General features: G+C 56.0%; 48 protein-coding genes and 1 pseudogene (1 of these 49 running past the window's edge). 20 read left to right on the forward strand and 29 right to left on the reverse strand.

All coding sequences use genetic code 11. From position 1 onward, the window contains the following. Positions 1–454: 454 nt before the first annotated feature. From artJ to SIK97_RS16715, 6 genes are all read right to left on the reverse strand, one after another. Positions 455–1,186 carry an arginine ABC transporter substrate-binding protein ArtJ gene (gene artJ, locus SIK97_RS16690; RefSeq protein ID WP_014228605.1) on the reverse strand — a complete coding sequence of 244 codons (732 nt, stop codon included), beginning with the start codon at positions 1,184–1,186 and terminating at the stop codon, positions 455–457. A 173-nt stretch (positions 1,187–1,359) separates the two neighbouring features. Further along, positions 1,360–2,028, reverse strand: coding sequence for an arginine ABC transporter permease ArtM (artM, locus tag SIK97_RS16695; protein ID WP_014228606.1), 669 nt, complete (start codon positions 2,026–2,028; stop codon positions 1,360–1,362). Continuing rightward, positions 2,028–2,744 carry an arginine ABC transporter permease ArtQ gene (gene artQ, locus SIK97_RS16700; RefSeq protein WP_004100599.1) on the reverse strand — a complete coding sequence of 239 codons (717 nt, stop codon included), beginning with the start codon at positions 2,742–2,744 and terminating at the stop codon, positions 2,028–2,030. Before artQ ends, artM begins: the two co-directional genes overlap by 1 nt. Positions 2,745–2,750: 6 nt before the next feature. Beyond that, complete coding sequence (artI, locus tag SIK97_RS16705; protein WP_004130868.1) at positions 2,751–3,482, reverse strand: arginine ABC transporter substrate-binding protein ArtI; 732 nt, start codon at positions 3,480–3,482, stop codon at positions 2,751–2,753. A 19-nt stretch (positions 3,483–3,501) separates the two neighbouring features. Next, on the reverse strand, positions 3,502–4,230 hold the full coding sequence (gene artP, locus SIK97_RS16710) for an arginine ABC transporter ATP-binding protein ArtP (protein ID WP_004111834.1): 729 nt from the start codon (positions 4,228–4,230) through the stop codon (positions 3,502–3,504). Between the two features lie 227 nt (positions 4,231–4,457). After that, positions 4,458–4,973: a lipoprotein gene (locus SIK97_RS16715; protein WP_004849391.1), complete on the reverse strand. Its 516-nt coding sequence runs from the start codon at positions 4,971–4,973 to the stop codon at positions 4,458–4,460. Positions 4,974–5,090: 117 nt separating this feature from the next. On the opposite strand from SIK97_RS16715, the gene SIK97_RS16720 reads away from it, so the two are divergent. Together SIK97_RS16720 and SIK97_RS16725 are read left to right on the forward strand one after the other, a co-directional pair. After that, entirely contained in the window at positions 5,091–5,414 is a 324-nt protein-coding gene (locus SIK97_RS16720) for a heavy metal-binding domain-containing protein (RefSeq protein ID WP_004100606.1), read from the forward strand. After that, positions 5,411–6,241 carry an N-acetylmuramoyl-L-alanine amidase gene (locus tag SIK97_RS16725; RefSeq protein WP_014837943.1) on the forward strand — a complete coding sequence of 277 codons (831 nt, stop codon included), beginning with the start codon at positions 5,411–5,413 and terminating at the stop codon, positions 6,239–6,241. The genes SIK97_RS16720 and SIK97_RS16725 overlap by 4 nt, the downstream gene beginning before the upstream one ends. On the opposite strand, the gene SIK97_RS16730 is transcribed toward SIK97_RS16725, so the two are convergent. From SIK97_RS16730 to poxB, 4 genes are all read right to left on the reverse strand, one after another. Then, positions 6,238–7,251 (reverse strand): NAD-dependent epimerase/dehydratase family protein, encoded by a 1,014-nt coding sequence (locus SIK97_RS16730; protein ID WP_009653274.1) that lies wholly within the window; start codon positions 7,249–7,251, stop codon positions 6,238–6,240. The genes SIK97_RS16725 and SIK97_RS16730 overlap by 4 nt on opposite strands. Before the next feature lie 96 nt (positions 7,252–7,347). Next, positions 7,348–8,781: a DUF2867 domain-containing protein gene (locus SIK97_RS16735; RefSeq protein WP_032748886.1), complete on the reverse strand. Its 1,434-nt coding sequence runs from the start codon at positions 8,779–8,781 to the stop codon at positions 7,348–7,350. Between the two features lie 10 nt (positions 8,782–8,791). After that, positions 8,792–9,793: a low-specificity L-threonine aldolase gene (gene ltaE / locus SIK97_RS16740; RefSeq protein WP_032694256.1), complete on the reverse strand. Its 1,002-nt coding sequence runs from the start codon at positions 9,791–9,793 to the stop codon at positions 8,792–8,794. Between the two features lie 154 nt (positions 9,794–9,947). Further along, positions 9,948–11,666: a ubiquinone-dependent pyruvate dehydrogenase gene (poxB, locus tag SIK97_RS16745; RefSeq protein ID WP_025108290.1), complete on the reverse strand. Its 1,719-nt coding sequence runs from the start codon at positions 11,664–11,666 to the stop codon at positions 9,948–9,950. Between the two features lie 152 nt (positions 11,667–11,818). Between poxB and SIK97_RS16750 the strand changes: the two genes are divergently transcribed. Next, positions 11,819–12,253: a DoxX family protein gene (locus SIK97_RS16750; RefSeq protein ID WP_014228613.1), complete on the forward strand. Its 435-nt coding sequence runs from the start codon at positions 11,819–11,821 to the stop codon at positions 12,251–12,253. A 39-nt stretch (positions 12,254–12,292) separates the two neighbouring features. Here the strand turns inward: SIK97_RS16750 and hcr are convergent, their stop codons facing one another. The 4 genes from hcr to aqpZ form a co-directional block, all read right to left on the reverse strand. Next, on the reverse strand, positions 12,293–13,261 hold the full coding sequence (gene hcr, locus SIK97_RS16755) for an NADH oxidoreductase (protein ID WP_049079561.1): 969 nt from the start codon (positions 13,259–13,261) through the stop codon (positions 12,293–12,295). Between the two features lie 10 nt (positions 13,262–13,271). Beyond that, positions 13,272–14,924 (reverse strand): hydroxylamine reductase, encoded by a 1,653-nt coding sequence (gene hcp / locus SIK97_RS16760; RefSeq protein WP_057173028.1) that lies wholly within the window; start codon positions 14,922–14,924, stop codon positions 13,272–13,274. Positions 14,925–15,069: 145 nt separating this feature from the next. Beyond that, complete coding sequence (locus tag SIK97_RS16765) at positions 15,070–15,969, reverse strand: lysine exporter LysO family protein (RefSeq protein WP_014837946.1); 900 nt, start codon at positions 15,967–15,969, stop codon at positions 15,070–15,072. 125 nt (positions 15,970–16,094) lie between these two features. Continuing rightward, positions 16,095–16,790 (reverse strand): aquaporin Z, encoded by a 696-nt coding sequence (gene aqpZ, locus SIK97_RS16770; RefSeq protein ID WP_004849414.1) that lies wholly within the window; start codon positions 16,788–16,790, stop codon positions 16,095–16,097. Between the two features lie 381 nt (positions 16,791–17,171). Between aqpZ and SIK97_RS16775 the strand changes: the two genes are divergently transcribed. The 3 genes from SIK97_RS16775 (at position 17,172) to macB (ending at position 22,064) form a co-directional block, all read left to right on the forward strand. Continuing rightward, entirely contained in the window at positions 17,172–18,830 is a 1,659-nt protein-coding gene (locus SIK97_RS16775; protein WP_032748892.1) for an ATP-dependent endonuclease, read from the forward strand. Between the two features lie 175 nt (positions 18,831–19,005). Next, positions 19,006–20,121, forward strand: a complete 1,116-nt coding sequence (gene macA, locus SIK97_RS16780) for a macrolide transporter subunit MacA (RefSeq protein WP_049103387.1) — start codon at positions 19,006–19,008, stop codon at positions 20,119–20,121. Next, complete coding sequence (gene macB / locus SIK97_RS16785) at positions 20,118–22,064, forward strand: macrolide ABC transporter ATP-binding protein/permease MacB (RefSeq protein WP_025108294.1); 1,947 nt, start codon at positions 20,118–20,120, stop codon at positions 22,062–22,064. Before macA ends, macB begins: the two co-directional genes overlap by 4 nt. Positions 22,065–22,132: 68 nt before the next feature. On the opposite strand, the gene cspD is transcribed toward macB, so the two are convergent. Beyond that, positions 22,133–22,363, reverse strand: a complete 231-nt coding sequence (cspD, locus tag SIK97_RS16790; RefSeq protein WP_004100627.1) for a cold shock-like protein CspD — start codon at positions 22,361–22,363, stop codon at positions 22,133–22,135. A gap of 324 nt (positions 22,364–22,687) precedes the next feature. On the opposite strand from cspD, the gene clpS reads away from it, so the two are divergent. Further along, positions 22,688–23,005 carry an ATP-dependent Clp protease adapter ClpS gene (gene clpS / locus SIK97_RS16795; RefSeq protein ID WP_004100628.1) on the forward strand — a complete coding sequence of 106 codons (318 nt, stop codon included), beginning with the start codon at positions 22,688–22,690 and terminating at the stop codon, positions 23,003–23,005. 30 nt (positions 23,006–23,035) lie between these two features. Further along, a complete protein-coding gene (gene clpA, locus SIK97_RS16800) occupies positions 23,036–25,318 on the forward strand; it encodes an ATP-dependent Clp protease ATP-binding subunit ClpA (RefSeq protein WP_004849425.1) in 2,283 nt (760 codons plus the stop codon). Between the two features lie 137 nt (positions 25,319–25,455). On the opposite strand, the gene infA is transcribed toward clpA, so the two are convergent. From infA to trxB, 5 genes are all read right to left on the reverse strand, one after another. Further along, on the reverse strand, positions 25,456–25,674 hold the full coding sequence (infA, locus tag SIK97_RS16805) for a translation initiation factor IF-1 (RefSeq protein WP_002211347.1): 219 nt from the start codon (positions 25,672–25,674) through the stop codon (positions 25,456–25,458). 279 nt (positions 25,675–25,953) lie between these two features. After that, entirely contained in the window at positions 25,954–26,658 is a 705-nt protein-coding gene (gene aat, locus SIK97_RS16810; protein WP_025108296.1) for a leucyl/phenylalanyl-tRNA--protein transferase, read from the reverse strand. A gap of 38 nt (positions 26,659–26,696) precedes the next feature. Further along, entirely contained in the window at positions 26,697–28,418 is a 1,722-nt protein-coding gene (gene cydC, locus SIK97_RS16815) for a heme ABC transporter ATP-binding protein/permease CydC (RefSeq protein ID WP_032720837.1), read from the reverse strand. Continuing rightward, positions 28,419–30,185, reverse strand: coding sequence for a heme ABC transporter permease/ATP-binding protein CydD (gene cydD, locus SIK97_RS16820; protein WP_057173018.1), 1,767 nt, complete (start codon positions 30,183–30,185; stop codon positions 28,419–28,421). Between the two features lie 114 nt (positions 30,186–30,299). Further along, on the reverse strand, positions 30,300–31,268 hold the full coding sequence (gene trxB / locus SIK97_RS16825; RefSeq protein WP_004849433.1) for a thioredoxin-disulfide reductase: 969 nt from the start codon (positions 31,266–31,268) through the stop codon (positions 30,300–30,302). 531 nt (positions 31,269–31,799) lie between these two features. Here trxB and lrp point away from each other — a divergent pair. The 9 genes and pseudogenes from lrp to SIK97_RS16870 all read left to right on the forward strand — a co-directional run bounded on the left by lrp (position 31,800) and on the right by SIK97_RS16870 (position 45,356). Further along, on the forward strand, positions 31,800–32,294 hold the full coding sequence (lrp, locus tag SIK97_RS16830) for a leucine-responsive transcriptional regulator Lrp (RefSeq protein WP_002439523.1): 495 nt from the start codon (positions 31,800–31,802) through the stop codon (positions 32,292–32,294). Positions 32,295–32,429: 135 nt separating this feature from the next. Beyond that, positions 32,430–36,332 (forward strand): DNA translocase FtsK, encoded by a 3,903-nt coding sequence (ftsK, locus tag SIK97_RS16835; RefSeq protein ID WP_319610947.1) that lies wholly within the window; start codon positions 32,430–32,432, stop codon positions 36,330–36,332. A gap of 121 nt (positions 36,333–36,453) precedes the next feature. Continuing rightward, a complete protein-coding gene (gene lolA / locus SIK97_RS16840; protein ID WP_004130911.1) occupies positions 36,454–37,065 on the forward strand; it encodes an outer membrane lipoprotein chaperone LolA in 612 nt (203 codons plus the stop codon). A gap of 8 nt (positions 37,066–37,073) precedes the next feature. Next, a complete protein-coding gene (rarA, locus tag SIK97_RS16845; protein ID WP_057173016.1) occupies positions 37,074–38,417 on the forward strand; it encodes a replication-associated recombination protein RarA in 1,344 nt (447 codons plus the stop codon). Positions 38,418–38,508: 91 nt separating this feature from the next. Then, positions 38,509–39,801, forward strand: coding sequence for a serine--tRNA ligase (gene serS / locus SIK97_RS16850; protein ID WP_009653254.1), 1,293 nt, complete (start codon positions 38,509–38,511; stop codon positions 39,799–39,801). Positions 39,802–40,001: 200 nt separating this feature from the next. Next, a pseudogene (gene dmsA / locus SIK97_RS16855) lies at positions 40,002–42,440 on the forward strand (dimethylsulfoxide reductase subunit A). A gap of 10 nt (positions 42,441–42,450) precedes the next feature. Beyond that, positions 42,451–43,068 carry a DMSO/selenate family reductase complex B subunit gene (locus SIK97_RS16860; protein WP_009653301.1) on the forward strand — a complete coding sequence of 206 codons (618 nt, stop codon included), beginning with the start codon at positions 42,451–42,453 and terminating at the stop codon, positions 43,066–43,068. Between the two features lies 1 nt (position 43,069). Beyond that, positions 43,070–43,933 (forward strand): dimethyl sulfoxide reductase anchor subunit family protein, encoded by an 864-nt coding sequence (locus SIK97_RS16865; RefSeq protein ID WP_032748905.1) that lies wholly within the window; start codon positions 43,070–43,072, stop codon positions 43,931–43,933. 274 nt (positions 43,934–44,207) lie between these two features. Beyond that, positions 44,208–45,356 (forward strand): MFS transporter, encoded by a 1,149-nt coding sequence (locus SIK97_RS16870; RefSeq protein WP_009653261.1) that lies wholly within the window; start codon positions 44,208–44,210, stop codon positions 45,354–45,356. Positions 45,357–45,395: 39 nt separating this feature from the next. Here SIK97_RS16870 and SIK97_RS16875 read toward each other — a convergent pair whose 3' ends face one another. The 5 genes from SIK97_RS16875 to SIK97_RS16895 are packed head-to-tail and all read right to left on the reverse strand — an operon-like array spanning position 45,396 to position 49,166. Further along, positions 45,396–45,833, reverse strand: coding sequence for a PTS sugar transporter subunit IIA (locus SIK97_RS16875; protein WP_032748907.1), 438 nt, complete (start codon positions 45,831–45,833; stop codon positions 45,396–45,398). A gap of 53 nt (positions 45,834–45,886) precedes the next feature. Then, positions 45,887–46,798, reverse strand: coding sequence for a transketolase family protein (locus tag SIK97_RS16880; RefSeq protein ID WP_025107510.1), 912 nt, complete (start codon positions 46,796–46,798; stop codon positions 45,887–45,889). Then, the gene (locus SIK97_RS16885; RefSeq protein ID WP_014837955.1) at positions 46,798–47,595 is read right to left on the reverse strand and encodes a transketolase; all 798 of its coding nucleotides are present in this window, start codon (positions 47,593–47,595) and stop codon (positions 46,798–46,800) included. The genes SIK97_RS16880 and SIK97_RS16885 overlap by 1 nt, the downstream gene beginning before the upstream one ends. 12 nt (positions 47,596–47,607) lie before the next feature. Next, a complete protein-coding gene (locus SIK97_RS16890) occupies positions 47,608–48,873 on the reverse strand; it encodes a PTS ascorbate transporter subunit IIC (protein ID WP_014228634.1) in 1,266 nt (421 codons plus the stop codon). A 17-nt stretch (positions 48,874–48,890) separates the two neighbouring features. Continuing rightward, positions 48,891–49,166 carry a PTS sugar transporter subunit IIB gene (locus tag SIK97_RS16895; RefSeq protein ID WP_014228635.1) on the reverse strand — a complete coding sequence of 92 codons (276 nt, stop codon included), beginning with the start codon at positions 49,164–49,166 and terminating at the stop codon, positions 48,891–48,893. Positions 49,167–49,288: 122 nt separating this feature from the next. Between SIK97_RS16895 and SIK97_RS16900 the strand changes: the two genes are divergently transcribed. Then, positions 49,289–50,146 carry a MurR/RpiR family transcriptional regulator gene (locus SIK97_RS16900; RefSeq protein WP_014837957.1) on the forward strand — a complete coding sequence of 286 codons (858 nt, stop codon included), beginning with the start codon at positions 49,289–49,291 and terminating at the stop codon, positions 50,144–50,146. A gap of 54 nt (positions 50,147–50,200) precedes the next feature. Here the strand turns inward: SIK97_RS16900 and pflA are convergent, their stop codons facing one another. From pflA to ycaO, 4 genes are all read right to left on the reverse strand, one after another. Next, positions 50,201–50,941 carry a pyruvate formate lyase 1-activating protein gene (gene pflA, locus SIK97_RS16905; RefSeq protein WP_004871674.1) on the reverse strand — a complete coding sequence of 247 codons (741 nt, stop codon included), beginning with the start codon at positions 50,939–50,941 and terminating at the stop codon, positions 50,201–50,203. 203 nt (positions 50,942–51,144) lie between these two features. Next, on the reverse strand, positions 51,145–53,427 hold the full coding sequence (gene pflB, locus SIK97_RS16910) for a formate C-acetyltransferase (RefSeq protein WP_014228637.1): 2,283 nt from the start codon (positions 53,425–53,427) through the stop codon (positions 51,145–51,147). 51 nt (positions 53,428–53,478) lie between these two features. Then, the gene (focA, locus tag SIK97_RS16915; RefSeq protein WP_004849465.1) at positions 53,479–54,336 is read right to left on the reverse strand and encodes a formate transporter FocA; all 858 of its coding nucleotides are present in this window, start codon (positions 54,334–54,336) and stop codon (positions 53,479–53,481) included. A 386-nt stretch (positions 54,337–54,722) separates the two neighbouring features. Then, positions 54,723–56,483, reverse strand: coding sequence for a 30S ribosomal protein S12 methylthiotransferase accessory factor YcaO (gene ycaO / locus SIK97_RS16920; RefSeq protein ID WP_014228638.1), 1,761 nt, complete (start codon positions 56,481–56,483; stop codon positions 54,723–54,725). Positions 56,484–56,597: 114 nt separating this feature from the next. Here ycaO and SIK97_RS16925 point away from each other — a divergent pair, with 114 nt between their 5' ends. Both SIK97_RS16925 and serC read left to right on the forward strand, forming a co-directional pair. Continuing rightward, entirely contained in the window at positions 56,598–57,290 is a 693-nt protein-coding gene (locus SIK97_RS16925; RefSeq protein ID WP_014228639.1) for a DUF421 domain-containing protein, read from the forward strand. Positions 57,291–57,476: 186 nt separating this feature from the next. Continuing rightward, positions 57,477–57,671: the beginning of a 3-phosphoserine/phosphohydroxythreonine transaminase gene (gene serC / locus SIK97_RS16930; RefSeq protein ID WP_004849472.1), read on the forward strand. It continues 894 nt past the right edge of the window; the window shows 195 of its 1,089 coding nt (coding positions 1–195); it begins with the start codon at positions 57,477–57,479; the stop codon falls past the right edge of the window.

Here is a 57,671-nt window from a genome sequence, read left to right on the forward strand (position 1 = left end):
TACGGGGCCACGGCTGTCTGCGGACCGGTAGCCCGGGTAAGGCGTTTACGCCGCAACCCGGGAAATGCGTCGGGATTGAGACTTTGGTGCGGCTTCGTCCCGGGCCGCGCTGCGCTGCGCTTGCCCGGGCTACGGGGCCACGGCTGTCTGCGGACCGGTAGCCCGGGTAAGGCGTTTACGCCGCAACCCGGGAAATGCGTCGGGATTGAGACTTTGGTGCGGCTTCGTCCCGGGCCGCGCTGCGCTGCGCTTGCCCGGGCTACGGGGCCACGGCTGTCTGCGGACCGGTAGCCCGGGTAAGGCGTTTACGCCGCAGCCCGGGGAATGCGCCGGGATTGAGACTTTGGTGCGGCTTCTTTCCGGGCCGCGCTGCGCTTGCCCGGGCTACGGGGCCACGGTTGTCTGCGGGCCGGTAGCCCGGACAGGCGCGTCAAGCGCCGCCTCCGGGAAATGCTTACTCCGGGAACCACTGCTTGCTGATTTTCTCGTAGGTGCCGTCGGCTTTAATCGCCTTCAGCGCGGCGTTCAGTTTTTCCAGCAGCGCTTTGTTATCCGGGCGTACCGCAATGCCGAGGCCTGTACCGAAGTACTGCGCGTCGGTGACTTTCGGCGTTGCCGCGCCCAGCTGCGGGTTGGTTTTCAGCCACTCGTTGACCACGGCGGTATCGCCAAACACCCCATCAATACGGCCATTTTTCAGGTCGATAAACGCATTCTGGTAGCTATCGTAAGCCACGGTTTTCACTTCCGGATGTTTATCCTGCAGGTATTTCTGGTGCGTGGTGCCGTTTTCCATCCCGATACGCTTGCCTTTCAGATCGGCGAAAGAGTGGAAGGCATCTTTCTTCGAGATAACCAGCGCGGAGTTAGCGTAGTACGGGTCGGTAAACGCCACCTGCTTGCTGCGCTCCGGGGTAATGTCCATGCCGGAGATGACCGCATCATATTTCTTGAATTTGAGCGCCGGGATCAGGCTGTCGAAGGCATGGTTGGTAAACGTACACTCAGCCTGCATCTGCTTACACAGCGCGTTTGCCAGATCGATGTCGAAACCGGCGATCTGGTTATTGGCGTCCATCGATTCAAACGGTGGGTAAGTTGCAGAAACGCCAAAGCTGATTTTTTCTGCGGCAGCGGCGCCAAAGGCGAAAGTGCTAAGCAGTGCGGCCAGAACTAACTTTTTCATTGTGGAACTCCCGTCGGTCAATCTTATGATGTTGTGCCGTGTCTGCGGCTGGGAGTAATAATGCCACTAAATGAATTTATATTCAATAATCATGGATATTTATTTTAATTAGAATAAAAAAAGACGGATAATTCAGTGAACTTATCCGTCTTTATTTGGCTTTTTATGCGTTTTTAATTGCGTCGCTCAAAGGCCAGCGCTTTATGTTCCACCAGGCGCATCAGCAGCGTCAGCAGGCCATTGACTACCAGATAGACAATGCCAGCGGCGCCGAACACCATCACATCATAGGTACGCCCATAGAGCAGCTGGCTGTGACCCATCACTTCCATCAGGGTAATGGTGTAGGCCAGAGACGTACTCTTGAACACCAGCACCACTTCGTTGGAGTAGGAGGAGAGGGCGCGTTTAAAGGCGTACGGCAGCAGGATCGCCAGCGTATCTTTCTTACTCATTCCCAGCGCGCCGCAGGATTGCCACTGGCCATCCGGGATGGCGCGAATGGCGCCATAAAACAGCTGCGTGGTATAAGCGGCGCTGTTGAGAGAAAGGGCGATCAGCGCGCAGAGCCAGGGCTCGGAAATCAGATGCCAGAGTACCGGATACTCCTGCAGCGACGGGAACTGTCCCGGGCCGTAGTAAATCAGGAAGATCTGCACCAGCAGCGGCGTGCCGGTAAACAGCGTGATATAGCCGCGCACGATCCACACCAGCCCCGGCGTTTTTAGCGTCAGAATGATGGTGAAGATCAGCGACAGAATCAGCGCTACGACGATAGAGGCTGCGGTCAGCGTCAGGCTGGTATGCAGCCCTTTTAGCAGTTCGGGTAAGTAATCAAGCATCAGCCTGGTCTCCGTTCGAAGCGCGTCGCACGCTGGTCAATACGTTTCAGAATGTACTGACTCAACAGGGTGATGACCAGATAGATTGCCGCCGCGATGATATACCAGTTAAACGGCTCCTGGGTTCGGGTGGCGATGCTTTTAGTTTGCAGCATCAGATCGTTGACGCTGATCAGGCTCACCAGCGCGGTATCCTTCAGCAGCACCAGCCACTGGTTGCCGAGTCCCGGCAGCGCGTGGCGCCACATTTGCGGCATCACTAAGCGAAAGAAAATAGCGGCTTTCGATAATCCCAGCGCCTGACCGGATTCCCATTGCCCCTGCGGAACGGCTTTAAGCGCCCCGCGCAGCGTTTGCGATGCGTAAGCGGCATACAGCAGAGAAAGCGCGATAGCCCCGCAGAGGAACGGGCTGACGTCAAAATTTTCAATCTGCATCTGTACCGGGATCTGCACAATGCCGAGATTGATCGTAAAACCATCAGAAAGGGTCAGCAGCAGCTGTGAGGAACCAAAATAGATAAACAGAACCACCAGAATTTCCGGTAGTCCGCGCAAAAGGGTGACAATGCCGGTTGCGAGCCAGGCGACCGGACGCAGCTTTACCGACTCGAGGACGGCAAAGAGCATCGCCAGCACCAGGCCGATGATCAGGGCGCAAACGGCAAGGCCGACGGTCATCCCGGCGGCGCTTGCTAATGGAAAAAATTCGTTCATTCAGCGTTACTTCTGGAACCATTTGTTATAGATAGACTGGTAAGTCCCATCGCTTTTCACTTTTTCCAGCGCAGCGTTAAATTTCTGCTGCAGTTCGGTATTGCCCTGGCGCAGCGCAATGCCGAGACCGGTGCCGAAGTAGTCTTTATCGGTCACCTTGTCGCCCACCGCGGCCAGCTTCGGATTGCTCTTCAGCCATTCGGTCACCACGGCGGTATCGCCGAATACGGCATCAATACGGCCGTTCTGCAGGTCCAGCTTCGCATTCTGGTAGCTGTCGTAAGGAACGGTCGTGATTTCCGGGTGTTTGTCGGTGATGAATTTCTGGTGAGTGGTGCCGTTCTGCACGCCGACTTTTTTGCCTTTCAGGGCGTCAATGCTGGTGAATTTACCCTGCTGGCCGACGAACAGCGCGGAGTTTTCATAGTACGGGGTGGTGAACAGCACCTGTTTTTCACGCTCAGGGGTGATGTCCATCCCGGCCATGACCGCGTCGAAACGGCGGAACTTCAGGCTGGGGATCAGGCTATCGAAAGCCTGGTTGGTAAAGGTGCAGGTGGCATCAATCTCTTTACACAGCGCGTTCGCCAGATCGACATCAAAGCCGACAATTTTGTTATTGGCATCGATCGATTCAAACGGAGGGTAGGAGGCCTCGGTGGCGAAACGAATGGTCTGGGCTGCGGTAGCGGAGAGGCTCATGCCCGCAAGAAGAGCGGCAATCAGTACTTTTTTCATCGTCATTTCCCCGAAAACATCAATGTGAAAGATAGTTTTTAAACGCGTCGGTCTGCGGATGCGCGAAGCAGCCGGCATCACCTTGTTCAACGATATGGCCATTTTCCATATAGACCACGCGGCTGGCTGTTTTGCGCGCCACTTCCACTTCGTGGGTGACGATAACCTGCGTAATACCGGTTTCAGCCAGTTCGCGGATAATACTGACGATCTGGGCGGTGATTTCTGGATCGAGCGCCGCCGTGGGTTCATCGAACAGCAGAACCTGCGGTTCCATCATCAGGGCGCGGGCAATAGCGACGCGCTGCTGCTGGCCGCCGGAAAGATGCAGCGGGTAGCGATCGCTATAGGGTTTCAGGCGCAGACGTTCGAGCAGCTTTTCAGCGCGGGCGAGAGCCTGATCTTTGCTCAAACCGAGCACGCGGCAGGGAGCTTCAATCAGATTTTGCTGCACGGTCAGATGCGGCCACAGATTGTACTGTTGGAACACCATACCCACGTTCTGGCGCAGCTCGCGAATGGCTTTGTCAGAAGGAGCTTTGGTAAAGTCGAAATGATTTCCGGCGATATGCAGCGTACCGGAACGCGGCATCTCCAGCAGATTAAGGACGCGCAGCAGCGAGCTTTTACCGGCACCGCTTGGGCCGAGCAGCACCAGCGTTTCCCCCTGCGGGCAATCCAGCGTGATGTCGAACAGCGCCTGGTGTGCGCCGTAGAAGCAATTAATGCCGTTTAATTTTATGCTCATCTGGGCAGTCTGATACATATAGCAATTGAGGCCGCAAATAGTACCTTTGGCAGAATAGTTATGCAATATTTATGCGTTAAAAGTTAAATGTAAACCATGTTTACATTTAAAGTTAGCACAAAATATGGCTTCGTGAAGGTGGGATAAGTCAATGTCGGCATTACCAGCGGAAATGCCGACATTTTACCGGGGTTATTTCATTCGGCCCGAGCGGCCCAACGCCTGGATTAGCGTTTTTCCAGACTCTGACGCAGGGTGCCCGCCGGCGCATGGGCGTTGTTGCCGAGGTAGCGCACGTCATCCACGGCCCAGCACTGGCCTTCCTGAATCATCAGCACTTCGTCTTTCCAGCTTTGGGTGCCCTGTTTCAGCTCCACGCGCAGGGGAATATTGCGCGCGTCGCGATTAGGGATGGTGGAGGCGCTGGCGACATCGGCGCTGTCGGCTGGCGTTGTGCTACTGGAGAAAAGATTTGACTGCAGCAGGGCGTTGTTAGACGGGTCCTGACGCGCGTCGTTCAGCAGTTTTGCCAGACCGTCGCTCAGGTATGGGCGCAGCGCGGTTAAATCGCTGTTGCGGTGCTGTACCTGGTAGTCATAAAACTTCTGCGCTACGTCATCCGGGCCGCCTTCGATGCAGGGGCCGCTGCGGGTGCCGTTATCTTTGTACGCAGGCGTGACGGTAGTACAGGCGCTGAGCGCCAGCGCGCAGGGGAGGACTAATGCAAGAACTTTGTAGCGCATGATGATTTCCTTATGAGCTCACTACGTTAGAATATCTTTTCAAGCATAGTGTATCAGATAGGGATTGTGCTTGACCCTTAGAGCTAACGCATTGAACGCTAAAGAAGGAGTTTCATCATGCAATTTTCCACCACTCCGACCCTCGAAGGTCAGCCCATCATTGAATACTGCGGCGTCGTCACGGGGGAAGCGATTCTGGGCGCCAACGTATTCCGCGATTTTTTCGCCAGCATCCGCGATATCGTCGGCGGTCGTTCCGGCGCCTATGAAAAGGAGCTGCGTAAGGCCCGTGAAATTGCGTTTGAAGAGCTGAGCGAGCAGGCGAAGGCGCTGGGCGCCAATGCGGTGGTCGGGATTGATATTGACTACGAAACTGTCGGTAAAGATAGCAGCATGCTGATGGTCAGCGTTAGCGGCACCGCGGTGAAGACCCGCCGATGAGAGCTTGCCGGGCAGGCGTACTGCTGGCGCTGCTGCTGGCGGGCTGCGCCAGCGAAAAAGGTATTATCGATCGCGATGGCTATCAGCTGGATACGCGCCATCCGGCGCAGGCGGCTTATCCGCGCATCAAAGTGCTGGTGATTCACTACACCGCCGACGATTTCGACGTTTCGCTGGCGACGCTGACGGATAACCAGGTGAGCTCTCACTACCTGATCCCGGAGAAACCGCCGCTGCACGGAGGCAAACCGCGGATCTGGCAGCTGGTGCCGGAAGAGGAACTTGCCTGGCATGCGGGCGTCAGCTTCTGGCGCGGCAGCACGCGCATTAACGACACTTCGATTGGCATCGAGCTGGAGAACCGCGGCTGGCAAAAAACGGCGGGGGTGAAAAGCTTTACGCCGTTTAATCCGGCGCAGATTGACGCCCTGATCCCGCTGGCGAAAGATATTATCGCCCGCTACCACATCGCGCCGCAGAACGTGGTCGCCCATGCGGATATCGCGCCGCAGCGCAAAGACGATCCGGGGCCGCTGTTCCCGTGGCGCAGGCTGGCCGAGCAGGGGATTGGCGCATGGCCTGATGCCCGGCGCGTGGCGTTTTATCTGCAGGGCCGTCCGTCATACGAGCCGGTAGACGCCGCAGCGCTGCTGGACGTCCTGGCGCGCTACGGCTATCAGGTGACGCCGGAAATGACGCCAGCGCAGCAGAAGCGGGTCATTATGGCTTTCCAGATGCACTTCCGTCCCGCGCGCTGGGACGGGGTTGCCGATGCGCAAACCCTGGCGATAGCCGAAGCGCTGCTGGAAAAGTACGGGCGGGGTTAATAGTGCAGCTTGCCGTGGTCCTTCAACCACGCGGCGGTGCGGAGAATCCCTTCATCCATCGTGATGACCGGCTGATAGCCTAGCTCCTGCTGGGCGCGGGAGATATCAAGAGTAAAATCAAAGTTCAGCTTAGAGACGCCGTAGTGGGTAAATGCGGGCTCTTTCGCTGACTTATTGCCAAAGCGCTCCATGCTGCGGGCGATGATATCCAGCATGGGATAGGGAACCGAACGGATGCGGCACTTAATCCCCAGCTCGTCTATGAGTTTCTGCACAATGCTGTGCAGGGTTTGCGGTTCGCCGTTAGTAATGTTGTACGCGCGGGCCGAGGGCAGAAGGTCACTCTGCGGCTGGCTGGCGAGCCACATCGCGTGTACCGCGTTTTCATAGTAGGTCATATCCACCAGCGCGCTGCCGCCGCGCGGCAACAGGACGCTGCCGTAGTGCTGCATCATCTGCGCCAGGCGCGGGATAAACACTTTATCATGCGGGCCAAACAGGCTTTGCGGGCGCAGGATTGTAAAACGGGTATTTGGGTTGGCCTGCGCCAGCAGATTGATCACATCTTCGCTTGCCGCCTTGCTGCGGGCGAATTCGTTGGCGAAACGCTGCGGGCGGAAATCCTCCGCAACATCGCGATGATGGTGATAATCAAAATAGAGCGACGGCGAAGAGATATGCACGAAGTTGCGCACGCCCCAGGCAACCGCCCACTCGCCGAGACGCCGGGTCGCGCGCACGTTAGCTAAATCGAAGGCCTGCTGGGTGCCCCACGGCGAGGTAAAGCTGGAACAGTGCCACAGGGTATCGATACCGGCGAGCATCACTTTGGCCTGCGAAGAGACCAGCTCGGTTAAGTCCGCAGGGACGAACTCTGCGCCCATTTTGCTCAGAAGCTTGCCCATCGCTTCGTTGCGCCCGGTCGCTCTGACGCTAATGCCCCTGTTACGCAGATATTCCACCGCGTTGCGGCCCAATCCGCTGGTCGCACCGGTAACCAGTACCTTCATATCGATCCACTGTTTAACAAAAGAATTTCGTGCGCATTTTTCCGTGATTCTGACTACGATGCAATGAGAATCATGAAAGAATTCTGCACCTATACTCTATTTGATGGTGATTTGCTCCGCCAGGTGGGCGATGCGTCGCGCCATACCGCGAAAAATAAACAGATGCGCCGGGATCATCAGCAGCCAGTAGAAAAGCCCCGGCATACCGTGCGGGTGCCACCAGGCGCGCACGTCCAGTTCGCGATGATCGCCTTTATCGCGCAGGGTAAAGCTCAGGCGGCCAAGGCCGGGCGCTTTCATGCCGAATAACAGCGTCAACTGCTTTTCCGGCTCGACGATAATCACCTTCCAGCTGTCCACCGCATCGCCGGTCTGCAGATATTCATTTTCCGGGCGACCTTTTGCCAGCCGGTGACCGACCAGCAGATCCATCACCCCGCGCGTTTTCCACAGAGCGTTGCCGAAGAAATAGCCCTCTTTGCCGCCAATTTGGTTGACTACCTTCCACAGCGCAGCAAGGCTGGCGGAAGTGTTAACGGTACAGCCTGCCTGTTTCGGATAGTAGCCGTACTCGGGCCGCCAGCGGGCGAAGGCCTGCGCATCGTAGCCCCAGTCGCTGGAGTTCACCAGCTGCTCCTCTTCTTTAAGCGTAAGGCGCACCGCTTCATCAAACGCGATAAGCGGTTGAGGAATTAAGGCCCGCAGGGCCCGATCGTCGGCAATCAGATCGTGCTTTAGCCCCTGGATCAGCGCTTTGGCCGTGGTTGGCGGCACTGAGGTAATGACGTTGAGAAACCATACCGAAATCCAGCGGGTCGGGAAAGGGATGGGGAGCAGCGGGCGGCGTTTGCCGCTGACCGCCATAAAGCGGATGAACTGCTGCTGATAGCTCAAAATTTCCGGTCCGGCGGCTTCAAACACCCGATGCTCGCGGGCCGGATGGTTTAGCAGCTGCAGCAGATAGTAGAGTAAATTTTCCAGCGCAATCGGCGTGGTGCGCGAGCGCACCCAGCGCGGCGGCGTCAGCACCGGCAGGTTGTAGACCATATCGCGCATCACTTCGAAGGCGGCGGAACCGGCGCCGACGATAATGCCGGCGCGAACTTCCGCTACCGGAACGCCTGATTCGCGCAGCAGATCGCCGGTGATCTGGCGGGCGCGCAGATGATCGGATTGCTCCTGCTTCTCCACCTGTAAGGAACTGAGAAAGATGACTTCGTTCACCGGCGACTTGCGCAGCGCGTCGCGAACGTTGAGGGCGACCCGCCGTTCGTGGCGGATAAAGTCCCCGCCTTCGCCCATCCCGTGCACCAGATAGTAAACGGTATCAGCCTGCGCCAGCAGGGCGGGTAGCGCGTCCGGCTGGTTTAAATCGAGCGAATAGCACTCGACGCCGGGGAGCTGCTGTTTTTTAAGCCTGTCGATGTGGCGTGCCGCCGCCAGCACGGTGAAGCCCTGCTCGCTGAGCCTTTTCACCAGATGCTGGCCGATATAACCGCTGGCGCCAAGCACCAGAATTCGCTGCGACACGCCGGACTCCTTAACGGTTTAAAAATGCCTGCCAGTGGCTAACCACCTCGGTGAGCTGCTGGCGGTTAACGTCAATATGCGTCACCAGGCGCACGATGGGCGAGGCGTTGATTAGCACCCCGCGTTCGCGCAGATACTCGCCCAGCGCGGCGGCGCGCGCTTCACCGACGCGAACAAACAGCATATTGGTATCATGACGCGTCACCTCGGCGCCGGCGGCGCGCAGCTGCTCCGCCATCCACGCGGCGTTGTCGTGATCCTCTTTTAAGCGCGCGACGTTGTTTTGCAAGGCATACAGGCCCGCGGCCGCCAGAATACCGGCCTGACGCATCCCGCCGCCGACCATTTTCCGCCAGCGGATAGCGCGGTGAATGTACTCTTCGCTCCCCACCAGCAGCGAGCCTACCGGCGCGCCGAGTCCTTTAGACAGGCAGATGGTGAAGGAGTCGCAGTAGCGGGCGATCTCGCGCAGCGCGCAGCCGTATTCCACGACGGCGTTAAAAATACGCGCCCCGTCAACGTGCAGCCCCAGGCCGCGCTGGCGCGTAAACTCCCAGGCATCTTTGAGATATTCACGCGGCAGCACTTTGCCGTTATGGGTGTTTTCCAGCGACAGCAGCCGGGTAGGGGCGAAATGGATATCGTCCGGTTTGATTTTGGCCGCGACTTTATCCAGCGGCAGGGAACCGTCCGCTGCGGCATCGATTGGCTGCGGCTGGATGCTGCCAAGCACCGCCGCGCCGCCGGCTTCGTAGAGATAGTTATGCGCGCCCTGGCCGACGATATACTCTTCGCCGCGCTGGCAGTGGCTGAGCAGGGCGACCAGGTTGGCCTGGGTGCCGCTAGGCAGGAAGATAGCGGCCTCTTTGCCCGCCAGGTCGGCGGCAAAGCGCTGGAGTTCGTTAACGGTCGGGTCATCGCCATATACGTCATCCCCGACCGGGGCGGCCATCATGGCTTCCAGCATGGCGCGGCCCGGACGGGTAACGGTATCGCTGCGTAAATCTATCATGTCATATCCTTATACACTTCATCCTTCGCGCTGCCCCGGCGTTGGCTGCTCCCTCAAACCCCGATCACAGAGTTATCTCTGCGCCCGGGGGTTTTCGGCCTTGCCGCCTTGAGGCAACACGAATAATTTTGCGTATGAATTGAAAAGGATATTTTTACCTTAGCCAGTTAGTTTTCGCCAGTTCGATAACTTCGTCGCCGCGGCCGCTGATAATCGCGCGCAGCATATAAAGGCTGAAACCTTTGGCCTGCTCCAGTTTAATTTGCGGCGGCATCGCCAGCTCTTCACTGGCGACGACCACATCTACCAGGACCGGGCCATCGGTAGCGAAAGCGGTTTGCAGCGCTTCATCAACCTCTGACGCGCTTTCAACACGTATGCCCTTGATGCCGCACGCTTCGGCGATGCGGGCAAAGTTGGTGGCGTGAAGTTCAGTGCCGTCTGTCAGATAGCCCCCGGCCTTCATCTCCATCGCCACGAAGCCCAGTACGCTGTTATTGAAGATAACGATCTTCACCGGCAGCTTCATCTGCGCCAGCGAGAGAAAATCCCCCATCAGCATGCTGAAGCCGCCGTCGCCACACATTGCCACAACCTGACGGTCAGGGGCGGTGGCCTTCGCACCGATGGCCTGCGGCATGGCGTTAGCCATTGACCCATGATTGAACGATCCGAGCAGGCGACGCTTACCGTTCATCTGCAAATAACGCGCGGCCCAGACGGTCGGCGTACCCACGTCGCAGGTAAAGATGGCATCGTCGTCGGCATAGTGGCTGATGCGCTGCGCCAGATACTGCGGATGAATTGTTTTGTCGCTGGGCTTCGCCAGGTCATCAAGCCCCTTGCGCGCGTCGCGATAGTGTTCCAGCGCTTTATCGAGGAACTTACGGTCGGTTTTCTCCTCAAGATGCGGCATCAGCGCGCTGAGGGTCGATTTAATATCGCCGACCAGCGCCATATCCACTTTACTGTGGGCGCCAATACTGCCGGGATTGATATCAATCTGAATGATTTTCGCGTCCGTCGGGTAGAAGGCGCGATAGGGGAACTGGGTGCCGAGCAGCACCAGGGTGTCGGCGTTCATCATGGTGTGGAAGCCGGAGGAGAAGCCAATCAGTCCGGTCATCCCCACATCATAAGGGTTGTCGTATTCTACGTGCTCTTTGCCGCGCAGCGCGTGAACGATAGGCGCTTTGAGCTTCGCGGCGAAGTCTACCAGCTCTTTATGCGCCCCGGCGCAGCCGCTGCCGCACATCAGGGCGATGTTGCTTGAATAGCGCAGCAGCTGGGCCAGCTTTTTCAGCTCTTCTTCCGCCGGCGTCACCTGCGGCAGCGGCGCGTGGTACCAGTGGCTGCTGGCGCTTTCCGGCGCGGCTTTCAGCGCAACGTCGCCGGGAAGCACCACTACCGAGACGCCGCGGTTAATCACTGCTTTGCGCATGGCGATGGCCAGCACCTGCGGGATCTGTTCCGGGGTTGAGACCAGTTCACAGTAGTGACTGCATTCCCGGAACAGCTCCTGCGGATGCGTTTCCTGAAAATAGCCGCTGCCGATTTCGCTGGAAGGAATATGGGCGGCGATGGCCAGAACCGGAACGTGATTGCGGTGGCAGTCGAAAAGGCCGTTAATCAGATGCAGGTTGCCCGGCCCGCAGGAGCCTGCGCAGACCGCCAGTTCGCCGGTAAGCTGCGCTTCCGCCCCGGCGGCGAAGGCGGCCACTTCTTCATGGCGCGTGGGCATCCAGTCGATGGTCCCCATACGGTTCAGGCTGTCGCTTAAGCCGTTGAGCGAATCCCCGGTTACGCCCCAAATACGTTTAACGCCAGCCTGTTCAAGAGTTTTGGCAATGTATGCCGCCACGGTCTGTTTCATGGTTCTCCATCTCCTTTTTGTGATAACGCTTACAAGCTTAGATGAAACTGCCAGTTACGCTCGCTTTCACCTCTCATTTTCCGCTGGTTTTTTTCAGCGAAAACTCCGCATAATCTGAGCTCACATAAAGTGGTAAACAGGAATCATTTCAAATGGTTAAATCGCTGTTAAATGCTGTTAATAAACTGCTATCCCATGACGATTTCGGCAAACTCTTGTTACGACTTGCCGTTGGCGGGCTGATGCTGTTTCACGGGTTGCATAAGCTATTTGATGGCGTAGGGGGAATCAGCAATATGCTGGTAGCAAAAGGATTGCCGGGGTTTATCGCTTATGGGGTTTTAGTGGGCGAGGTGGTAGCGCCTTGCCTGCTGATTCTGGGAGTGCTTACGCGTCCGGCGGCGCTGGTGCTGGCGTTTACGATGGTCGTGGCCTGGCTGATGGTCGGGACGGGCAAAACCTTTGCGCTGGATGCGGTAGGCGCGTGGGCGATTGAGAGCCTGGTCTATTTCTTTGTGGGCGCGCTGGCGATTGCCTTCCTCGGGGCAGGGCGCTATGCCATCGGCGGCAATTCGGCCTGGCGGTAAACGTTGCCGGACGGCGTTGCGCCATCCGGCAGCTGAGGGTTAAGCCAGTACCAAATCACCCTGCGGGTGGCAGGAGCAGGCCAGCACGTAGCCTTCAGCGATTTCCGCATCGGTTAACGTCATGGTACTGCTGACGGTATATTCTCCGGAAACCACTTTGGTTTTGCAGCAGCCGCAGACGCCTGCGCGACAGGCGACGGTAATTGGCACCTTATTGCTTTCCAGCGCTTCGAGCAGCGTGGTGCCGACCGGCGCGTAGAACGCTTTCGCCGGCTGCAGTTTGGTGAACTTCAGGCCGCTGGTAGCGGCTTCGGCTACCGGCGTAAAGAACTGCTCTTTAAAGAAACGCGTCGCGCCCAGCGCTTTCACCTCCTGCTCAACCCAATCCATATACGGCGCCGGGCCGCAGGTCATCACGGTACGAGAGGTCAGATCCGGTACACTTTTCAGCAGATCGGTCGTCAGTCGGCCAGAAACAAAACCGTGGGTGGCATTGTTTTCAGCGACTAAGGTCACCGGATATTCGCGCCATTCGTCGGCAAAAATAACATCTTGCGGTGAACGAACGTTAAAGATCACCTGCACATCGGCCTGCGGGCGGTACTTTGCCAACCAGCGACGCATTGACATGATTGGCGTAACGCCGCAGCCAGCAGCCAGCATCAGGAACTTATCTTCAGTCTTATCTTCACAGGTAAATTCACCCATGGCATCGGACAGCCAGATATAGTCGCCGCGCTTCACGTCGCGGGTCAGCCACTGTGAGCCTGCGCCATCGTCAATCCGACGGATGGTCAGCGTGATGTACTCGCTTACTCCCGGCGTCGATGAAATGGTGTAAGCACGCAGCGTCTCCGCTGAATTACGTACGCTGACCAGTGCATACTGCCCGGCGCGGTACGGATAATAGTCGTGGCACAGCAACGAAATTGTCCATACATCCGGCGTTTCCTGATGGATGTGATGAACCTGCATCCGCCATGGGCACTGATGAGTTGGCATTGTCATTCTTTACTCCTTACGCGCTCAGCAGCTGCTTCATGTCTTCTTCAACGGTGGTCACGGAACGCAGACCGAATTTCTCGTTGAGAACGGCCAGCAGGTCCGGCGTGAAGAAGCCCGGCGCCGTCGGGCCGGTGACGATATTTTTCACGCCCAGCGACAGCAGGGTCAGCAGAATAACAATCGCTTTCTGTTCAAACCAGGAGAGCACCAGAGACAGCGGCAGGTCGTTCACGCCACAACCCAGTTTCTCAGCCAGGGTGACCGCCAGGATGATGGCAGAGTAAGCGTCGTTACACTGACCGGCATCGACCAGACGCGGCAGACCTTCGATATCGCCGAATTCGAGTTTGTTGAAACGGTATTTACCGCAGGCCAGGGTCAGGATCAGGCAGTCGTCCGGTACGCTGGTGGCGAAATCGGTGAAGTAGTTACGTTCGCCGCGCGCCCCGTCGCAGCCGCCCACCAGGAAGATATGGCGCAGTTTTTCACGGCTCACCAGGTCGATCAGCGTATCAGCCGCGCCCAGCAGGGTCTGACGACCGAAGCCAACGGTGATCAGGTGCGGGATCTCGCTGTACGGGAAGCCCGCCATCTGCTGCGCCTGGGCGATAACCGGGGCGAAATCTTCGCCTTCCAGATGATTGACGCCTGGCCAGCCGACGATGCTGCGGGTCCAGATACGGTCGTCATAGGCACCGACGGTTGGGTCGATGATGCAGTTAGAGGTCATCACAATCGGGCCAGGGAAGCGGGCAAACTCGACCTGCTGGTTTTGCCAGCCGCTGCCGTAGTTACCAATCAGATGCTTGAATTTACGCAGTTCCGGGTAACCGTGCGCTGGCAGCATTTCACCGTGGGTGTAGACGTTAACCCCGGTACCTTCGGTTTGCTCCAGCAGGTTGTACAGATCTTTCAGGTCATGGCCGGAAATCAGAATGCATTTGCCTTCGGTCGCTTTGACGTTGACCTGAGTCGGGGTGGGGTGACCATATTTAGTGGTCTCACCAGCGTCCAGAATGCTCATCACTTTGAAGTTCATCTGGCCGATTTCCATCGAGCACTCCAGCAGCGCGTTCATATCGGCAGGCCAGGTACCGAGCCACGCCATGATTTTATGGTACTGGGCGTAGATGTCGTTGTCGTACTGACCCAGAACGTGCGCGTGCTCCATATAAGCCGCAGCGCCTTTCAGGCCGTACAGGCACAGCAGGCGCAGGCCGAGAATGTTCTCGCCGATGGCCGCTTTGTCTTTGTTCGGGGTGAATTCCGCCGCCTGGCGCTGCAGGTCGCCCAGATCGTCGCTCGCCAGCTGCAGATCGGCCATCGGGTTGTTAACCGTCGCGTGGGCATCAATGTTCAGGCACTGGGCTTTCAGCGCTTCACGCAGGGTGATGGCCTCGCGCGCATAGCCAACGATGCGCGGGGAATCGAAGTTAACGTTGGTCAGCGTGGAGAAAAAAGCGCGCGGCGCAAAGCTGTCGATGCCGTGGTCGATGATGCCGTATTCACGGGCTTTAAGCGCCCAGGCGGAGAGCCCCTGCAGAGAGGCAATCAGCAGATCCTGCAGATCGGACGTTTCGGCCGTTTTCCCGCACATACCCTGCGCGTAAGAGCAGCCGTTCCCTGCCGGGGTACGGATGGTTTGTTCACATTGCACACAAAACATGGTCACACCTTTTTTAAAGTTATATTTAATATACATGTTTAAGGTTATGCCCGAGCGCGAGAAGAGAAAAGGTATTTCTGATACAACTTACGGGGAGATTGATTTAGCGCAAAATTGGCGGCAGAAGACTACCGCCAGAGAGGTATTAAGCGGAGAAGAAAGCCATCAATATGGGCACCAGCAGACTGAGAATGAAGCCATGAACGATGGCCGCCGGCACAATCTCCACCCCGCCAGAGCGTTGCAGTACCGGCAGCGTAAAGTCCATTGATGTCGCGCCGCAAAGGCCCAGCGCGGTGGAACGGCTGCGGCGCACCAGTCCGGGGATAAGCATTATCGCCAGCAGCTCGCGGGCAAGATCGTTAAAGAAGGCCGCGCTGCCAATTACCGGGCCATAGGATTCGGTCAGCAGGATCCCGGAGAGCGAATACCAGCCAAACCCGGAAGCCATGGCTAGGCCGGTTTTTAGCGGCAGGTCGAGAATAAAGGCGTTGATGATACCGCCCAGCAGTGAACTGACCATGACCACTACCGCGACAATCATTCCGCGGCGATTCAGTACGATCTGCCGCAGCGTCATGCCATTATTGCGCAGTTGAATACCGATGAGGAACAAAAGGAAGATCAGGGTATATTCGCTGGCCTCGGTGGCGTGTTGTAAAAAGGATATGCCGCTCAGACCAATCATAAAACCAATAAATACCACGCCGCATAGCTGAAGGGATTCCAGAGCCATTGCCAGACGGGAGGGTAATTTTTCCTGACGATGATGATTTTGCCAGGGCATTTTTTGCTCGAGCCACATCAGGGCGGCAATATTGCACAGCAGAATAATAACGACGCTGACCGCCGCATAATGAAGGATCGCCAGGAGGTTGCTGGCCAGATTATCCAGGAAGGCCAGGCTAATACCCATAAAAAAGAGAATAACGTAGACAATCCAGCTCAGAAGTCGCGCGATGAGTTTAAGGGCTGATGGCCGATGAAGAGGAATAAGATAGCCTATAACCAACGGCAGCAGAATGATTAAAAGTCCCGAAAACATGAACGACCTGGTCCTTGCAGAATGAAAATAGCGCCCCTGACACTACCCAAATCGCCGGACTGAGTAAAGTGGTGGAAAAAAAGAAAGGCCCGGCAGCACCGGGCCTCAAGAAAAGTGGGGGACGTTTAGCTGCGTTTTTCCAGCAGGGTGCGGTAGAGCACGCCGCCGAGAATGCCGCCGATAATCGGCATCACCCAGAATAGCCACAGCTGCTGCAGCGCCCAGCCGCCCTGGAATATCGCTACCGCGGTGCTGCGTGCCGGGTTTACCGACGTGTTGGTGACCGGAATGCTGATCAGGTGGATAAGCGTTAGCGCCAGGCCAATAGCGATAGGAGCGAAGCCGGCAGGTGCGTTTTTATCCGTGGCGCCGTGAATGACCAGCAGGAAGCCGCAGGTCAGGACGATCTCAATCACAATAGCGGAGAGCATGGAGAAACCGCCGGGAGAATGTTCGCCATAGCCGTTCGATGCGAATCCGCTAGCGGCGGCGTCAAAGCCCGCTTTACCGCTGGCGACAACGTACAGAATAGCGGCGGCGATAATACCGCCGACAACCTGGGCGATAATATAACCAATCACGTCCCTGGCCGGGAAACGACCGCCGGCCCATAAACCTAAAGTTACCGCCGGGTTAAAGTGTCCGCCGGAAATATGACCGACGGCATACGCCATGGTTAATACGGTTAAACCGAAAGCCAGCGCGACGCCGGCAAAACCAATTCCCAGCTCAGGGAATGCCGCAGCCAGAACGGCGCTGCCGCAACCACCAAATACCAGCCAGAATGTACCAAAGCATTCTGCTGCTAATTTTCTAAACATAACCACCTCAATAAAAACGTAAACGCGCACGAGTTTTCGTGCCGGCCTTTATTTTCGCCACAAAGAATGACGACCAGAATAAAGCGACGCTATTCTAGGGACGATCGCCACCTTGGGACCAGTTAAATAAATTGATGTAATTTGATTTAGAACAATGCGCTGGAATTCCTTTTCATGTCGGATTTTTAAAAGTGTAGAACAAAAACGGTTAAAAAAACGACTTTCAATGATGAATGCGTTTCTCAATTAAGTGAAGTACGGCGCATCACATACCCCCCTGCAGCCATGAGCGATTCGCTGACGCCCGGAGTGTCATGTTGATGCTCACCTCGCTATACTGCTGATAACTGAAGGAGATAGTCGCCACTGAGCGGAGGGCATATGCATCTTGAGCGCGTAGAAATAGTCGGTTTTCGCGGCATTAACCGATTATCGTTGATGCTGGAACAAAATAACGTGCTGATTGGCGAAAATGCCTGGGGTAAATCCAGCCTGCTGGATGCCCTGACGCTGCTCCTGTCGCCGGAGTTCGACCTCTATCATTTTGTTCGGGAAGATTTTTGGTTTCCGCCCGGCGATATTCAGGGGCGCGAGCATCATCTGCATATCATCCTGACCTTCCGTGAAAATGAACCCGGTCGCCATCGGGTTCGACGCTATCGTCCTCTCAGCAGCTGCTGGGTTCCCTGCGACGATGGCTATCAGCGCGTTTTCTATCGCCTGGAGGGGGAGCTTGCCGATGACGACAGCGTGATGACTCTGCGCAGCTTTATTGATGGTGAAGGGAAAGCGCTGGAGCTTGACGATATTGATGAACTCGCCCGTCACCTGGTACGGCTGATGCCGGTTCTGCGGCTACGCGACGCCCGCTTTATGCGACGGATCCACAACGGCACCGTTCCGCACTCGCCGCAGATCGAAATTACCGCTCGCCAGCTTGATTTCCTCTCTCGCGAACTGGTACATCATCCGCAAAATTTAACCGATGGGCAGATCCGCCAGGGGCTGTCGGCTATGGTGCAATTGCTGGAGCACTATTTTGCCGAGCAGAGCAGCGCGCAGTCGCGCCATCGTCTGATGCGCCGTCATTCACATGATGAACAGCGCAGCTGGCGCTACCTGGATATTATCAACAGGATGATCGACAAGCCCGGCGGGCGCAGCCATCGGGTGATTTTATTGGGGCTGTTTTCGACTCTGCTGCAGGCGAAAGGCACGGTAAGACTCGATCGCGATGCGCGGCCGCTCTTGTTGATTGAGGATCCGGAAACCCGGTTGCATCCTATTATGCTGTCGGTGGCCTGGCATTTGCTCAATTTACTGCCGCTGCAGCGGGTGACGACAACGAACTCCGGCGAGCTGCTGTCATTAACGCCCGTCGAGCACGTCTGTCGGCTGGTGCGTGAATCTTCACGAGTGTCGGCCTGGCGGCTGGGGCCCGGCGGGATGAATGCGGAAGACAGCCGGCGCATCGCGTTTCATATTCGCTTTAACCGCGCTTCATCGCTGTTTGCCCGCTGCTGGCTGCTGGTGGAGGGGGAGACGGAAACCTGGGTTATCAACGAGCTGGCCCGCCAGTGCGGCCATCACTTTGATGCGGAAGGGGTGAAGGTCATTGAGTTTGCCCAGTCGGGTTTGAAACCGCTGATTAAATTCGCCCGGCGAATGGGTATTGAGTGGCATGTGCTGGTGGATGGCGATGAAGCCGGGAAGAAATACGCCGCCACCGTTCGCAGTTTGTTGAATGACGATAAAATGCTGGAGCGAGACCATCTCACCGCGCTACCGGCGATGGATATGGAGCATTTTATGTACCGTCAGGGCTTCGACGATGTTTATCACCGGGTCGCGCAGCTGCCGATGAATATACCCATGAATATGCGGCGGGTGATCACCAAAGCGATTCATCGCTCGTCTAAGCCCGACCTGGCGATTGAAGTGGCGATGGAGGCCGGACGGCGCGGGGTTGACGCCATTCCGACGCTGTTGAAAAAAATGTTCTCTCGCGTGCTATGGCTGGCGCGCGGACGCGCGGATTAGCGCTGGCCGCTGTTTCTCTCTTTCTGCCGGGCTATCCATCCCGGCAGGTCTTCATCTGCATACCCTCAACTTCAGTTAAACAAAAATGAAGCGCATCTAAAAATGCGCGTTATTCTATTGCCGCATTTAGATAGAATTGTCGCGGGTTCTGCGGGTTAAAACATCAGGAATTGTTATGAAATTAAATGGAAAGCGCAGGAAAGTTTGGTGGCTGCTGGCGATTGTCGTGCTGGCCCTCGCCGTCTGGGGATGGCGAATTCTGAATGCGCCGCTGCCGCAGTATCAGACGCTGGTGGTGCGTAAAGGCGACCTTCAGCAGAGCGTGCTGGCGACCGGTAAGCTCGATGCGTTGAAAAAAGTGGACGTCGGGGCGCAGGTGAGCGGGCAGCTAAAAACGCTGCGCGTCGAGATTGGCGACAAAGTCAAAAAAGACCAGCTGCTGGGGGTTATCGACCCGGAGCAGGCGGAAAACCAGATAAAGGAAGTCGAAGCGACGTTGATGGAGCTACGGGCGCAGCTGAACCAGGCGCGCGCGGAACGTAAGCTATCTGCGGCGACGCTGGCTCGTCAGCAGAAGCTGGCGCAGCGGCAGCTGGTCTCTCGCCAGGACCTCGATACCGCCGCGACTGACTTAGCGGTCAAAGAGGCGCAAATCGGCACGATTGAAGCGCAGGTCAAACGCAATCAGGCGACCCTGGATACGGCCAAAACCAACCTCGACTACACCAAAATTCTGGCGCCGATGTCCGGAGAAGTGACGCAAATCACCACCCTGCAGGGGCAGACGGTGATTGCCGCCCAGCAGGCGCCGAATATTTTGACCCTGGCCGATCTCAGCACCATGCTGGTGAAGGCGCAGGTCTCGGAAGCGGACGTCATTCATCTTAAGCCGGGGCAAAAGGCCTGGTTTACCGTACTGGGCGATCCGCTGACGCGCTATGAAGGAACGCTGAAGGATATTCTCCCGACGCCCGAAAAGGTCAACGACGCTATTTTCTACTACGCCCGTTTTGAAGTGCCGAACCCGCAGGGCATCCTGCGCCTGGAGATGACCGCCCAGGTGCATATTCAGCTCTCAGAAGTGAAAAATGTTATCACCATCCCGCTGAGCGCGCTGGGTGAGGCCATCGGCGATAACCGCTATCACGTGCGTCTGCTGCGTACCGGTGAAGTTAAAGAGCGTGAAATCGTTATCGGCGCGCGTAACGACACCGATGTGGCGGTGGTGAAAGGGCTGGACGAGGGGGATGAAGTCATTATCGGCGAAGGTGTGGCCGGAGCGGCGAAATGACGGCGTTACTGGAACTGCGTGATATTCGCCGCAGCTACCCCTCCGGCGATGGCAACGTTGAGGTGCTGAAAGGCATTACGTTGAACATTGCCGCCGGTGAGATGGTGGCAATCGTCGGCGCGTCCGGCTCCGGGAAATCCACGCTGATGAATATTCTCGGCTGTCTGGACAAACCGACCGGCGGTACCTACCGGGTCGCGGGAACGGACGTGGCTCGTCTCAACGGCGACGAGCTGGCGCGCCTGCGGCGGGAACATTTCGGTTTTATTTTTCAGCGCTATCACCTGTTATCGCATCTCACCGCGGCGCAGAACGTGGAAGTTCCTGCGGTTTATGCCGGCGCCGAGCGCAAAGCGCGCCTGGCTCGGGCCCATGAGCTGCTGGTTCGGCTGGGGCTGGGCGACAGAGCTGAATATCAGCCTTCGCAGCTCTCCGGCGGCCAGCAGCAACGGGTGAGTATCGCCCGCGCCCTGATGAACGGCGGGGAAGTGATTCTGGCGGATGAGCCAACCGGTGCGCTGGACAGCCGCTCCGGCGAAGAGGTCATGGGGATCCTTCACCAGCTAAAAGCGCAGGGGCATACGGTGATTATCGTCACCCATGACCCGCAGGTGGCGGCCCAGGCGGAGCGGGTGATTGAGATCCACGACGGTGAAATCGTGCGTAATCCGCCCGCGCTGAGTCCGGCGCAAGGCGGCGTACTGCGCCAGCGCACGGCGGCCGAACCGTCGGCGTGGCGTCAGTTCAGCAGCGGCTTTCGCGAAGCGCTGATCATGGCCTGGCGCGCGATGGCGGCGAATAAAATGCGTACGCTGCTGACGATGCTCGGCATTATTATCGGCATCGCTTCGGTGGTGTCGATTGTGGTGGTGGGCGATGCCGCGAAGCAGATGGTGCTGGCCGATATTCGCGCTATCGGAACGAATACCATTGATGTATATCCCGGCAAGGATTTCGGCGATGACGATCCTCGCTATCAGCAATCGCTCAAGTACGACGATCTTTTAGCTATTCAGAAACAGCCGTGGGTGAGCTCGGCGACCCCGGCGGTATCAAAAAGCCTGCGCCTGCGGGCGGATAACATCGACGTTGCCGCCAGCGCCGAGGGCGTGGGGGCGCAGTACTTTAACGTCTACGGCATGACCTTTAGCGAAGGCAATACCTTTAACGAGCTTCAGCTAAATAGCCGCGCGCAGGTGGTGGTGCTCGACAGCAACGCGCGCCGACAGCTATTTCCGCATAAAGCGCGGGTCGTCGGCGAAGTGATTCTGGTCGGCAATATGCCCGCGACGGTGATCGGCGTGGCGGATGAAAAACAGTCAATGTTCGGCAGCAGCAAAATTCTGCGCGTCTGGTTGCCCTATACCACGATGGCTGGCCGGGTGATGGGGCAGTCGTGGCTGAATTCCATCACCGTGCGCGTCAATGAAGGCTACGACAGCGCGGTTGCCGAGCAGCAGCTGTTGCGTCTACTGGAACTGCGTCACGGTAAGAAAGATGTTTTCACCTGGAATATGGACAGCATCTTGAAAACGGCGGAACGGACCACACATACATTACAGCTGTTTCTGACGCTGGTGGCGGTGATTGCGCTGGTGGTCGGCGGGATTGGCGTGATGAATATTATGCTGGTCTCAGTCACCGAACGCACGCGGGAGATCGGTATCCGTATGGCGGTCGGGGCGCGGGCCAGCGATGTCTTACAGCAGTTTTTGATCGAGGCGGTGCTGGTTTGCCTGGTTGGCGGGGCGCTGGGCGTCACGCTTTCGCTGCTGATTGCCTTTGTATTACAGCTGTTTTTACCCGGCTGGGAGATCGGTTTTTCACCGTTGGCGCTATTGACCGCGTTTTTATGCTCCACGTTGACCGGGGTGCTGTTTGGCTGGCTACCGGCGCGCAATGCGGCTCGTCTGGACCCCGTCGACGCACTGGCGCGCGAGTAGCGATAAAAAAATGCCAGTCAGAAGGACTGGCATTTTGCTGGCGGGATGTACACAATGAAGCAAAAGAGTTATGCGGCTGTTTCTGTTTCTTCAGCTTCAACAGGGACAATCACGCTGGCGTGGTTACCTTTTGGCCCCTGGTGAACATCAAACCGAACCGCTTGTCCGGCTTTTAGCGTTCTGTAACCATCCATCTGGATGGTCGAGTAATGGGCGAAAATGTCTTCGCCGCCGCCCTCAGGGCAGATAAAACCGAACCCTTTGGCATTGTTGAACCACTTAACAGTACCCATTTCCATACTTCGACATCCTTCGTAAATCTTATAAGTAAGATGGAATGAACCGGTAGTGGAGTGACGAGTTGTTCATTTGCTCGCCAACTCTCGCCACTACAATTTAGAGAAATCAGGAAATGCGTCAAGCGATTGACGCCAGGGGACGGTGAAAAATGCGTCAAAATTTGAAGCAGTTAACGCTATTGCCGGGGAATGTGACAGACGTCGCGGATGGAAGTAATAGATGATAATTATCTATGATCTATTGTAGATTTGTGATGTGCATAGCCTCTGGTCATCGACAGGCCACCGCCTGTTGGCAACAGCAACCGATGATGAACACTGACGATGAGTAAGAGAGACTGGTTGGACTTCGATCAGCTAATTGAGGACGAAGTTAAAGATGCGCTTAAACCGCCATCTATGTATAAAGTGATATTAGTCAATGATGACTACACTCCAATGGAGTTTGTTATTGACGTGTTACAAAAATTCTTTTCTTATGATGTTGAACGTGCAACGCAACTGATGCTGACGGTTCACTATCAAGGTAAAGCGATTTGCGGGGTGTTTACCGCAGAAGTCGCAGAAACCAAAGTATCGATGGTGAACCAGTATGCGAGGGAGAACGAACATCCGTTGTTGTGTACGCTAGAAAAAGCCTGAATGCAGGCAATAAACTTGGGGGAGGTGCCTATGCTCAATCAAGAACTGGAACTCAGTTTAAACATGGCTTTCGCCAGAGCGCGCGAGCACCGTCATGAGTTCATGACCGTCGAGCACTTGTTGCTGGCGCTGCTTAGCAACCCTTCGGCCCGCGAAGCGCTTGAAGCGTGTTCAGTGGACCTGGTCGCGCTGCGTCAGGAGCTTGAAGCCTTCATCGAACAGACCACACCCGTACTGCCTGCAACGGAAGAAGAGCGCGACACTCAGCCGACGCTGAGCTTCCAGCGCGTGCTGCAACGTGCTGTTTTCCACGTCCAGTCTTCCGGCCGCAGCGAAGTGACCGGCGCCAACGTTCTGGTCGCGATTTTTAGCGAACAGGAATCTCAGGCGGCATACCTGCTGCGTAAACATGAAGTCAGCCGACTTGATGTGGTGAATTTCATCTCTCACGGTACGCGTAAAGACGAGCCGAGCCAGTCTTCCGATAACAGCGGAAGTCAGCCTGGCAGCAGCGAAGAGCAAGCAGGCGGGGAGGATCGTATGGAAAACTTCACCACCAACCTCAACCAGCTTGCCCGCGTAGGCGGTATCGATCCGCTGATCGGCCGCGAGAAAGAGCTGGAACGTGCTATTCAGGTTCTGTGCCGCCGCCGCAAGAACAACCCGCTGCTGGTGGGGGAATCCGGCGTTGGTAAAACCGCTATTGCTGAAGGTCTTGCCTGGCGTATCGTGCAGGGCGACGTGCCGGAAGTGATGGCCGATTGCACTATCTATTCACTGGATATTGGCTCGCTGCTGGCAGGTACCAAATACCGCGGCGACTTTGAAAAACGCTTTAAAGCGCTGCTTAAGCAGCTGGAGCAGGACACCAACAGTATTCTGTTCATCGATGAGATCCACACCATTATCGGTGCGGGGGCGGCTTCCGGCGGGCAGGTCGATGCCGCTAACCTGATTAAACCGCTGCTTTCCAGCGGTAAGATTCGGGTCATTGGCTCGACGACCTATCAGGAGTTCAGCAACATCTTTGAAAAAGATCGTGCCCTGGCGCGGCGTTTCCAGAAAATTGATATCACCGAACCTTCCGTGGAAGAGACGGTGCAGATTATTAACGGCCTGAAGCCGAAGTATGAAGCGCACCACGACGTCCGTTACACCGCGAAAGCGGTACGTGCGGCGGTAGAGCTGGCGGTGAAGTACATTAACGATCGTCATCTGCCGGATAAGGCGATTGACGTGATTGATGAAGCCGGGGCGCGTGCGCGCTTGATGCCGGTGAGCAAACGTAAGAAAACGGTTAACGTGGCGGATATTGAGTCCGTGGTGGCGCGGATTGCGCGTATACCTGAGAAGAGCGTTTCCCGCAGCGATCGCGATACGCTGAAAAACCTCGGCGATCGCCTGAAAATGCTGGTCTTCGGTCAGGATAAGGCGATTGAGGCCTTAACCGAAGCGATCAAGATGGCGCGCGCCGGGCTTGGCCATGAGCACAAACCCGTCGGCTCTTTCCTGTTCGCCGGGCCTACCGGGGTCGGTAAAACCGAGGTTACCGTACAGCTGGCGAAGTCGCTGGGCATTGAGCTGCTGCGTTTTGATATGTCCGAATATATGGAACGTCATACCGTCAGCCGCTTAATCGGTGCGCCTCCGGGCTACGTCGGTTTCGATCAGGGCGGGCTGCTGACCGATGCGGTTATTAAGCATCCGCACGCGGTGCTGCTGCTGGATGAAATTGAAAAAGCGCATCCGGACGTCTTTAACCTGCTGCTGCAGGTGATGGATAACGGGACGCTGACCGACAACAACGGCCGCAAAGCGGATTTCCGCAACGTGGTGCTGGTGATGACCACCAACGCCGGGGTTCGCGAAACCGAGCGTAAATCCATTGGCCTCATCCATCAGGACAACAGTCCGGATGCGATGGATGAGATCAAAAAGATCTTTACGCCGGAGTTCCGTAACCGTCTCGACAACATTATCTGGTTCGATCATCTGTCTACGACGGTTATCCATCAGGTGGTGGATAAATTTATCGTCGAGCTGCAGGTTCAGCTGGATCAGAAAGGCGTCTCTTTGGAAGTCAGCCAGGAAGCCCGCGATTGGCTGGCCGAGAAAGGCTACGACCGGGCCATGGGCGCGCGTCCGATGGCGCGGGTGATTCAGGACAACCTGAAAAAACCGCTGGCCAACGAGCTGCTGTTTGGCTCACTGGTTGACGGCGGACAGGTGACCGTTGAACTGGATAAAGAGAAAAATGCGCTGACCTACGACTTCCAGAGTGCGCAGAAGCACAAACCGGAAGCGGCGCATTAAGTTTCGGTACTCAGTGACAAAACCGGCCTCAGGGCCGGTTTTTTTATCTGCGCGCTTTAAGTTGTAAATGACGCAGAAATGAAAAGACCGGGAATTATCCCGGCCTTCAGCATCTGGCGCGCTAAGCGCGAAAACGATCAGCGACTACGGAAGACAATGCGGCCTTTGCTCAGGTCGTACGGGGTCAGCTCAACAGTCACTTTGTCGCCCGTCAGAATGCGGATGTAGTTTTTACGCATTTTACCGGAAATATGCGCAGTTACCACGTGACCGTTTTCCAGTTCTACGCGGAACATAGTGTTAGGCAGCGTATCAAGTACGGTGCCCTGCATTTCAATATTGTCTTCTTTGGCCATCTAGTCCTCTGGGGTATCACTACCGTAGTTTTGAACCGGCAAGATAATGCCGAAGTTCAGCAAGTATGTAAAGTTTTACGTCAAATCGCCGAAGTAGTTTTGGCGCATTACCCGTAATTCACGCGGATAAACCGGGTGACAGGCGCAAACGTAAAGGGGGAGTGACAGAACAATGGGTGTTATCTGACTCTTATTATTCCCAAACGGCGGCGGGGCAACGGGCAGAAGCTACTCTACCGCGCAATTATAACATCCCAACAAAAAATGTGCTGAAAACATTTATGCTTCTCCTGCAAATAGCATCCTTGGTACCCAGAATCGCTCCGGCAGACGATACGTCCGCAGCACGGAAAGATAGTCGAGGTAATCGCGGCGGGGAATTTCCACTGCGCCCAGCGACGCCGTATGCTTATTCAGCACCTGACAATCGATTAATTTTCCGCCATCCTGCGAAAATATCTGGCTAAAGACCAGCAGCGCGGTTTTAGAGGCGTTTTCGGCACGGCTGAACATCGACTCTCCGCAAAACAGCGCGCCCTGCGCGACGCCGTACATCCCGCCGACTAATTCCTTTCCCTGCCATACTTCAACAGAATGAGCATGTCCCAGCTCATGCAGCTGGTGGTACGCCTGAACGATCCCCGGCGTTATCCATGTTCCCTCATCGCGGTGGTCGGCGCAGCCCTCGATAACCTGACCAAAGGCGTGATTCAGCGTGACGCGATAAGGCGAGCGCTGATGGAAACGCTTCATGCTGCGGCTGAGATGAAATTTCTCTGGCCACAGTACCGCTCGCGGATCGGGGGACCACCACAAAATAGGGTCGCCGGGCGAAAACCACGGAAAAATACCGCGCTGATAGGCCATCAGTAAACGCGCCGGGCTAAGATCGCCGCCCAGCGCTAACAGGCCATTAGGTTCGCGTAAAGCGCCTTCCGGGGAGGGGAAGGCGATGGAATGATGAGAGAGCTGAACCAGCCGCATTTTTACCTCAACGCATCAGGCAATGATTCAATAGTAGCCTACAGGCGCTGCTTAAACTGGTAGTAACGCCCCTGTTCAGCCAGCAGTTCTGCGTGACTACCTTGCTCAATAATCTTCCCGTTGTCCATGACTATTATCTGATTAAAACGCGCCAGTCCGCGCAGACGATGGGTTACCATTAACACAGTTTTTTCACGCATCACTTCCGCCAGTAAATCAAGGATTTGACTTTCGGTCGTCGCATCGAGGCCTTCAGTAGGTTCATCAAGCAGCATGACCGGCGCATCGTGAAGCAGGGCGCGGGCGATAGCCAGCCTGCGCAGCTCGCCGCCGGAAAGCTGACGGCCGCCTTCACCCAGCCAGCTATTCAGACCGCTATCTTCCAGTAATTTCGCTAAGCCGACGCGTTCAAGCGTTTGGGCAAGTCGGGCATCGCTGGCTCCGGGAGAAGCCAGCAGCAGGTTGTCGCGCAGCGTAGCGCTGAACAGATGTACGCGCTGCGGCACGACGCTCATCGCCCGGCGCAGCGTCGCCTCATTAAACTGCCCCAGCGGCTGATTGTTGAGTAAGATTTCCCCTTCAGCCGGATCCCAGGCGCGGGTCAGCAGCTGCAGCAGGGTCGATTTACCGCAGCCTGTTCGTCCGAGGATGGCGATATGCTCTCCGGCCTCGATCTGCAATGACACTTTCTCCAGCGCGGGGGAGGGCTGCTGCGGATAGCTGAAGGTGACCTGATGTAAGCGTAACGAGACGCGATCCAGCGTCTGGCCTTCGCCCTGAGGGAAGGCCACTTCCGGCTCTTGCTCGGTAATTTGCGTGATGCGCTTTGCGGAGGCGATCACCTGCCCTAAATGCTGAAATGCGCCGGTTACCGGCGCCAGCGCTTCAAACGCCGCCAGCGCGCAGAAGACAAACAGCGCAATCAGCGCCCCTGGCTGAGTATCGCCGCCAACGCCCGCGGAGGCGAGCCACAGCATAGCGATAACCGCAATTCCGCCAATCAGCAGCATCAGCGCCTGAGAGAGCGCGGTGAGCTCAGCCTGGCGACGCTGCGCATCCAGCCAGCGCGCTTCCGTTTTTTCCATTTGCTGCCGGTAGCGGTCGCTGGCGTTGAACAGCATGAGTTCCGCCTGTCCCTGGAGCCATGAGGTCAGATGCTGGCGATATTGCCCGCGAAGCCGGGTTATGCTTTCACCTGCGGGTTTACCTGCGCGATAGAACAGCGGCGGCATCACCAGCAGGGTGAGCAGCATAATCCCACCGAGGGTCAGGGCCAGAGTGACGTCCAGCACGCTCAACCCTACGGTGACGACCAGGATCACTACCAGCGCGCCTACCAGCGGTGATATGACGCGCAAATAGAGATGATCCAGGGTATCGACATCTGCAACCACCCGGTTAAGCAGCTCGCCCTGACGAAAACGCGCCAGTCCGGCGGGGGAGAGCGGCAGCAGCTTACTGAAGGTAAAGACCCGCAGGTGCTGCAGAACGCGGAAGGTGGCGTCATGGCTGACCAGACGCTCAAAGTAGCGGCCAGCGGTGCGAATAATCGCCGCGCCGCGCACGCCCGCGGCTGGCAGCATATAGTTAAAGCTGTAGATGCCCGCCACGCCAACGACGGCTGATGCCGACAGGAACCAGCCGGACAGCGTTAATAAGCCAATGCTGGCCAGCAGCGTCACGATCGCCAGCACGATACCGAGCAGCAACAGCCATTTGTGTCGTTTGTACAGCGCCAGGTAAGGCCATAATGCGCGCATTTAAATCTCCTCCTGACGATGAGCGAGCAGGGTCGCGAAGGGGCCGCCAGCGGCCGCCAGCTGCGAATAGCTGCCTTGCTCAACAATTCGACCATCCTGCATAACCCAGATCGCATCCCAGTTCGCCAGTCCTTCCAACTGATGGGTAACCATTAGCGTGGTTTGCTGCGTTGATGCATTGGTCAGCGCCTGCATCACGCGCTGTTCGCTATGCGCGTCAAGGCTGGCGGCAGGCTCATCAAGCAGCAGCAGACGACAGGGCACCAGCAGCGCTCGTGCGACGGCGACGCGCTGAGCCTGCCCGACCGACAGCCGGCCGGCCTGATCGCCAACAGGCGTATTAATACCCTGCGGCAGAAGAGAGACGAACTCGCTAACCCAGGCTTTATCCAGCGCAAGCTGCAGCTGCGCTTCGGTGGCTTCAGGGCAGGGGAGCAGGACGTTTTCGCGCAGCGTCGCCGCGGGCAGCTGCGGATTTTGCCCGACCCAGCTCAGGAGACGACGCCAGCGGTCGGCATCCAGACTCTTTAACTCGACGCCATTGACCTTGAGCGAGCCGTCATAGGGAAGAAAACCCGTTAACGTATTCAGTAGCGAGCTTTTGCCCGAGCCGCTTTGCCCAACCAGCACCACGCGTTCACCGGCGCGCAGGGAAAAATTCAGCGGCCCGGCCAGCACTTTCCCTTCGGGAGACTTAATCAGCAGGTCGCGAGCTTCAAGGCTTACCGTTTCATCATCTTTTAATGCCTTTTCCCCACGCTCTGCCTGCGCCAGCGGCGCTTCCATAAAGGTCTTCAGGCTATCGGCGGCGCCAATCGCCTGCGCTTTCGCATGATAAAAGGTGCCTAAATCGCGCAGTGGCTGGAAAAACTCAGGAGCCAGAATCAGGGCGAGGAAACCGGACATCAACGTCACCCCGGCGCCGTAATGGCCAAAGTTGAGCTCTCCCAGATAGGAAAAACCAAAGTAAACGGCGACCAGCGCAATCGACAGCGAGGTGAAAAACTCCAGGACACCGGAGGAGAGAAACGCCAGGCGCAGCACTTCCATTGTCCGCTGGCGGAAATCCTGCGAGGCCTCGCGTATGTTGTCCGTCTCCGCTTCGCCGCGATGAAAAATACGCAGCGTTTCCATACCGCGCAGGCGATCGAGAAAATGGCCGCTTAAACGCGCCAGAGCGAGAAAGTTGCGGCGGTTGGCATCAGCCGCGCCCATTCCCACCAGCGCCATAAACAGCGGAATAAGCGGTGCGGTACCCAGCAGAATCAGCGCCGCGGCCCAGTTGATGGGGAAAATCGTAATAACAATCAGCAACGGTACAGAGGCGGCCAGCGTCATCTGCGGCAAATAGCGAGCATAGTAGTCATGCATGTCGTCGATCTGCTCAAGGATCAGCGTGGCCCAGCTACCCGCAGGTTTGCCCTGTATCCACGCCGGTCCCGCCTGCTGTAAACGATCCAGAACCTGACGGCGGATCTCAAGGCGGATATGTTGACCGGTCTGAAAACCCACTCTTTCACGCAGCCAGACCACCCAGGCGCGCAGCACAAAGACCAGCACCAGTAGCGTAAAGGGCAGCAGCAGCGCCGTCGCGGGGATATTTTCCATAATCATGCGATGGAGGATCCTCGCCAGGAACCAGGCCTGGGCGACGATCAACAGGCCGCTAACGACGCCCAATACGCGGGAAATCATCAACCAGCGACGGGAGATAATGCTTTGATCTTTTAACCAACGGGTTAACTCTTGTTGACGGGTTTTATTCATTGCGCGCTTAGCAGGTGTAGTTATGAGTTTTTTGGGCACGGCAATGTTACAACGAGGCAAAAATAAAGGCGACTTTTCGTCGCCTTCTTTACCTTTGTTACTGACTTGTAAAGATTATTTGCAAGCGTCGGCTAAACCATCCAGATAGCGCTCCGCGTCCAGCGCCGCCATGCAGCCGGTACCCGCAGAAGTAATCGCCTGACGGTAGATATGATCCATCACGTCGCCGGCGGCGAAGACGCCCGGGATGCTGGTCTGGGTAGCGTTGCCGTGGATGCCGGACTGGACTTTAATGTAGCCGTTTTCCAGCTCCAGCTGACCGGCGAAAATTGCCGTGTTCGGGCTGTGGCCGATAGCCACGAACAGCCCCGCAACTTCGAGGGATTCAACGTTATCCGCATTCTGGGTATCGCGCAGACGCAAGCCGCTTACGCCCATCTGGTCGCCGGTCACTTCTTCCAGCGTACGGTGGGTGTGCAGCACGATATTGCCACTCTCCACTTTGTCCATCAGGCGTTTGATAAGGATTTTTTCCGCGCGGAAGCCGTCACGACGGTGGATCAAATGCACTTCGGAAGCGATGTTAGACAGGTACAGCGCCTCTTCGACGGCCGTATTGCCGCCGCCGATGACGGCAACCTTCTGGTTACGATAGAAGAAACCGTCGCAGGTCGCACAGGCAGACACGCCGCGGCCCTTAAACGCTTCTTCCGAGGGAAGACCCAGATAGCGTGCTGAAGCGCCGGTGGCAATAATCAGGGCATCGCAGGTGTATTCGCCGCTGTCGCCGACCAGGCGGAACGGACGGTTTTGCAGGTCGACGCTGTTGATATGATCGAAAATAATTTCGGTTTCAAATTTGGTGGCATGTTCATGCATGCGCTCCATCAGCAGCGGTCCGGTCAGATCGTTAGGATCGCCTGGCCAGTTTTCCACTTCCGTGGTGGTGGTCAGCTGACCGCCTTTTTCCATTCCGGTAATCAGTACCGGCTGCAGATTTGCGCGCGCTGCGTAGACCGCAGCGGTGTATCCCGCAGGTCCAGAACCAAGAATAAGCAGTTTACTGTGTTTGGCCGTGCCCATGAGATCCTCATAATTTATTGGCATACATGAGCTGGATTGTAGGGAATTTGTGGACGTAAAAAAAGAGCGCGGCGGTTTTGTTAACGATATGTGCAATAGAAGCTGCCGATTAATCGGCGATTTAACGAACGAAGAATATAACTAATTCTACTGTTAGCGAGACAATTATAAGAGGAAAACATGAGAATCAACCGGGGAGGATTATGAATATCTGGCATCTTGTACTAAAAATCGATGTTTTGCTTTGACAATCCCCTGTGCTTTTGCGAAAACATTCATGGAAGAAGAAAAGCAGTGTTTCGCGTGTGGCGAATTTTCATGCACGCAAATGCCATTTTTATCCGGGTTAGCGAAATCTACGCATGGTGTGGACAGACGCCATGCGTGATGTCGGTGACTGCCGTCAGGCAACGGGCTTCTCACGTACCCCTGGGTTACCCAACGTCGTACGGGTGATAACAGGATGGACTCTGGCAGTGAAGGCTCAGAGTCGGAACAGGAGTAGGGAAGGAATACAGAGAGACAATAATAATGGTAGATAGCAAGAAGCGCCCTGGCAAAGATCTCGACCGCATTGATCGTAATATTTTGAATGAATTGCAAAAAGACGGGCGTATTTCCAACGTCGAGCTTTCTAAACGGGTGGGACTTTCTCCGACGCCTTGCCTTGAGCGCGTGCGTCGACTGGAAAGACAGGGTTTTATTCAGGGCTATACAGCGCTGCTCAACCCGCACTATCTGGATGCATCACTTCTGGTATTTGTTGAGATTACTCTGAATCGTGGCGCGCCGGATGTGTTTGAGCAATTTAACTCCGCTGTGCAAAAACTTGAAGAAATTCAAGAGTGTCATCTGGTTTCCGGGGATTTTGACTACCTGTTGAAAACCCGCGTACCGGATATGTCAGCGTATCGTAAATTACTGGGCGAGACCTTGCTGCGCCTGCCGGGCGTAAATGACACCCGTACCTATGTGGTAATGGAAGAAGTCAAGCAGAGTAATCGTCTGGTAATCAAGACGCGCTAACACGGAACAGGTGCAAAATCGATGTAGTTTGATTACACTCCTGTTAATCCATACAGCAACAGTGCCGGGGAGACCCGGCACTGTTGTCCGTTTTAGCCGAAGGCAGGAAACAGCCTGATACCTGGAGAGCCTTTCTTGAGCCAGGAATACACTGAAGACAAAGAAGTCAAATTCACAAAGCTGAGTAGCGGACGCCGGCTCCTTGAGGCGTTACTCATTCTTTGCTCCCTTTTTGCCATCTGGTTGATGGCGGCCTTACTCAGCTTTAATCCCTCGGATCCTAGCTGGTCGCAAACGGCGTGGCATGAGCCTATTCACAACATAGGCGGGACGCCGGGAGCCTGGCTTGCCGATACGCTATTTTTTATTTTTGGCGTAATGGCCTATACCATTCCGGTCATCATTATCGGCGGCTGCTGGTTTGCCTGGCGTCATCAAGAAAACGACGAGTACATCGACTATTTCGCCGTCTCGCTGCGTTTAATTGGCGCGCTGGCGCTGATCCTCACTTCCTGCGGTCTGGCGGCAATCAACGCTGATGATATCTGGTATTTCGCCTCCGGCGGCGTGATCGGCAGTCTGTTGAGCACCACCCTGCAACCGCTGCTGCACAGCAGCGGCGGCACAATCGCGCTGCTCTGCATCTGGGCGGCAGGACTGACGCTATTTACCGGCTGGTCCTGGGTTAGCATTGCTGAAAAACTCGGCGGTGCGATTCTTTCTATTCTCACGTTTGCCAGCAACCGTACCCGTCGTGACGATACCTGGGTTGATGAAGGGGAATATGAAGATGATGAAGAAGAATATGAAGATGATGAACCCGCGAAGCAGCAGGGTTCTCGACGCGCGCGAATTTTACGCAGCGCCTTAGCTCGCCGCCAGCGTCTGGCTGAGAAGTTCTCTAATCCGATGGGACGTAAGACCGATGCGGCGCTGTTCTCGGGTAAACGGATGGATGACGCCGAAGACGAGGTCCAGTACAGCGCCGGCGGTGCGCCTGTTGCCGCTGACGATGTCCTTTTTTCTGGCTCCAGCGCAGCGCGTCCGGCAAATGCTGATGATGTTCTGTTCTCCGGCGTCAGTGCGGCACGTCCCGGCGATTTTGACCCCTACGATCCTCTGTTGAACGGTCATAGCATTGCCGATCCGGTGGCTTTGGCCGCGCAGGATACCGCTGCGCCGCAGGCATGGTCTGAACCGCTGCCAGGGTATGAGGCTCAGCCGGTCTATCATCCGGAACAGGCACCGGTACAACAGCCAGCATATCAGCCAGAACCGGCTTACCAGCCGCAGCACGGGTATCAGCCGGAACAGGCGCCGGTACAGCAGCCAGCATATCAGCCAGCACCGGCTTACCAGCCGCAGCATGCGTACCAGCCGGAACAGGCCCCGGTACAGCAGCCCGCGTACCAGCCGGAACCGGCTTACCCGCCGCAGCACGCGTACCAGCCGGAACAGGCCCCGGTACAGCAGCCTGAGCCTTACGCCGCCTCCGTTGAGCCTGAGCCTCCGCAAGAGGAGGTGAAGCCTCAGCGTCCGCCGATGTACTACTTCGAAGAAGTGGAAGAGAAACGCGCGCGTGAACGCGAGCAGCTTGCCGCATGGTATCAGCCGATTCCGGAGCCGGTCAGTCCGGTTGCGACAAAACCGATCGCGCCTCCGCCTGCTCCGGCGGCTGATGTTGCCGCGGTGAGCGCGCTGGCGGCTGGCGTCCATCAGGCCTCCGGGGCGGCCTCTGCTAGCGCCGCGGCGGCCTCCGTCGCATCAGCCGCATCCAGCGCCGCGCCGCTATTTAGCCCGGCGTCGGGCGGCCCGCGTGCGCAGGTAAAAGAGGGCATAGGCCCGAAATTGCCGCGTCCAAACCGCGTTCGCGTGCCCACGCGCCGTGAGCTGGCTTCCTATGGCATTAAGCTGCCTTCGCAGCGGTTGGCTGAAGAACGTGCGCGTCAGGCAGAGCATCAGCACTATGATGACGATGCGCTGACGGACGAGGAAGTTGCAGAGCTTGAGCAGGGTGAGCTGGCGCGTCAGTTCGCGGCTGCGCAAAATCAGCGCTATGGCGATAGCTACGCTGCGGAAGAGGATGATGTAGACGAGGATTCTGCCGCTGAAGCCGAACTTGCCCGTCAGTTTGCCGCTTCCCAGCAGCAGCGTTACGCCAGCGAGCAGCCGCCGGGATCGCATCCGTTCTCTGCGGCGGATTATGAATTCTCGCCAATGAAAACGTTAGTTGATGATACGCCGAGCGAGCCTGTCTTCACGCCGTTGCCGGAAGTACAGCAGCCTGCCCCGCAGTATCAGCAGCCGGCCCAGCATTCGCAGCCCGTACAGCAGCCGATGCCGCACCAGCAGATGCCTCAGCCGCCGCAACATGCGCAGCAGCAGTCTTATCAACCCGCGCCGCAGCAGCCGGTTCATCATCAGCCAATGCCGCAGCAGGCTCCTGGCAGCTATCCGCAGCAGCAGGCTCCGCAGCAGCCGATCCCGCAGCCGCAGGAAAGTCTCATTCACCCGCTGTTGATGCGCAATGGCGACAGTCGCCCGTTACAGAAGCCGACAACGCTGCTGCCCTCGCTTGACCTGCTCACGCCGCCACCGGCTGAAGTTGAGCCGATCGATACCTTTGCGCTTGAGCAAATGGCGCGTCTGGTTGAAGCTCGTCTGGCCGATTTCCGCATTAAAGCCGATGTGGTGAACTACTCACCTGGCCCGGTCATTACCCGCTTTGAGCTTAATCTGGCGCCGGGCGTGAAAGCGGCGCGCATTTCCAACCTGTCGCGCGATCTGGCCCGTTCTCTGTCCACTGCGGCGGTTCGCGTGGTAGAAGTGATCCCGGGTAAACCCTACGTTGGCCTGGAGCTGCCTAACAAAAAGCGCCAGACCGTTTACCTGCGCGAAGTGCTGGATAATGCGAAATTCCGCGATAATCCTTCACCGCTCACGGTGGTCCTCGGGAAAGACATCGCGGGCGAACCTGTCACTGCCGATCTGGCGAAGATGCCGCACCTGCTGGTGGCGGGTACCACCGGTTCCGGTAAATCCGTTGGGGTCAACGCCATGATCCTCAGCATGCTCTATAAAGCGCAGCCGGAAGATGTGAAATTCATCATGATTGACCCGAAAATGCTCGAGCTGTCGGTCTATGAGGGAATACCGCATCTGTTAACGGAAGTCGTGACGGACATGAAAGACGCGGCCAATGCTTTGCGCTGGAGCGTCAACGAGATGGAGCGCCGGTATAAACTGATGTCTGCGCTGGGCGTACGTAATCTCGCGGGTTATAACGAGAAGATTGCTGAAGCCGCACGTATGGGACGGCCCATTCCGGATCCTTACTGGAAGCCTGGCGACAGTATGGATGCGACGCATCCGGTACTGAAAAAAGAGCCTTACATCGTGGTGCTGGTGGACGAGTTTGCCGACCTGATGATGACCGTCGGCAAGAAAGTGGAAGAGCTGATTGCGCGCCTGGCGCAGAAAGCGCGCGCCGCTGGGATCCACCTGGTGCTGGCGACCCAGCGACCGTCGGTTGACGTTATCACCGGCCTGATTAAAGCCAACATCCCGACGCGTATCGCCTTTACCGTATCGAGTAAAATTGACTCGCGTACTATCCTTGACCAGGGCGGTGCGGAATCACTGCTGGGAATGGGCGATATGCTCTACTCCGCGCCTAACTCGACGATCCCTGTGCGCGTCCACGGCGCTTTTGTACGCGACGAGGAAGTTCACGCCGTCGTTCAGGACTGGAAGGCGCGCGGGCGTCCGCAGTATGTCGATGGCATTACCTCCGATAGCGAAAGCGAAGGCGGCGGCGGTGGCTATGAGGGCGGTGAAGAGCTCGATCCGCTGTTCGATCAGGCCGTCAACTTTGTCACGGAAAAACGCAAAGCCTCCATATCCGGGGTACAGCGTCAGTTCCGCATTGGCTATAACCGCGCCGCGCGTATCATTGAGCAAATGGAAGCTCAGGGGATCGTGAGCGAGCAGGGGCATAACGGTAACCGTGAAGTGCTGGCTCCGCCGCCTTTTGAGTAACCGAAAAGTTGGGTAAATAAGTGAAAATCAGCCTGTTCTGCTGTTTTACGGCCGTTGGCCGTTCTACATTAGCAGCAGACCAGGCTCCCGCGTCGGGAGTGACGCACATTAAGGAATAACAATGAAAAAACTCGCAATCACCTGTGCATTACTGTCCAGTTTTGTCGTCAGTCAGGTATGGGCGGATGCCGCCAGCGATTTAAAAAGCCGCCTTGATAAAGTGAGCAGCTTCCACTCCAGCTTTACGCAGAAAGTGACGGACGGCAGCGGTAATGCCGTGCAGGACGGGCAGGGGGACCTGTGGGTCAAGCGGCCTAATCTGTTCAACTGGCATATGACCCAGCCGGATGAAAGCGTGCTGGTTTCCGATGGCAAAACGCTGTGGTTTTACAACCCGTTTGTTGAGCAGGCTACCGCTACCTGGCTGAAAGATGCGACCAGCAACACGCCGTTTATGCTGATTGCCCGCAATCAGGCCAGCGACTGGCAGAACTACAACATTAAGCAGAACGGTGACGATTTTGTTCTGACGCCGAAAAACGGCAGCGGTAATCTGAAGCAGTTCACCATCAACGTGGGTCGCGACGGTACGATTCATCAGTTCAGCGCCGTGGAACAGGACGATCAACGCAGCAGCTATCAGCTGAAATCGCAACAAAATGGTGCCGTGGATGCATCTAAGTTCACCTTCACGCCGCCGCAAGGGGTTACGGTGGACGATCAACGTAAATAGAGGCGAACGTGAGCAACCTGTCGCTCGATTTTTCCGATAACGCGTTTCAACCTCTGGCCGCCCGTATGCGGCCAGAAAATTTAGCGCAGTACATTGGCCAGCAGCACCTGCTGGCGCCGGGTAAACCCTTACCGAGGGCGATTGAGGCCGGGCATCTACACTCGATGATCCTCTGGGGGCCGCCCGGGACAGGAAAAACCACCCTGGCCGAAGTGATTGCGCGCTACGCCAGCGCCGACGTTGAACGTATCTCAGCGGTGACCTCCGGGGTGAAAGAGATCCGCGAGGCCATTGAACGCGCGCGCCAAAACTGCAACGCGGGTCGCCGCACGATCCTGTTTGTCGACGAAGTGCACCGTTTCAATAAAAGCCAGCAGGACGCCTTTCTGCCGCATATTGAAGACGGGACCATCACCTTTATCGGCGCGACGACGGAAAATCCCTCCTTTGAACTCAATTCCGCGCTGTTATCCCGCGCGCGCGTTTATCTGCTCAAGTCGCTGACCAGCGACGACATCGAGCAGGTGCTCAACCAGGCGATGAGCGACAAAACGCGCGGCTACGGCGGGCAAAATACCGTCCTGCCGGACGAGACGCGCAAGGCCATCGCTGACCTTGTCAACGGTGATGCGCGCCGGGCGCTGAATACGCTGGAAATGATGGCCGATATGGCCGAAGCCGACGCCTCCGGCAATCGCGTGCTGAAAGTTGAGCTGCTGACTGAAATTGCCGGTGAGCGCAGCGCGCGTTTCGACAACAAAGGCGATCGCTTTTACGATTTAATCTCCGCGCTGCACAAATCGGTTCGCGGCAGCGCCCCGGACGCCGCCCTCTACTGGTACGCGCGGATTATTACCGCCGGCGGCGATCCGCTCTACGTTGCCCGCCGCTGCCTGGCGATTGCCTCGGAAGATGTCGGCAACGCCGATCCGCGCGCGATGCAGGTTGCGATCTCCGCATGGGACTGCTTTACCCGTGTCGGACCGGCGGAAGGCGAACGGGCAATTGCTCAGGCCATTGTCTATCTTGCCTGTGCACCCAAAAGCAACGCGGTTTACACCGCGTTTAAAGCGGCGATGGCCGACGCCCGTGAACGTCCCGATTACGACGTCCCGGTTCATTTGCGCAATGCCCCAACGAAGCTGATGAAAGAGATGGGCTACGGGCAAGAGTATCGCTATGCTCACGATGAACCGAATGCTTATGCCGCCGGGGAGCAGTACTTCCCGCAGGAAATGGCGCAAACGCGCTATTATAAGCCGACAAACCGGGGGCTGGAGGGCAAAATAGGCGAAAAGCTCGCCTGGTTAACCGAACAGGATCAAAATAGCCCGATAAAACGCTACCGATAATTGAGGCGTTGCGGTAAGGTTGTCACACTATTTCCGTGGTCGCGCTCTGCGGCCATTTTTCTTTTATTAATTCGATAAGCACAGGATAAGCATGCTCGATCCCAATCTGCTGCGTACCGAGCCAGACGCAGTCGCAGAAAAACTGGCACGCCGGGGCTTTAAGCTGGATGTAGATAAACTTCGCGCTCTGGAAGAGCGTCGTAAAGTTCTGCAGGTTCAAACTGAAAACCTGCAGGCGGAGCGCAACTCCCGATCGAAATCTATTGGCCAGGCGAAAGCGCGCGGGGAAGATATTGAGCCATTACGCCTGGAAGTGAACAAACTCGGCGAGCAGCTTGATGCCGCTAAGACCGAGCTGGACGCGCTGCTGGCGGAGATCCGCGATATCGCGCTGGCTATCCCTAATATCCCGCACGACGACGTTCCGGCCGGTCGCGACGAAAACGACAACGTTGAAGTCAGCCGCTGGGGAACCCCGCGCGAGTTCGATTTTGACGTTCGCGATCACGTCACGCTGGGCGAAATGCACGGAGGGCTGGATTTTGCCGCCGCCGTGAAGCTGACCGGTTCTCGCTTTGTGGTCATGAAGGGCCAGCTGGCACGCCTGCACCGCGCGCTGGCGCAGTTTATGCTGGATCTGCATACCGAACAGCACGGCTACAGCGAAAACTACGTCCCGTATCTGGTTAACCAGGACACGCTGTACGGTACCGGTCAGCTGCCGAAATTCGCCGGCGACCTGTTCCATACCCGTCCGCTGGAAGAAGAAGCCGACAGCAGCAACTACGCGCTGATCCCGACGGCGGAAGTTCCGCTGACCAACCTGGTTCGCGATGAAATCATTGATGAAGACGATCTGCCGATCAAAATGACCGCGCATACGCCGTGCTTCCGCTCTGAAGCCGGATCTTACGGCCGCGATACCCGCGGTCTGATCCGTATGCACCAGTTCGACAAAGTCGAGATGGTGCAGATTGTACGTCCGGAAGATTCCATGGCGGCGCTGGAAGAGATGACCGGCCACGCCGAGAAAGTGCTGCAGCTGCTGGGTCTGCCGTATCGTAAAGTGGCTCTGTGCACGGGCGATATGGGCTTCAGCGCATGCAAAACCTACGATCTGGAAGTGTGGGTGCCGGCGCAGAATACCTATCGTGAGATCTCTTCCTGCTCCAACGTCTGGGATTTCCAGGCGCGTCGCATGCAGGCACGCTGCCGCAGCAAATCTGACAAGAAAACTCGCCTCGTACACACGCTGAACGGTTCTGGCCTGGCGGTTGGACGTACGCTGGTCGCGGTGATGGAAAACTATCAGCAGGCGGATGGTCGCATCGAGATCCCGGAAGTTCTGCGCCCGTATATGCGCGGCCTTGAATTTATCGGCTGATTTTTCAACGCTCTTCTCAAAAGCGCCTGCGGGCGCTTTTTTTTTACCCCCTTCTTGATACCGGGCAATAATCGCCTTCGCGATTACGAAGATACTCCCTTTGGATTAAACAGGATAAAAAACTAATAAAGGTTAATTTCGTTGTATATATAACTATATAACGGCATTAAGTTAATTGTGAGCAACCAAAGCGAGTATCTATGAAAACCAAAACCTCCGATGCTTTACTGGCTGCTGAGGTGAGCCGGCGTGGTTTAATGAAAACCACGGCGATTGGCGGGCTGGCGATGGCCAGCAGCGCTTTTACCTTACCCTTCACGCGCATTGCCCAAGCCGCAGACAACCTCAACCCCGCCAGCGAAACGGTCACCTGGAGCGCCTGTACGGTGAACTGCGGCAGCCGCTGCCCGCTGCGGATGCATGTGGTGGGTGGTGAGATAAAATATGTTGAAACGGACAATACCGGCGACGATAGCTACGACGGTCTGCATCAGGTTCGCGCCTGTCTGCGCGGCCGCTCGATGCGTCGACGCGTCTACAACCCGGACCGCCTGAAATATCCGATGAAGCGCGTGGGCAAACGCGGCGAGGGCAAATTCGAGAAAATCAGCTGGGAAGAAGCGTTCGATACTATCGCCAGCAATATGCAGCGCCTGATAAAAGAGTACGGTAATGAGTCCATCTATCTGAACTACGGAACGGGAACCCTCGGCGGAACCTTGACTCGCTCATGGCCACCGGGGAAAACCCTGATTGCCCGCCTGATGAACTGCTGCGGCGGCTATCTCAACCATTATGGCGACTACTCCACCGCGCAAATTGCCGCGGGTCTGAACTACACCTACGGCGGCTGGGCCGATGGCAATAGCCCGTCGGATATCGAAAACAGCAAGCTGGTGGTGCTGTTTGGCAACAACCCCGGGGAAACCCGCATGAGCGGCGGCGGGGTGACCTACTACCTGGAACAGGCGCGGGAGAAATCCAACGCCAGGCTGATTATTATCGATCCACGCTATACCGATACCGGCGCCGGACGCGAAGACGAGTGGATCCCTATCCGCCCGGGAACCGATGCCGCGCTGGTCTCCGCGCTGGCGTGGGTGATGATTAACGAGAACCTCGTTGACCAGCCTTTCCTCGACAAGTACTGCGTAGGCTATGACGAGAAAACGCTGCCGGAAGGGGCGCCGGCCAATGGTCACTATAAGGCCTATATTCTCGGTCAGGGCAAAGACGGTATCGCGAAGACCCCTGAGTGGGCGTCGACGATTACCGGCATTCCCCAGGCGCGTATCGTGCAGCTGGCGCGCGAAATCGCCAGCGCTAAACCTGCCTATATTTCTCAGGGCTGGGGCCCACAGCGCCATGCCAACGGTGAGCTGGTCTCCCGCGCGATTTCCATGCTGGCAATCTTAACCGGCAACGTCGGGATTAACGGCGGCAATACCGGCGCGCGTGAAGGTTCTTACTCCCTGCCTTTTGAACGTATGCCGACGCTGGATAATCCGGTGGAAACCAGTATTTCCATGTTTATGTGGACCGATGCGATTGAGCGCGGGACGGAAATGACCGCGCTGCGCGACGGCGTGCGCGGCAAAGATAAGCTCGACGTGCCTATTAAAATGGTCTGGAACTATGCCGGTAACTGCCTAGTCAACCAGCATTCAGAGATTAACCGTACCCATGACATCCTTCAGGATGACAAGAAGTGCGAGATGATTGTGGTCATTGATTGCCATATGACCTCCTCGGCGAAATATGCCGATATTCTGCTGCCGGACTGTACGGCTTCGGAGCAGATGGATTTTGCCCTCGATGCCTCCTGCGGCAACATGTCATACGTGATTTTTGCCGATCGGGCCATCAAGCCGCGTTTTGAATGCAAAACCATCTATGAGATGACCACGGAGCTGGCGAAGCGCATGGGCGTTGAGCAACGTTTCACCGAAGGCCGCACTCAGGAAGAGTAGCTGCGTCACCTCTATGAGCAATCCCGTAAAGCGATCCCGGCGCTGCTGCCGTTTGATGAATTCCGCAAGCAGGGAATCTTCAAACAGCGCGATCCGGAAGGCCACCACGTTGCCTATAAAGCTTTCCGCGAAGATCCCGCCGCCAATCCGCTCACGACGCCGTCAGGGAAAATTGAAATCTACTCTGAGCAGCTGGCGGAAATTGCCGCGACCTGGGAGCTGAAAGAAGAGGATGTTATCGACCCGCTGCCGATATACAGCCCTGGGTTTGAAAACTATGACGATCCGCTGGCGAAAAAGTATCCGCTGCAGCTGACCGGTTTTCACTATAAAGCCCGCACGCACTCCACCTACGGCAACGTTGACGTACTGAAAGCCGCCTGCCGTCAGGAGATGTGGATCAACCCGCTTGATGCACAGAAGCGCGGTATCGCCAATGGCGATCGGATCCGCATTTTTAACGATCGCGGTGAAGTGCATATCGAGGCCAAAGTGACCCCGCGCATGATACCGGGCGTGGTCGCGCTGGGTGAGGGGGCCTGGTATAACCCGGACGCAGGCCGCGTGGATCAGGCTGGCTGCATTAACGTGCTGACCACCCAACGCCCGTCGCCGCTGGCGAAAGGCAATCCATCGCATAGCAACCTCGTCCAGGTTGAAAAGCTGTAAGGAGTAACCGATGACAACTCAATATGGATTTTTTATTGATTCCGCCCGTTGCACCGGTTGCAAAACCTGCGAACTGGCTTGTAAAGACTATAAAAATCTCACGCCGGAAGTGAGCTTCCGTCGTATCTACGAATACGCCGGCGGCGACTGGCAGGAGGATAACGGCGTCTGGCAGCAAAACGTCTTTGCCTATTACCTCTCTATTGCCTGCAATCATTGTGAGGATCCGGCCTGCACCAAAGTTTGCCCGAGCGGGGCGATGCATAAACGTGAAGATGGCTTTGTCGTTGTCGATGAAGATGTCTGTATCGGCTGTCGCTATTGCCATATGGCCTGCCCGTACGGCGCGCCGCAGTACAATGCGACAAAAGGTCATATGACCAAATGCGACGGCTGCCACGAGCGCGTCGCCGACGGCAAAAAGCCGATTTGCGTGGAATCTTGCCCGCTGCGCGCGTTAGATTTCGGCCCGATTGAAGAGCTGCGCCAAAAACACGGCCAGCTGGCCGCCGTTGCGCCGCTGCCTTCGGCCCACTTCACTAAACCGAGTATCGTGATTAAACCTAACGCCAACAGCCGACCGTGTGGAGATACCACCGGCTATCTGGCCAACCCGAAGGAGGTGTGAGATGGGGAGTGGATGGCATGAATGGCCGCTGATTATTTTCACGGTCTTTGGTCAGTGCGTGGTGGGCGGCTTTATTGTGCTGGCTCTGGCGCTAATGAAAGGCGACTTATCGCGTGAACAGCAGCAGCGCGTCGTGTGGAGCATGTTTGGCCTGTGGGTGCTGATGGGCGTGGGCTTTATTGCCTCAACCCTGCATCTTGGGTCGCCCATGCGCGCGTTTAACTCGCTCAATCGCGTAGGCGCCTCGTCGCTCAGTAACGAAATCGCCAGCGGGGCGCTTTTCTTCGCCGTCGGCGGCATTGGCTGGCTGCTGGCGGTGGTCAATAAGCTACCGGCGGGGCTGCGTCATCTCTGGCTGGTCATTACCATGATGCTGGGGATTATCTTCGTCTGGATGATGGTCCGCGTCTATAACACTATTGATACGGTACCCACCTGGTATACGGTCTGGACGCCGCTTAGCTTCTTCCTGACGATGTTTATCGGCGGTCCGCTGCTGGGATATCTGCTGCTGCGCGTTGCCGATGTCAACGGCTGGGCGATGCGCCTGCTGCCGGCGGTGACCCTGCTGGCGCTGGTGATTAGCGCCATCGTGGTGCTGATGCAAGGCAGCGAGCTGGCGACAATCCATAGCTCTATTCAGCAGGCCTCGGCGCTGGTGCCAGCCTACGGCTCGCTGATGGCGTGGCGCCTGGTTGCGCTGGCGTTGGCGCTGGTCTGCTGGATTGCCCCCCAGCTCAAAGGCTACCAGCCTGCGCTGCCGATGCTGGGGCTGGCTTTTGTGCTGGTGCTGATCGGTGAGACGATCGGCCGCGGCGTCTTCTACGGCCTGCATATGACCGTTGGAATGGCAATCGCCAGCTAATCGCCCTTTATCGCGCCAGAAACCCTTATTCTGGCGCGATAAAAAGTGCGGTCGATTCATGAAATATTTCTACCGATATTCCCACCGCTATTTTCCAATAAATTAATAAAAACAATGGAATAATATAAATAGCTATTCTGTTGTCGATCCGCTGGATAAAAAACTTCTATCGTTCCCCCGCAAACCGCGTCACGCCTGATTTCAGGCGGATTGACAATGTTTGCAGCAGTGGCATGATGCGCACGAAATCTGAACTCCATCACGGTTTATATCCATGACCATCTACACCCGGCCAGTGCAAATGCTGCTCTGTGGCCTGCTTTTGTTGACCCTGGCGATAGCGGTTTTAAATACGCTCGTCCCGCTTTGGCTCGCCCATGAAAATATGCCGACCTGGCAGGTCGGGATGGTGGGCTCGTCCTATTTTACCGGTAATCTGGTGGGAACATTGCTTGCCGGATGGGTAATTAAGCGTCTGGGCTTTAACCGCAGCTATTACCTGGCATCGGTTATTTTTGCCGTGGGCTGCGTGGGTCTTGGTATTACGCTGGGTTTCTGGAGCTGGTTCAGCTGGCGCTTTATCGCCGGCGTCGGCTGCGCGATGATTTGGGTGGTGGTGGAGAGCGCGCTGGTCTGTAGCGGCACTTCGCGGAGCCGGGGTCGCCTGCTGGCGGCGTATATGATGATTTATTACGTCGGCACGGTGCTGGGCCAGTTAATGGTCAGCAAGCTGCCGACGGATCTGATGAGCGTTCTGCCGTGGGTGACGGCGCTGGCGCTGGCGGCCATTCTGCCGCTGCTGTTTGCTCGCGTGGCGACTCAGGCCGATGAGCCGCACGAACCGGCGCGTATCTGGCCAATGTTAAGGCTGCGTCAGGCCCGTCATGGCGTCAACGGCTGCATTATTTCCGGCATTGTGCTCGGTTCGCTGTATGGCCTGATGCCGCTGTGGCTCAACCACCAGGGCGTTAGCGATTCCGGCATCGGCTTCTGGATGGCGGTGATGGTGAGCGCGGGTATCGTGGGGCAGTGGCCGATTGGCCGGCTCGCCGATCGCTACGGCCGTCTGTTGGTCCTGCGCGTTCAGGTGTTTGTGGTGATTCTCGGCTGTCTGGCGATGTTAAGCCAGGCCGCAATGGCGCCCGCGCTGTTCGTGCTGGGCGCTTCCGGCTTCACGCTCTATCCGGTGGCTATGGCCTGGGCCTGCGAAAAAGTTGAGCGTCATCAGCTGGTGGCGATGAACCAGGCGCTGTTAATGAGCTATACCGTGGGCAGCCTGCTTGGGCCGACGCTGACCGCCATGCTGATGCAGAACTTCTCTGACAATCTGTTGTTTATCATGATTGCCAGCGTGTCATTCATCTACCTGCTGACGCTGCTGCGCAAAGCGGGGCACCATCCTACGCCGGTGGCGCACGCCTGATTTTTCAGAACATAGCCAGGGCACGACCCTGGCTATGGATTAATGCGAAGCAAGAAGCGTAATAAACTGTGCCCGGTTTTGCACCGTGCTGTATCGCTGAAGTCTCTCCCCCTCATCCAGCCAGCAGACTAACCGCTGTATGGTCTGGATATGCTGTTCACTATCGGCCGCCGCCAGTACGACTATCAGCCGAATGCCGGGATGCTCCGGAAAATCAACGGCCTCGCTACAGCAAAGCAGCGAAAGCGCGCTGTTTCTGCTCAGCACGCCGGCTTCCGGACGCGCGTGCGGTAGCGCAAACGCCGGGCTCAATATATACCAGGGGCCATCCTGCTCCGTGGCGCTGATAATAGCCCTGGCATAGCCCCCGGTGATTTTTCCCTGCTCCTCAAGCGGGCGGCAGGCGAGATGAACGGCGCTGCGCCAGCTCAGGCAGTCGCTGGTGAACTGACAGGCGGAAAATAGCCTCTCTTCCATAAACGTTCCCTTTACGCGCGAGCCGACCGCCAACTGACCGGCTCGCCTGGTGGTTAGCGTAGCGCGTTAAACAGCGCGTCTCCCGAGATGCCATATTTCGCTTTTAGCTGCCTGCTATTACCCGATTCGGTAAATGTGTCCTGCGTTCCCAGACGCGTAAGGCGCGCCGGATGTGCCTTTTGCGCCAGGGTTTCCGCGATCAGGCCGCCGAGGCCGCCGTTGACGGTGTGATTTTCAAGCGTAGCGATAAGCGGGCAGCCTTCGACCAGCCGATAAAACGCCTGCTGGTTGAAGGGTTTGACGGTTGCAACGTGAATAAGCTTGCCCTTTTTGCCGCTGGCGAGCAGCTTTTCATAGCCGTCGGTAGCCTGTTCCAGTACCGTTCCTTCAAACAGAATCGCAAAATCCGTGCCGCTGTCGGCGATGGCGGCGATATCGCTGACCCGGGGAACGACGCTTTTGTCGCGAACCGGCATCGGCTCGCGCGCCACGCGAATATAAACGGGTCCCTTTATTTTTGCCGCCTGCTCGAAAGCCTCGGCGATTTCTTCCGCATCTGCCGGGGTCAGGACGGTTAATCCCGGAAGGACGCGGGTCAGCGCTAAATCCTCCAGCGCATGGTGCGAAGCGCCGTCCGGGCCATCATCCATACCGGGGTGGCTACCGACGAGTTTAATATTGGCTTTGGCATAGCAGGCCTGCCGCAGCTGGGTCCAGGCGGTGCCGGTGACGAACATCGCAAAGTTAACATAGAAGGGCATAAAGCCCTCCAGCGCCTGGCCGACCGCGAAGCTCATGGCGGAACCTTCCGCAATGCCCATTTCGAAAAAGGCCTCAGGATAGACGGCCTGAAACTGGTCGGTACGGGTAGAGCTGGCTAAATCGCTGTCGATAACAACAACGGGATAGCCTTTTTCTTTTAGCGCAATCAGGGCATGCCCGATCTCATCACGGGGTGCTTTCATCACTGTAACTCCTCCATCGCCTGCTGAAATTGTTCTTTGCTCGGGGTTTTTGAGTGCCAGTCGCCGTTGTTTTCCATATAGCTGACGCCGGAACCTTTGGTGGTGCGCGCCACGATGGCGACAGGTTTACCTTTCAGGTGACGGGATAGCATCAGGGTATCGGCAACCTGATGCATATCATTGCCGTTGTGCAGTTCCAGTACATGCCAGCCAAAGCTGCGGATTTTGTCCGCCAGCGGCTCGAGATTAACGACGTCATTGACCGGATCGTGGGAAGAGAAGCCGTTGTAATCGATGATGGCGACCAGATTATCCATTTTCATATGCCCGGCCTGCTGTAAGGTTTCCCAGATTTGGCCTTCATGCATTTCGCCATCGCCAACGATGGCAAATACCCGGTGCGGATCGTTGCGCCGCTTTTTGGCGGCCGCCATACCAAAAGCAATCGACAGCCCCTGGCCAAGCAGTCCGGTTGTCGCATCGACTTCCGGCAGCGACTTAATGCTCGGGTGCCCCTGCAGGCGCGAGTTGATCTGTCGGAACGTATTGAACTCGCTGCGCTCGATCTTGCCTTGTTGATACAGCATGGCGTACTGCGCGGCGACGGCGTGGCCTTTACTCATCACCACGCGCGAGCGGGGGAAGGCGGCCAGATCGACTTCCTGGTAATAGAGCCAGGTAAGCACGTCGATTATCGACAGCGCCCCGCCCGGATGGCCAATTCCGGACTCGTAAATCATGGTGACGATCTCGCGGCGGGCGGCAAGCGCGTGGGATTTCAATTCATCAATGTTCATGTTCATTCCTTCTTAGGGCAGCATTTTACCGATGTAGTACACGACCAGACCCAGAGCGACGAAGTCGGTTTCCGGGAAGCTGGTGCCTGAAAGACCGACGGATTCCATAATCGGGTAAATCAGCGCCGGGCCGATGCCGATCAGGATCCCGGTGATAAAGCTTCCGGCAATCGCGCCTTTCCAGCCGCCGGAGGCATTACCAAATACCGCTGCGGTCGCGCCAATGAAGAAGTAGGGAATGGCTACCGGGATAATCACGGTTTGGCCAAGGATCGCCAGAAAGCCCATCACCACCAGCCCGCCGACAAATGAAGAGATAAACCCCAGCACGGTGGCGGTCGGGGCGTAGGGGAAGACCACCGGGCAGTCGAGCGCGGGTTTGGCGTTAGGAATAAACTTCTCCGAGATGCCGAGGAAGGCCGGAACAATTTCTGACAGCAGCAGGCGTACGCCGGTAATGATGATGTACAGCGAAGCGGTAAAGGTCAGCGACTGAAAGAGCGGGTAAACCAGCCAGTGCATCCCGCCTGCCGCTGCGGTGACCGCGGCTTTTCCGGCAGCGAGCGCGGCGATGTAGTAGAAGATGCTCACCGAGATCGACACCGAGACGATGTAATCTTTAAAGATCCCCAGCCAGCCGGGAAGATTCAGCTTTTCGGTGGATTGTTTCGGATCGCCGACCTTTGCGCCAATCCAGCCGGAGGCGGCGTAGGCCAGCGTGACGTAGTGCCCCATCGCGATCTCATCATTACCGGTTATTTTTCGCATCCACGGCTGCGCAATGGCCGGATAGAGGCAGGCGGCGAGACCCAGCAGCACGGAGCCGACAATGATGGTCGTCATGTCGCTGTAGCCCAGCGCCTTCAGCGTTACGGTAAGCAGCGCGGAGAGATAAAGATTATGTTGCCCGGTAAGAAAGATGTATTTAAACGGCGTCACGCGGGCAAAAAACAGGTTCCAGCCAAAACCAATCACCATGATCAGCGACACGCACATGGCAAATTTGGTTTGCGCCAGTCCGGTTAGCGCTTCTGCCAGCGGCATGACGCCCTTCAGGCCAAATCCATCGCTGAATAAGGTCTGAAAGTTACCCAGGGAAGTGACTGCCAGACCGGCGCCGCCGGCAAAAACCAGAAAGCCGACGATGGTTTTGAAGGTGCCGGAAAGGACTTTTTCAATCGGCTTGCGTTGGATTAACAGGCCGATTAATGCAATAAAGCCAACTAAAAGTGGGGTTACGCCCAGAATGTCGAATACAATAAATCTGAGGAAATCCATATTGCCTCCGGGAGAGGTTAGTTGCTTTGAACGATGTCGGTGAGCGCAGACTCCATCTCTTCACTGTTCATCAGGTCGGTGATGCCGACCGCTCTGAATCCGGCGGCTTCGACTTCGTCGGTGAGATCGCGCATAGTGATGACAAAATCAATATCTCGCCAGGTGCGTAACCCTGAGAGGACGTCATGCTCCAGCTCGATATTCCAGCCGTGCTTGTCGATGATTTTTTGTGCTTTGATTTTGAGCATTAAGGAGCTGCCCATACCGGTACGACAGACTATGAGACCTTTCATTCGATGTTCTCCTGTTTGTAAAAATAATTATTTTTATTTATTTGTATGAGATAATAATTATTATCTTTGCGGCAGGACGAAAGATGTGACTGTGTTTGCATTTTGAGCAAATAAGGCAAAACATGAGCCAGATAGACAATAACTTGTTGATAAGCATAAGAAATGGAGCTTCAGGGCTAAGCCCGATACTGGAGAAAGTTGGCCGTTTTATTACGGAAAATCCTGACTTTGTGATGCGTCACACGATTTCAGAACTGGCCGACTCCATTGATACCAGTGAGGGGAGTATCACCCGTTTTTGTCGGGCCTTTGGTTTTAAAGGTTTCTCGGATTTCAGAACCGCGCTGGCGATGGAGCAGGGCGCCGCGCGCTCGGAAGACCACGGTATCAACGAGAGCGAAGAGATTGCGCCGGTGCTGGCGAGCATTCGCGACAGTAATGCCATTGTCGATAATCAGGAGCTGAAAGCCGCGGCCGACTGGCTTAACACCCTGAACAGCATTGCTATTTATGCCGTGGGCACGGCGGTGCCGGTGGCGTTGTTCCTGCAGATGAATTTAATCAATATGGGGAAGGCGGCCAGCTTTATCGATCGCTCCTATCCGGCGGCGATGCCGCTGCTGGCTGACAGTCAAAAAACCGGCATCATCGTCGTTCACAGCGAACAGGCATCGGCGGATATGATGCAGGCCCTGTCGCTGGCAAAGCAGCAGGGCGTTAAAATTTTATCGCTGACCCGCGGGACGTTTGCGCCGCTGGCCCGTTTATCTGACTGGAATCTTCAGGCGGCGGTGGCTTTACAGGGGGAAGGGGAGTCGGGGTTTGCGGAAATCGCCGGCGCAATGATGGTGGCCGACCGTATCCTCAGCGCGCTGGAAGAGCAGGATGAACGCTATGCGGAATACCGAAAAGCGCATCAGAAGCGCATTTTCTCGATTGAGAGCGTGGCGAATAAGCTGTCGGAATATTTTATGTCCTGACGCTGATTTTGTGGGGGAAACACCCGGTAGCGCAATCTCTACCGGGCGGGGATTTTAGTACATCACTTTATGACCGTACTGTTCCAGAATGCCCTTCACGCGTTCCATGGTCTCTTTCTTTGGCGGATGGACGCCGTCCAGCTTGTACTCTTCGCCCATGGCTACCCATTTGTGCTTGCCCAGCTCGTGGTACGGCAGCAGTTCGATTTTCTCAACGTTGCCCATGTCACGAGTAAACTCACCCAGGCGATGCGCGGAATCATCATCGTCGGACCAGCCCGGAACCACAACGTAGCGGATCCAGACGTTGATGTTTTTGTTTGACAGGTAACGGGCAAACTCCAGCGTCCGATGGTTAGAGACGCCTACCAGATTCTGGTGAATTTCATCATTCATTTGCTTGAGGTCGAGCATCACCAGATCGGTGACTTCCAGCAGTTCATCAATAACCGGGTCGTAGCGGCGCACAAAGCCGTTGGTATCGAGACAGGTATGAATACCTTCTTTCTTACAGGCGCGGAACCAGTCGCGAACAAATTCGGCCTGCAGGATAGCCTCGCCGCCGGATGCCGTCACGCCGCCGCCGGAAGCGTTCATAAAGTGGCGATAGGTCACCACCTCTTTCATCAGCTCTTCAACGGTAATCTCTTTGCCGCCGTGGGTATCCCAGGTATCGCGGTTGTGGCAATAGAGGCAGCGCATCAGGCAGCCCTGGAAGAAGGTGATAAAGCGGATCCCCGGGCCATCGACGGTGCCACAGGATTCAAAGGAGTGAATGCGACCAATTGTTGACATTGCGGTGATATCTCCGAATTTGGCCCATCCGGGGCCTATGTAGATGCACAGCTCAAAGGCTATGTCGAGTCTGTTTTGGCTGTTATCCATAAAGTATAGACAGCAGACAAAAGAGACTGGGGCAGGATGATATTGCTAAAAAGGCCCCACTTGCGTGGAGCCTTTATTGTACGCTTTTTACTGTACGATTTCAGCCAATACCATTACATGGTCTGAGTGAAGGTACGAGTAATAACGTCCTGCTGCTGTTCTTTCGTCAGGGAGTTAAAACGTACTGCGTAGCCGGATACGCGGATGGTCAGCTGCGGATATTTTTCCGGGTTTTCCATCGCGTCGAGCAGCATTTCGCGGTTCATAACGTTGACGTTCAGATGCTGACCGCCTTCGATGGACGCTTCGTGGTGGAAGTAACCATCCATCAGGCCGGCGAGGTTAGTTTTACGAACTTCGTCGTCTTTACCCAGCGCGTTCGGCACGATAGAGAAGGTGTAAGAAATACCATCTTTCGCGTAAGCAAACGGCAGTTTCGCAACGGAGGTCAGAGAGGCAACAGCACCTTTCTGGTCACGGCCGTGCATCGGGTTAGCACCTGGTCCGAACGGAGCGCCAGCGCGACGACCGTCAGGGGTGTTACCGGTTTTCTTACCATACACAACGTTAGAGGTGATGGTCAGAACGGACTGAGTCGGGATAGCGTTGCGGTAGGTGTGCAGTTTCTGAATTTTCTTCATGAAACGTTCAACCAGGTCAACGGCCATATCATCGACGCGAGAGTCGTTGTTACCAAACTGCGGGTATTCGCCTTCGATTTCGAAGTCGACAGCCAGACCGTTTTCGTCACGAATCGGTTTAACTTTCGCATATTTGATTGCAGACAGGGAGTCAGCCGCAACGGACAGACCTGCGATACCACATGCCATGGTGCGGATAACATCACGGTCGTGCAGCGCCATCAGGGAAGCTTCGTAGCTGTATTTGTCGTGCATGTAGTGGATGATGTTCAGCGCAGTGACGTACTGCTTAGCCAGCCAGTCCATGAAGTGATCCATGCGGTCCATCACTTCGTCGAAGTTCAGAACGTCGCCTTTGATCGGTTCAGATTTAGGACCAACCTGCATTTTCAGTTTTTCATCAACGCCGCCGTTGATTGCGTACAGCATGGTTTTCGCCAGGTTAGCACGCGCGCCGAAGAACTGCATTTGCTTACCAACAACCATCGGGCTTACGCAGCAAGCGATAGCGTAGTCATCGTTGTTGAAGTCAGGACGCATCAGGTCATCGTTCTCGTACTGTAGAGAAGAGGTATCGATGGACACTTTCGCGGCGTATTTTTTGAAGCTCAGCGGCAGTTTTTCAGACCACAGAATGGTGATGTTCGGCTCCGGAGACGGCCCCATGGTGTACAGGGTGTTCAGGAAACGGAAGCTGTTTTTGGTGACCAGAGTACGGCCATCAACGCCCATACCGCCGATAGATTCGGTTGCCCAAATCGGGTCGCCAGAGAACAGTTCATCATATTCAGGGGTACGCAGGAAACGAACCATACGCAGTTTCATGACCAGGTGGTCAATCATTTCCTGTGCGTCTTGCTCGGTGATTTTACCGGCTTTCAGGTCACGTTCGATGAAGATGTCCAGGAAGCTGGAGGTACGACCGAAGGACATTGCCGCGCCGTTCTGAGATTTAACGGCAGCCAGGTAGCCGAAGTAGGTCCACTGGATAGCTTCCTGAGCGGTGGTTGCCGGACCAGAGATATCGCAGCCGTATTTTGCCGCCATTTCTTTGATCTGACCCAGCGCACGGTGCTGTTCAGAGATTTCTTCGCGCAGACGAATAGTTCCTTCCAGATCTTCGCCGTTTTCCAGTTTCTCTTGCAGAGAGACGAACTGAGCGTATTTGTCTTTCATCAGGAAGTCGATACCGTACAGCGCAACGCGACGGTAGTCACCGATGATACGACCACGGCCATAGGCATCCGGCAGACCGGTCAGAACGCCAGATTTACGGCAGTTCAGGATGTCTTTGGTGTAAACGTCAAACACGCCCTGGTTGTGAGTTTTGCGGTATTCAGTGAAGATTTTCTTCAGCATCGGGTCCAGCTCGCGATTGTACGCTTTGCAGGAACCTTCTACCATTTTGATGCCGCCGAACGGGATAATCGCGCGTTTCAGCGGAGCTTCAGTCTGCAGACCAACGATTTTCTCGAGACCTTTCTCGATGTAGCCAGCGTCATGAGAAGTGATGGTGGATGCAAGGGAAGTATCAAAATCAACAGGCGCGTGAGTGCGGTTTTCCTGTTTAACGCCTTCCATTACGGTGTCCCACAGCTTGGTGGTCGCGTCAGTTGCGCCAGCCAGGAAGGACTCGTCACCTTCGTACGGGGTATAGTTTTTCTGGATGAAGTCGCGGACGTTGACTTCGTTCTGCCAGTCACCTTTCGCAAAACCTTCCCAGGCTGTGGCTAACTTTTCATTAAGCTCGGACATGTAACACCTACCTTCTTAAGTGGATTTTTTATTTACTGCCTGAAACAACCCTTAGTGATGGTCGTCGCCACGCAGGTAAATGACCCAGTATGTCAACCCAACCAGCAGACCACCGCCGATGATGTTCCCGATAGTTACCGGAATCAGGTTATCAGTGATGAAGTTCATGACGGTCAGGTGAGAGAAACTTTCCGGAGTTGAACCGACAGCGGTCCAGAATTCCGGGCTTGCAAAGTCGCGGATAACGATACCCAGCGGGATCATAAACATGTTCGCGATACTATGCTCAAACCCGCTGGCAACAAACATTGCCACCGGTAAAACCATAATCATGGCTTTATCCATCAGGCTGCGGCCGGAGTAGCTCATCCATACCGCAAGGCAGACCATCAGGTTTGCCAGGATACCCAGGCACACGGCTTCAACAAAAGTATGGTGCATTTTGTGGTCGGCGGTTTGCAGAACGTTAAGTCCCCATTGACCGTTGGCAGTCATATATTCGCCTGAAAGCCACATCAGCAATACAAAGAGTAAGCAACCAATCAGGTTACCAACATAGACGTTGAGCCAGTTTTTCGCCAGTTGACCCCATGTGATTCTTCCGCTGGCTTTCGCGACAACGATAAGAACGGTTGAGGTAAACAGGTCGGCACCGCAAATAACGCAGAGAATCAAACCTAGTGAGAAGCAGATGCCTCCAATCAGTTTGGCAACCCCGAATGGCATCCCGGCCGTGCCGGTTGTCGCGGTAATATAGAAAACAAAAGCGATAGAGATGAAGACACCTGCGGTGATCGCCAGATAAAACGTCTTTATCGGATGTTTTGTCGCTTTATAGACACCCGCTTCTTCGGCGACTTTCGCCATGGCAGCAGGGAGTAAAAGATCAAAAGGGTTGTCAGCTTTCACACTAACTCTCTCTTTATGTAAGTTGGCGGTGAGATACTAACAAAGCATTATAGAAGGGAATTTGATGTAGATCATATCCTACCGGAACTATAGGCCTTTTGAGTGTGTGGATTTGCCTTAATATTGATTTAACTTATTGTTTTTTAATGAAAAAATAAATTTTAAAATTTACAAATAATGTTGATTATTTTCATTTTACCCCCGTTTTTCGGTTAATTAAAATGGGGTATTTTTATTAAAATTAACAATATTTGCGGTGGGATTTTATTATTTCTCACCACTAATTAACTTTATGGCTACAATCGAGCTTTGGGGTTGCGGAAAGCATAAAAAATGGGGGCCTTCGCCGGCCCCCATAATAGGGTTATTCAGGCAGTAAAGCGCGCTTATTTACCCCAGAATGCTGCTTTTGCGCGCTGCAGCTTTTCGTAGGCTTTCAGCAGCGACTGATGAGCCGGGAACGCGAGCAGGTCGCTGTCTACTGCCTGCAGGCCGTAGAACGGCGCTTCTCCGCTCAGCGCGGCGCTGGCGGCTTCTACGGCATCGGCGCCGTACATGCGTACAAAAGCGTTCAGATACTGCAGCGGCTGGCGCTCCTCTTCCTGGCTCAGCAGCAGCAGGGTTTGCAGGCAGCGGTAGTAATTAGCGCGCTCGGCGCTAAAGATTGAGGCGTTGAACTCCATGGTCCACTCGGTCCAGATTAGCGCCTGCTCGAGATCGCCGCCCGCCAGCGCGAGCATAGCTTTCAGCTCGCCAATGCGCAGCGTATACCAGCCGTTGTCTTTGCCGGTCGCCAGACCCAGCAGTTCGCGCACGCGGGTGAAGTCATCAAGGCCTTCATCATCCATTTGTTCGATAAGCGCCAGATAATCTTCTTTTTCCCACTCGCTTTCCGGCAGGGAAAGAATCGTTTCCCGCAGAGGTGCGCCCATGCTGTTATTTGCCAGCCAGAGGTCTTCCGCCGGATAAATATCAGACATGCCCGGGACAATGATTCGGCAGGCGTAGACGCTCAGGTGTTCGTAATCGGCGATGTAAACTTCTTTATCTTCTTGTTTAAAGATAGCCATCAGGGTGGCGAACTCTTCCTCCGTGGTTCCGGAGAAGCTCCAGTCCACGAACGGGTAGTCGGCATCCTGCTTAAACATATCCCAGGAGATCAGGCCGCTGGAATCGATAAAGTGCGTTTCAAGGTTCGCATGTTCGGCAACTTCTTCATCGTCGAAGGTGGGCGGCGTGAAGACGTCGAGATCTTTCAGGCTGCGGCCCTGGAGCAGTTCGGTAACGGTACGTTCCAGCGCCACGCCGAAATCGGGATGCGCGCCGAAAGAGGCGAAACAGGTGCCGTTAGCCGGGTTAAACAGCACGACGCAGATAACCGGATATTTGCCGCCGAGCGAACCGTCATAAGCGAAAATCGGGAAACCTTCGGCCTCCAGCTTATTGATCGATTCGACTACGCCCGGATAGCGCGCCATCACCTCCGCCGGGATCTCCGGCAGGCTGATGCTTTCGGCGATAATGCGGTTTTTAATATGCCGTTCGAACACTTCTGAGAGGCCCTGAACGCGGGCTTCGTTGCGGGTGTTGCCCGCGGACATCCCGTTAGAAACGTACAGGTTGCCGACAATATTCATCGGAATATAGACCGTTTCACCATCAGACTGGCGGGTGAACGGCAGACCGCAGACGCCGCGATCGTCATTCCCTGACTGCAGATCGACCAGCATGCTGGCGGTTAACTGATCGTCAGGATCGTAGAACGCGCGCAGGCGGGTATCCAGCAGGCCTTCCGGTACTTCGTCATCGTCGGTTAACGGGAACCATTTTTCATTCGGATAGTGAACGAAGGGACCGTTGGCGATAGTCTCGCCCAGCCAGAAGTCGGCAAAGAAATAGTTGGTCGAGAGACGCTCAAAGTACTCTCCGAGCGCGGAGGCCAGCGCGGCTTTTTTGGTGGCGCCTTTGCCGTTGGTGAAGCACAGGGCGCACTCTTTATCGCGGATATGCACTGACCAGACGTGCGGAACCGGGTTGAGCCATGAGGCCTCTTCAATATCGAATCCGAGGTCGTGCAACTTCTGCTGGAAGCGAGCGATGGAATCTTCCAGGGCGGCATCTTTGCCGGGAATAAATGTTTGAGTCATGGCAGTCACTTTTATCGTACGTAAAGCGCGCAATGATACGGGTTTTAGATGACGGGTGCTATCTCCATCGTCTGGCTATGCTTATGTCACTCAATAACTGTTCAGGCGTTAATCATGAAGACATTTGACTGGCATCGTATGGCACTGGATAAAGTGCCCGTGGAATTTCTGGCCGAGGTGGCATTACGGAGCCTCTACACCTTCGTACTGGTATTTATTTTTCTCAAGATAACCGGGCGGCGGGGCGTTCGTCAGATGTCACTGTTCGAAGTGCTCATCATTTTGACCCTCGGTTCGGCCGCGGGCGACGTCGCATTCTATGATGACGTTCCGATGCTGCCGGTACTGGCGGTTTTTATCACTCTGGCCCTGCTGTACCGATTGATTATGTGGCTGATGGGGCATAGCGAAAAACTGGAGGATCTGCTGGAGGGTAAGCCGATTATTGTTGTGGAAAACGGCGAGCTGGCCTGGGAGAAACTGCAGGCGGAAAACATGACCGAATTTGAGTTTTTTATGGAGCTGCGAATCAGCGGGGTTGAGCAACTGGGGCAGGTGCGGCTGGCTATTCTGGAAACCAACGGGCAGATCAGCCTCTATTTCTATGAGGATGACGATGTTAAAGCCGGACTCTCCATTCTTCCTTCCCGCTTTACCGATCGTTTTACCACGATACCCCGGGACGACGAGTATGCCTGCGTTCGCTGTAGCGCAATCCTTACGCTACGAGCCGGGGATAAACAATTATGCCCTCGCTGCGCAAATGCAGAATGGTCGAAGGTCAGCCGGGCAAAAAGAGTCACCTGACAGCAATTATGTCGGTTTTATGACGTCAAGCTGGCAGATTCTTTTGTGTGAGCGAGGCCGCATTTCCCCGACGCTCAGTTTTAGCCATTGCGGTGCGTGTCACTGAATGATAAAACCGATAGCCACAGGAATAACTTATGCCCGCGACGGTTCGCGGGTAAATAACATAGCAAGTGGTGAGGGGAAATGGCTCAGGTCTATAACTTCAGTTCAGGCCCGGCAATGCTGCCGGCGGAAGTACTCAAACTGGCACAAAAGGAACTGTGCGACTGGAACGGTTTGGGGACGTCGGTGATGGAAATCAGCCACCGTGGTAAAGAGTTCATTAAGGTGGCTGAAGAAGCGGAACAGGATTTTCGCTCCCTGCTCAATATTCCTTCC

It is taken from the genome of Klebsiella sp. JN_Kp126 (assembly GCF_033843325.1).
Taxonomy (GTDB): Bacteria; Pseudomonadota; Gammaproteobacteria; order Enterobacterales; family Enterobacteriaceae; genus Klebsiella; species Klebsiella michiganensis.

Coding starts and splice junctions, on each gene's coding strand:
- ltaE (WP_032694256.1), bottom strand. CDS start 9,793: ATGATAGATTTACGCAGCGATACCGTTACCCGTCCGGGCCGCGCCATG.
- hcp (WP_057173028.1), bottom strand. CDS start 14,924: ATGTTTTGTGTGCAATGTGAACAAACCATCCGTACCCCGGCAGGGAAC.
- ycaO (WP_014228638.1), bottom strand. CDS start 56,483: ATGACTCAAACATTTATTCCCGGCAAAGATGCCGCCCTGGAAGATTCC.
- SIK97_RS16750 (WP_014228613.1), top strand. CDS start 11,819: ATGGTTAAATCGCTGTTAAATGCTGTTAATAAACTGCTATCCCATGAC.
- SIK97_RS16875 (WP_032748907.1), bottom strand. CDS start 45,833: ATGGAAGAGAGGCTATTTTCCGCCTGTCAGTTCACCAGCGACTGCCTG.
- artJ (WP_014228605.1), bottom strand. CDS start 1,186: ATGAAAAAGTTAGTTCTGGCCGCACTGCTTAGCACTTTCGCCTTTGGC.
- SIK97_RS16775 (WP_032748892.1), top strand. CDS start 17,172: ATGCATCTTGAGCGCGTAGAAATAGTCGGTTTTCGCGGCATTAACCGA.
- serS (WP_009653254.1), top strand. CDS start 38,509: ATGCTCGATCCCAATCTGCTGCGTACCGAGCCAGACGCAGTCGCAGAA.
- cydD (WP_057173018.1), bottom strand. CDS start 30,185: ATGAATAAAACCCGTCAACAAGAGTTAACCCGTTGGTTAAAAGATCAA.
- lolA (WP_004130911.1), top strand. CDS start 36,454: ATGAAAAAACTCGCAATCACCTGTGCATTACTGTCCAGTTTTGTCGTC.
- SIK97_RS16715 (WP_004849391.1), bottom strand. CDS start 4,973: ATGCGCTACAAAGTTCTTGCATTAGTCCTCCCCTGCGCGCTGGCGCTC.
- infA (WP_002211347.1), bottom strand. CDS start 25,674: ATGGCCAAAGAAGACAATATTGAAATGCAGGGCACCGTACTTGATACG.
- SIK97_RS16895 (WP_014228635.1), bottom strand. CDS start 49,166: ATGAAAGGTCTCATAGTCTGTCGTACCGGTATGGGCAGCTCCTTAATG.
- cydC (WP_032720837.1), bottom strand. CDS start 28,418: ATGCGCGCATTATGGCCTTACCTGGCGCTGTACAAACGACACAAATGG.
- SIK97_RS16925 (WP_014228639.1), top strand. CDS start 56,598: ATGAAGACATTTGACTGGCATCGTATGGCACTGGATAAAGTGCCCGTG.
- hcr (WP_049079561.1), bottom strand. CDS start 13,261: ATGACAATGCCAACTCATCAGTGCCCATGGCGGATGCAGGTTCATCAC.
- SIK97_RS16885 (WP_014837955.1), bottom strand. CDS start 47,595: ATGAACATTGATGAATTGAAATCCCACGCGCTTGCCGCCCGCCGCGAG.
- SIK97_RS16900 (WP_014837957.1), top strand. CDS start 49,289: ATGAGCCAGATAGACAATAACTTGTTGATAAGCATAAGAAATGGAGCT.
- SIK97_RS16890 (WP_014228634.1), bottom strand. CDS start 48,873: ATGGATTTCCTCAGATTTATTGTATTCGACATTCTGGGCGTAACCCCA.
- clpA (WP_004849425.1), top strand. CDS start 23,036: ATGCTCAATCAAGAACTGGAACTCAGTTTAAACATGGCTTTCGCCAGA.
- aat (WP_025108296.1), bottom strand. CDS start 26,658: ATGCGGCTGGTTCAGCTCTCTCATCATTCCATCGCCTTCCCCTCCCCG.
- trxB (WP_004849433.1), bottom strand. CDS start 31,268: ATGGGCACGGCCAAACACAGTAAACTGCTTATTCTTGGTTCTGGACCT.
- SIK97_RS16865 (WP_032748905.1), top strand. CDS start 43,070: ATGGGGAGTGGATGGCATGAATGGCCGCTGATTATTTTCACGGTCTTT.
- clpS (WP_004100628.1), top strand. CDS start 22,688: ATGAGTAAGAGAGACTGGTTGGACTTCGATCAGCTAATTGAGGACGAA.
- artP (WP_004111834.1), bottom strand. CDS start 4,230: ATGAGCATAAAATTAAACGGCATTAATTGCTTCTACGGCGCACACCAG.
- aqpZ (WP_004849414.1), bottom strand. CDS start 16,790: ATGTTTAGAAAATTAGCAGCAGAATGCTTTGGTACATTCTGGCTGGTA.
- lrp (WP_002439523.1), top strand. CDS start 31,800: ATGGTAGATAGCAAGAAGCGCCCTGGCAAAGATCTCGACCGCATTGAT.
- artI (WP_004130868.1), bottom strand. CDS start 3,482: ATGAAAAAAGTACTGATTGCCGCTCTTCTTGCGGGCATGAGCCTCTCC.
- poxB (WP_025108290.1), bottom strand. CDS start 11,666: ATGAAACAGACCGTGGCGGCATACATTGCCAAAACTCTTGAACAGGCT.
- macB (WP_025108294.1), top strand. CDS start 20,118: ATGACGGCGTTACTGGAACTGCGTGATATTCGCCGCAGCTACCCCTCC.
- SIK97_RS16720 (WP_004100606.1), top strand. CDS start 5,091: ATGCAATTTTCCACCACTCCGACCCTCGAAGGTCAGCCCATCATTGAA.
- SIK97_RS16870 (WP_009653261.1), top strand. CDS start 44,208: ATGACCATCTACACCCGGCCAGTGCAAATGCTGCTCTGTGGCCTGCTT.
- artM (WP_014228606.1), bottom strand. CDS start 2,028: ATGCTTGATTACTTACCCGAACTGCTAAAAGGGCTGCATACCAGCCTG.
- pflA (WP_004871674.1), bottom strand. CDS start 50,941: ATGTCAACAATTGGTCGCATTCACTCCTTTGAATCCTGTGGCACCGTC.
- SIK97_RS16765 (WP_014837946.1), bottom strand. CDS start 15,969: ATGTTTTCGGGACTTTTAATCATTCTGCTGCCGTTGGTTATAGGCTAT.
- SIK97_RS16730 (WP_009653274.1), bottom strand. CDS start 7,251: ATGAAGGTACTGGTTACCGGTGCGACCAGCGGATTGGGCCGCAACGCG.
- artQ (WP_004100599.1), bottom strand. CDS start 2,744: ATGAACGAATTTTTTCCATTAGCAAGCGCCGCCGGGATGACCGTCGGC.
- pflB (WP_014228637.1), bottom strand. CDS start 53,427: ATGTCCGAGCTTAATGAAAAGTTAGCCACAGCCTGGGAAGGTTTTGCG.
- cspD (WP_004100627.1), bottom strand. CDS start 22,363: ATGGAAATGGGTACTGTTAAGTGGTTCAACAATGCCAAAGGGTTCGGT.
- SIK97_RS16725 (WP_014837943.1), top strand. CDS start 5,411: ATGAGAGCTTGCCGGGCAGGCGTACTGCTGGCGCTGCTGCTGGCGGGC.
- SIK97_RS16860 (WP_009653301.1), top strand. CDS start 42,451: ATGACAACTCAATATGGATTTTTTATTGATTCCGCCCGTTGCACCGGT.
- SIK97_RS16880 (WP_025107510.1), bottom strand. CDS start 46,798: ATGAAAGCACCCCGTGATGAGATCGGGCATGCCCTGATTGCGCTAAAA.
- macA (WP_049103387.1), top strand. CDS start 19,006: ATGAAATTAAATGGAAAGCGCAGGAAAGTTTGGTGGCTGCTGGCGATT.